Source organism: Thermocatellispora tengchongensis, from assembly GCF_014202315.1.
Taxonomy (GTDB): Bacteria; Actinomycetota; Actinomycetes; order Streptosporangiales; family Streptosporangiaceae; genus Thermocatellispora; species Thermocatellispora tengchongensis.
In genome coordinates, this window is record NZ_JACHGN010000015.1 from 171453 (window position 1) to 227988 (window position 56536).

At 71.9% G+C, this 56536-nt stretch carries 52 protein-coding genes and 2 pseudogenes (2 of these 54 only partly in view); 23 read left to right on the forward strand and 31 right to left on the reverse strand.

Annotated features, from left to right (window positions below):
- The 10 genes from HNP84_RS31685 to HNP84_RS31730 all read left to right on the forward strand — a co-directional run.
- Positions 1 to 2552, forward strand: the final stretch of a protein-coding gene (locus HNP84_RS31685; RefSeq protein WP_185053614.1) for a non-ribosomal peptide synthetase/MFS transporter. The gene continues 2824 nt to the left of window position 1, outside the view; 2552 of the gene's 5376 nt are visible here — the last part of the coding sequence; its start codon lies beyond the left edge, outside the window; it ends in the stop codon at positions 2550 to 2552.
- A complete protein-coding gene (locus HNP84_RS31690; protein WP_185053615.1) occupies positions 2549 to 2728 on the forward strand; it encodes an MbtH family protein in 180 nt (59 codons plus the stop codon). Before HNP84_RS31685 ends, HNP84_RS31690 begins: the two co-directional genes overlap by 4 nt.
- Positions 2725 to 2979, forward strand: coding sequence for a phosphopantetheine-binding protein (locus HNP84_RS31695; RefSeq protein WP_185053616.1), 255 nt, complete (start codon positions 2725 to 2727; stop codon positions 2977 to 2979). Before HNP84_RS31690 ends, HNP84_RS31695 begins: the two co-directional genes overlap by 4 nt.
- On the forward strand, positions 2976 to 4472 hold the full coding sequence (locus HNP84_RS31700) for a class I adenylate-forming enzyme family protein (protein ID WP_312926205.1): 1497 nt from the start codon (positions 2976 to 2978) through the stop codon (positions 4470 to 4472). Before HNP84_RS31695 ends, HNP84_RS31700 begins: the two co-directional genes overlap by 4 nt.
- Complete coding sequence (locus HNP84_RS31705; protein ID WP_185053617.1) at positions 4473 to 6065, forward strand: condensation domain-containing protein; 1593 nt, start codon at positions 4473 to 4475, stop codon at positions 6063 to 6065.
- The gene (locus HNP84_RS31710) at positions 6062 to 7501 is read left to right on the forward strand and encodes a condensation domain-containing protein (RefSeq protein WP_185053618.1); all 1440 of its coding nucleotides are present in this window, start codon (positions 6062 to 6064) and stop codon (positions 7499 to 7501) included. Before HNP84_RS31705 ends, HNP84_RS31710 begins: the two co-directional genes overlap by 4 nt.
- Entirely contained in the window at positions 7498 to 8895 is a 1398-nt protein-coding gene (locus tag HNP84_RS31715; protein WP_185053619.1) for a condensation domain-containing protein, read from the forward strand. The genes HNP84_RS31710 and HNP84_RS31715 overlap by 4 nt, the downstream gene beginning before the upstream one ends.
- 19 nt (positions 8896 to 8914) lie before the next feature.
- Positions 8915 to 10762 (forward strand): non-ribosomal peptide synthetase, encoded by a 1848-nt coding sequence (locus tag HNP84_RS31720; RefSeq protein ID WP_185053620.1) that lies wholly within the window; start codon positions 8915 to 8917, stop codon positions 10760 to 10762.
- Positions 10759 to 13860 (forward strand): non-ribosomal peptide synthetase, encoded by a 3102-nt coding sequence (locus tag HNP84_RS31725; RefSeq protein ID WP_185053621.1) that lies wholly within the window; start codon positions 10759 to 10761, stop codon positions 13858 to 13860. The genes HNP84_RS31720 and HNP84_RS31725 overlap by 4 nt, the downstream gene beginning before the upstream one ends.
- Positions 13861 to 14173: 313 nt before the next feature.
- The gene (locus HNP84_RS31730) at positions 14174 to 14764 is read left to right on the forward strand and encodes a dihydrofolate reductase family protein (protein WP_185053622.1); all 591 of its coding nucleotides are present in this window, start codon (positions 14174 to 14176) and stop codon (positions 14762 to 14764) included.
- 11 nt (positions 14765 to 14775) lie between these two features.
- Here the strand turns inward: HNP84_RS31730 and HNP84_RS31735 are convergent, their stop codons facing one another.
- The gene (locus tag HNP84_RS31735) at positions 14776 to 15597 is read right to left on the reverse strand and encodes a class I SAM-dependent methyltransferase (protein ID WP_185053623.1); all 822 of its coding nucleotides are present in this window, start codon (positions 15595 to 15597) and stop codon (positions 14776 to 14778) included.
- A 157-nt stretch (positions 15598 to 15754) separates the two neighbouring features.
- Positions 15755 to 16339 (reverse strand): hypothetical protein, encoded by a 585-nt coding sequence (locus tag HNP84_RS31740; protein WP_185053624.1) that lies wholly within the window; start codon positions 16337 to 16339, stop codon positions 15755 to 15757.
- 287 nt (positions 16340 to 16626) lie between these two features.
- Here HNP84_RS31740 and HNP84_RS31745 point away from each other — a divergent pair, with 287 nt between their 5' ends.
- Positions 16627 to 17349 (forward strand): GbsR/MarR family transcriptional regulator, encoded by a 723-nt coding sequence (locus HNP84_RS31745; protein WP_185053625.1) that lies wholly within the window; start codon positions 16627 to 16629, stop codon positions 17347 to 17349.
- 269 nt (positions 17350 to 17618) lie between these two features.
- Positions 17619 to 17810, forward strand: a complete 192-nt coding sequence (locus tag HNP84_RS31750; protein ID WP_185053626.1) for a hypothetical protein — start codon at positions 17619 to 17621, stop codon at positions 17808 to 17810.
- 159 nt (positions 17811 to 17969) lie between these two features.
- On the opposite strand, the gene HNP84_RS31755 is transcribed toward HNP84_RS31750, so the two are convergent.
- Positions 17970 to 18158, reverse strand: coding sequence for a hypothetical protein (locus HNP84_RS31755; protein WP_185053627.1), 189 nt, complete (start codon positions 18156 to 18158; stop codon positions 17970 to 17972).
- 58 nt (positions 18159 to 18216) lie between these two features.
- Here HNP84_RS31755 and HNP84_RS56840 point away from each other — a divergent pair.
- Positions 18217 to 18345: pseudogene (locus HNP84_RS56840) on the forward strand (RICIN domain-containing protein); the annotation flags it as partial.
- A 214-nt stretch (positions 18346 to 18559) separates the two neighbouring features.
- On the opposite strand, the gene HNP84_RS31765 reads toward HNP84_RS56840, so the two are convergent.
- A complete protein-coding gene (locus HNP84_RS31765) occupies positions 18560 to 19135 on the reverse strand; it encodes a TetR/AcrR family transcriptional regulator (protein ID WP_185053628.1) in 576 nt (191 codons plus the stop codon).
- Between the two features lie 83 nt (positions 19136 to 19218).
- Between HNP84_RS31765 and HNP84_RS31770 the strand changes: the two genes are divergently transcribed.
- From HNP84_RS31770 to HNP84_RS31785, 4 genes are all read left to right on the forward strand, one after another.
- A complete protein-coding gene (locus HNP84_RS31770) occupies positions 19219 to 20262 on the forward strand; it encodes an NAD(P)-dependent alcohol dehydrogenase (RefSeq protein WP_185053629.1) in 1044 nt (347 codons plus the stop codon).
- Positions 20263 to 20583: 321 nt separating this feature from the next.
- Positions 20584 to 22110 (forward strand): aldehyde dehydrogenase family protein, encoded by a 1527-nt coding sequence (locus tag HNP84_RS31775; protein WP_185053630.1) that lies wholly within the window; start codon positions 20584 to 20586, stop codon positions 22108 to 22110.
- Positions 22111 to 22258: 148 nt separating this feature from the next.
- The gene (locus HNP84_RS31780; protein ID WP_185053631.1) at positions 22259 to 23758 is read left to right on the forward strand and encodes an MFS transporter; all 1500 of its coding nucleotides are present in this window, start codon (positions 22259 to 22261) and stop codon (positions 23756 to 23758) included.
- A gap of 53 nt (positions 23759 to 23811) precedes the next feature.
- On the forward strand, positions 23812 to 24393 hold the full coding sequence (locus HNP84_RS31785) for a TetR/AcrR family transcriptional regulator (RefSeq protein WP_185053632.1): 582 nt from the start codon (positions 23812 to 23814) through the stop codon (positions 24391 to 24393).
- Between the two features lie 159 nt (positions 24394 to 24552).
- Here the strand turns inward: HNP84_RS31785 and HNP84_RS31790 are convergent, their stop codons facing one another.
- Genes HNP84_RS31790 through HNP84_RS31805 form a run of 4 tightly spaced genes read right to left on the reverse strand, consistent with a single transcriptional unit; the run spans position 24553 to position 29273 of the window.
- Positions 24553 to 25467, reverse strand: a complete 915-nt coding sequence (locus HNP84_RS31790) for a hypothetical protein (RefSeq protein WP_185053633.1) — start codon at positions 25465 to 25467, stop codon at positions 24553 to 24555.
- A 3-nt stretch (positions 25468 to 25470) separates the two neighbouring features.
- On the reverse strand, positions 25471 to 25845 hold the full coding sequence (locus tag HNP84_RS31795) for a hypothetical protein (RefSeq protein WP_185053634.1): 375 nt from the start codon (positions 25843 to 25845) through the stop codon (positions 25471 to 25473).
- A 21-nt stretch (positions 25846 to 25866) separates the two neighbouring features.
- The gene (locus tag HNP84_RS31800; protein ID WP_185053635.1) at positions 25867 to 28503 is read right to left on the reverse strand and encodes a CHAT domain-containing protein; all 2637 of its coding nucleotides are present in this window, start codon (positions 28501 to 28503) and stop codon (positions 25867 to 25869) included.
- On the reverse strand, positions 28500 to 29273 hold the full coding sequence (locus HNP84_RS31805) for a hypothetical protein (RefSeq protein ID WP_185053636.1): 774 nt from the start codon (positions 29271 to 29273) through the stop codon (positions 28500 to 28502). Before HNP84_RS31805 ends, HNP84_RS31800 begins: the two co-directional genes overlap by 4 nt.
- Positions 29274 to 29463: 190 nt before the next feature.
- Between HNP84_RS31805 and HNP84_RS31810 the strand changes: the two genes are divergently transcribed.
- Positions 29464 to 30771, forward strand: a complete 1308-nt coding sequence (locus tag HNP84_RS31810) for a hypothetical protein (protein WP_185053637.1) — start codon at positions 29464 to 29466, stop codon at positions 30769 to 30771.
- 362 nt (positions 30772 to 31133) lie between these two features.
- Here the strand turns inward: HNP84_RS31810 and HNP84_RS31815 are convergent, their stop codons facing one another.
- From HNP84_RS31815 to HNP84_RS31835, 7 genes are read right to left on the reverse strand one after another with little or no spacing between them, the layout of a single operon-like run.
- Positions 31134 to 31949, reverse strand: coding sequence for an alcohol dehydrogenase catalytic domain-containing protein (locus tag HNP84_RS31815; RefSeq protein WP_185053638.1), 816 nt, complete (start codon positions 31947 to 31949; stop codon positions 31134 to 31136).
- Positions 31946 to 32188 (reverse strand): hypothetical protein, encoded by a 243-nt coding sequence (locus tag HNP84_RS51430; protein ID WP_221336992.1) that lies wholly within the window; start codon positions 32186 to 32188, stop codon positions 31946 to 31948. The genes HNP84_RS31815 and HNP84_RS51430 overlap by 4 nt, the downstream gene beginning before the upstream one ends.
- Positions 32185 to 33567 carry a hydantoinase B/oxoprolinase family protein gene (locus tag HNP84_RS31820; protein ID WP_312926217.1) on the reverse strand — a complete coding sequence of 461 codons (1383 nt, stop codon included), beginning with the start codon at positions 33565 to 33567 and terminating at the stop codon, positions 32185 to 32187. Before HNP84_RS31820 ends, HNP84_RS51430 begins: the two co-directional genes overlap by 4 nt.
- Position 33568: 1 nt before the next feature.
- Entirely contained in the window at positions 33569 to 33880 is a 312-nt protein-coding gene (locus HNP84_RS51435) for a hydantoinase B/oxoprolinase family protein (protein WP_221336993.1), read from the reverse strand.
- Complete coding sequence (locus HNP84_RS31825; protein WP_185053639.1) at positions 33877 to 34341, reverse strand: hydantoinase/oxoprolinase family protein; 465 nt, start codon at positions 34339 to 34341, stop codon at positions 33877 to 33879. Before HNP84_RS31825 ends, HNP84_RS51435 begins: the two co-directional genes overlap by 4 nt.
- A complete protein-coding gene (locus HNP84_RS31830) occupies positions 34263 to 35210 on the reverse strand; it encodes a hydantoinase/oxoprolinase family protein (RefSeq protein ID WP_312926220.1) in 948 nt (315 codons plus the stop codon). Before HNP84_RS31830 ends, HNP84_RS31825 begins: the two co-directional genes overlap by 79 nt.
- Complete coding sequence (locus HNP84_RS31835) at positions 35114 to 35353, reverse strand: hypothetical protein (RefSeq protein WP_185053641.1); 240 nt, start codon at positions 35351 to 35353, stop codon at positions 35114 to 35116. The genes HNP84_RS31830 and HNP84_RS31835 overlap by 97 nt, the downstream gene beginning before the upstream one ends.
- On the opposite strand from HNP84_RS31835, the gene HNP84_RS56845 reads away from it, so the two are divergent.
- On the forward strand, positions 35340 to 35792 hold the full coding sequence (locus HNP84_RS56845) for a carboxymuconolactone decarboxylase family protein (RefSeq protein WP_221336994.1): 453 nt from the start codon (positions 35340 to 35342) through the stop codon (positions 35790 to 35792). The genes HNP84_RS31835 and HNP84_RS56845 overlap by 14 nt on opposite strands.
- A 216-nt stretch (positions 35793 to 36008) precedes the next feature.
- Here HNP84_RS56845 and HNP84_RS31845 read toward each other — a convergent pair whose 3' ends face one another.
- Entirely contained in the window at positions 36009 to 37244 is a 1236-nt protein-coding gene (locus HNP84_RS31845; protein WP_185053642.1) for an erythromycin esterase family protein, read from the reverse strand.
- A gap of 93 nt (positions 37245 to 37337) precedes the next feature.
- Between HNP84_RS31845 and HNP84_RS31850 the strand changes: the two are divergent.
- Positions 37338 to 37652: pseudogene (locus tag HNP84_RS31850) on the forward strand (FAD-dependent monooxygenase); the annotation flags it as partial.
- 60 nt (positions 37653 to 37712) lie between these two features.
- Here the strand turns inward: HNP84_RS31850 and HNP84_RS31855 are convergent.
- Positions 37713 to 38276: a class I SAM-dependent methyltransferase gene (locus HNP84_RS31855; RefSeq protein WP_221336996.1), complete on the reverse strand. Its 564-nt coding sequence runs from the start codon at positions 38274 to 38276 to the stop codon at positions 37713 to 37715.
- 136 nt (positions 38277 to 38412) lie between these two features.
- Here HNP84_RS31855 and HNP84_RS31860 point away from each other — a divergent pair, with 136 nt between their 5' ends.
- Entirely contained in the window at positions 38413 to 38850 is a 438-nt protein-coding gene (locus tag HNP84_RS31860; RefSeq protein WP_185053644.1) for a MerR family transcriptional regulator, read from the forward strand.
- Between the two features lie 441 nt (positions 38851 to 39291).
- Here the strand turns inward: HNP84_RS31860 and HNP84_RS31865 are convergent, their stop codons facing one another.
- Positions 39292 to 40251, reverse strand: a complete 960-nt coding sequence (locus HNP84_RS31865; protein ID WP_221336997.1) for a glycoside hydrolase family 43 protein — start codon at positions 40249 to 40251, stop codon at positions 39292 to 39294.
- Between the two features lie 32 nt (positions 40252 to 40283).
- Positions 40284 to 41753, reverse strand: a complete 1470-nt coding sequence (locus HNP84_RS31870) for a hypothetical protein (protein WP_185053645.1) — start codon at positions 41751 to 41753, stop codon at positions 40284 to 40286.
- Positions 41754 to 41987: 234 nt separating this feature from the next.
- Here HNP84_RS31870 and HNP84_RS31875 point away from each other — a divergent pair, with 234 nt between their 5' ends.
- Entirely contained in the window at positions 41988 to 42374 is a 387-nt protein-coding gene (locus tag HNP84_RS31875; RefSeq protein WP_185053646.1) for a hypothetical protein, read from the forward strand.
- Here HNP84_RS31875 and HNP84_RS53755 read toward each other — a convergent pair.
- The 4 genes from HNP84_RS53755 to HNP84_RS31895 form a co-directional block, all read right to left on the reverse strand.
- Positions 42349 to 42663 carry a TetR-like C-terminal domain-containing protein gene (locus tag HNP84_RS53755; RefSeq protein WP_246518975.1) on the reverse strand — a complete coding sequence of 105 codons (315 nt, stop codon included), beginning with the start codon at positions 42661 to 42663 and terminating at the stop codon, positions 42349 to 42351. The genes HNP84_RS31875 and HNP84_RS53755 overlap by 26 nt on opposite strands.
- Before the next feature lie 205 nt (positions 42664 to 42868).
- Positions 42869 to 43591: a hypothetical protein gene (locus tag HNP84_RS31885; protein WP_185053647.1), complete on the reverse strand. Its 723-nt coding sequence runs from the start codon at positions 43589 to 43591 to the stop codon at positions 42869 to 42871.
- On the reverse strand, positions 43588 to 43926 hold the full coding sequence (locus tag HNP84_RS31890; RefSeq protein WP_185053648.1) for a PadR family transcriptional regulator: 339 nt from the start codon (positions 43924 to 43926) through the stop codon (positions 43588 to 43590). The genes HNP84_RS31885 and HNP84_RS31890 overlap by 4 nt, the downstream gene beginning before the upstream one ends.
- A 4-nt stretch (positions 43927 to 43930) precedes the next feature.
- Complete coding sequence (locus tag HNP84_RS31895) at positions 43931 to 44653, reverse strand: CPBP family intramembrane glutamic endopeptidase (protein ID WP_185053649.1); 723 nt, start codon at positions 44651 to 44653, stop codon at positions 43931 to 43933.
- 420 nt (positions 44654 to 45073) lie between these two features.
- On the opposite strand from HNP84_RS31895, the gene HNP84_RS31900 reads away from it, so the two are divergent.
- Positions 45074 to 45466, forward strand: a complete 393-nt coding sequence (locus HNP84_RS31900; RefSeq protein WP_221336998.1) for a hypothetical protein — start codon at positions 45074 to 45076, stop codon at positions 45464 to 45466.
- 54 nt (positions 45467 to 45520) lie between these two features.
- On the opposite strand, the gene HNP84_RS31905 is transcribed toward HNP84_RS31900, so the two are convergent.
- The 8 genes from HNP84_RS31905 to HNP84_RS31940 form a co-directional block, all read right to left on the reverse strand.
- Positions 45521 to 46000 (reverse strand): hypothetical protein, encoded by a 480-nt coding sequence (locus HNP84_RS31905; RefSeq protein WP_185053650.1) that lies wholly within the window; start codon positions 45998 to 46000, stop codon positions 45521 to 45523.
- A 127-nt stretch (positions 46001 to 46127) separates the two neighbouring features.
- Positions 46128 to 47897: a bifunctional metallophosphatase/5'-nucleotidase gene (locus HNP84_RS31910; protein WP_221336999.1), complete on the reverse strand. Its 1770-nt coding sequence runs from the start codon at positions 47895 to 47897 to the stop codon at positions 46128 to 46130.
- Positions 47898 to 48230: 333 nt separating this feature from the next.
- Positions 48231 to 49565 (reverse strand): hypothetical protein, encoded by a 1335-nt coding sequence (locus HNP84_RS31915; protein WP_185053652.1) that lies wholly within the window; start codon positions 49563 to 49565, stop codon positions 48231 to 48233.
- Positions 49566 to 49577: 12 nt separating this feature from the next.
- Positions 49578 to 50228, reverse strand: a complete 651-nt coding sequence (locus tag HNP84_RS31920; protein WP_185053653.1) for a tyrosine-protein phosphatase — start codon at positions 50226 to 50228, stop codon at positions 49578 to 49580.
- Positions 50225 to 51853, reverse strand: a complete 1629-nt coding sequence (locus HNP84_RS31925) for a beta-N-acetylhexosaminidase (RefSeq protein ID WP_376771992.1) — start codon at positions 51851 to 51853, stop codon at positions 50225 to 50227. Before HNP84_RS31925 ends, HNP84_RS31920 begins: the two co-directional genes overlap by 4 nt.
- A complete protein-coding gene (locus HNP84_RS31930) occupies positions 51854 to 53767 on the reverse strand; it encodes an NPCBM/NEW2 domain-containing protein (RefSeq protein ID WP_185053655.1) in 1914 nt (637 codons plus the stop codon).
- 5 nt (positions 53768 to 53772) lie between these two features.
- Positions 53773 to 55308, reverse strand: a complete 1536-nt coding sequence (locus HNP84_RS31935) for an alkaline phosphatase D family protein (RefSeq protein ID WP_185053656.1) — start codon at positions 55306 to 55308, stop codon at positions 53773 to 53775.
- 12 nt (positions 55309 to 55320) lie between these two features.
- Positions 55321 to 56536, reverse strand: partial view of an ABC transporter substrate-binding protein gene (locus tag HNP84_RS31940; RefSeq protein WP_185053657.1) — the 3' portion only. 98 nt of this gene lie beyond the right edge of the window; only the last 1216 of its 1314 coding nucleotides appear in the window; its start codon lies beyond the right edge, outside the window — the gene reads right to left on this strand; the stop codon is at positions 55321 to 55323.

Genomic DNA, 56536 nt, shown 5'->3' on the forward strand with positions numbered 1-56536 from the left:
TCACGCTCGGCGCGCTGCCGCTCACGCCCAACGGGAAGCTCGACCGCAAGGCGCTGCCCGTCCCGGCGGCCGGCGGCGACGCGCCGTACGCCGAACCCACGACCGAGCACGAGAAGGCCGTGGCCGGGATCTGGGCCGAGGTGCTGTCCGCGGAGCGGATCGGCGCGGACGACGACTTCTTCGAGCTCGGCGGCAACTCGCTGCTGGCCATCCAGGTCGTCGCCAGGCTGCGCAAGGCGCTCCCGCCGGGATCGGCGCAGGTCGGGTTGGTGGACATGTTCACCCACCGGACCGTGCGGGAACTCGCCGCATTCGCCGGCTCCGCCGGGGGCGAGCGCTCGCTGCTGCAGCGGCTCACTCCGCCCCGCGCGGCGGGCGTCACCCACGTCTGCGTGCCGTACGGGTCGGGCAGCGCCGTGGTCTATCAGCCGCTGGCCGACGCCCTCCCCACCGACCAGGCGCTCTACGCCCTGTCCATTCCCGGCCATGACGCGGGCCTGGACGAGGAGCCGATGGAGTTCGACGAGCTCGCCGCCCGCGCCACCGCCGAGATCCTCGCCATCGAGGGGCCGCTGGTGATCTACGGCCACTGCGGCGTGGGCGCGGCGCTGGCGATCGAACTGGCCACGCGGGTCGAGGCGGCGGGCCGTACCCTGGACGCCGTCTACATCGGGGCGATCTTCCCGTTCGCCCGCCCGCGCGGGCTCGTACGCTCGCTGTCCCGGCTCGGAGTGATCGACCGGCTGCGCAGCAGCCGGAACGAGATCAACTGGCTCAAGGCGCGCGGCGTCGACCTGGAGGAGCTCGACCCCGGCGTGGCCGACCGGATCGTCCGGAACATGCGCCGCGACTCGAAGGTCGCGGAGAAGTACTTCACCCGGCTGTTCGACTTCCCCGACCGGCCGAAGCTGCGCGCCCCGATCATCTCGGTGATCGGCGAACGCGACCCGGTGACCGACTTCTACCAGGAGCGGTACCGCGAGTGGGGCTTCCTCACCGACGTCACCGCGCTGGTCGTACTGGACGAGGGCGGGCACTATTTCCTGCGCTACCGGGCGGAGGAACTGGCCGCCGCCCTGCGCACGCACACCCACATGGAGGTCTCCGGCCGGGCGGCCGAGCGGACCTGGCGGGTGGAGGCGGTCTGGGACGCCACGACGCCGGAGCCCGCCGGGACCCGCGAGGTACGGCCCAGCATGGGCCGTTTCCTCACCGTGGCCGCCAGCCAGCAGATCTCGATGATCGGCTCGGCGCTCGTCGGCTGGGCGCTGCCGCTCACCATTCTCACCGGCTCCGGCTCGATCACGCAGTTCTCCATCCTGGCCGTGCTCAACCTGGCGGGACTGCTGATCTCCCCGCTGGCCGGGGCGATCGTGGACCGGGGCGACCGGCGGCGGGTGCTGCTGCTGGCCGACTGCGCCTCCGCCGCGATCCAGACCGTCCTGGGGGCGCTGATCCTCTTCGGGGACGTCCGGCTGTGGCAGATCTACGTCCTGGTCGCCTCCCTGTCCATCGCGAGCGGCTTCCAGCGCCTGGCCTACACCTCCGCGGTGCCGCAGCTCGTGCCCAAGCACTACCTCGGACACGCCATGGGCGTCACGCAGATGACCAACGGCGTGGCCCAGCTCATCGTCCCGCTCATCGCGGCCGGCCTGCTGGCCTGGATCGGGCTCGGCGGCATCGTCGCCATCGACGTGGCCAGCTACGGGGTCGCGATCGCCGTCGTGCTGCTGGTCCGCTTTCCGGACACGCTGCCGTGGCGGCCGCGCGAACCGCTGAGCACGGAGATCGCCAAGGGCTTCTCCTACACCTGGAACGACCGGGGCCTCCGCGCGATGCTGACCTTCTTCGCCGTGCTCAACATCTTCCTCTCACCGCCACTGCTGCTGGTCGCCCCGCTGGTGCTCTCCTTCGCGACACTCGCCGACGTCAGCGTGATCTCGGTGGTGACCGGCCTGGCCGCCATGCTCGCCGGGCTGACCATGGCCCTGTGGGGAGGCCCGCGCCGGCGGCACTTCCGCGGGGTGCTGATCTCCAGCGTGGCCATCGCCGGCGGCGCCGTCGTCACCGGGCTGAGCCCGTCCCTGGTGGTGGTCGGCGCCGGGGCGTTCGCGCTGACGTACTCCCTGACGCTGATGAACGCCATCTATTCCACGATCGTGCAGCTCAAGGTGCCATTCCGGTTCCACGGCCGGGTCTTCGCGCTGAACACGCTGGTCGCCTGGTCCACGCTGCCGATCGGCATGGGCGTGGTCGCCCCGCTCGGCGCGGCCCTGTTCGACCCGATGCTCGCCCCCGGCGGGGCGCTCGCCCCGACGGCCGGCGCCGTCATCGGTGTCGGTCCGGGCCGCGGGATCGCCTTTCTGTACCTGGTGTGCGCGCTCGGAATGCTGCTGGTGGTGGCCGGGGCCCTGCGGGTGAGGCGGCTGGCCCGTCTCGACACCGACATGCCCGACGCCCTTCCCGACGACCTGGTCGGCTTCGAGACGTTGCGCGACCGCGATCAGGCCCCGCAGGGCCGCATCCCCACGAAGGAGGAGATCCAGGCATGAGGTTCCTGGTGGTGCTCAACGACGAGAAGCAGTACTCGATCTGGCCGGCGGAGCGCGAGCTTCCGGCGGGCTGGCGGGCCGAAGGGTTCGAGGGCGAACAGGAGGATTGCCTGGCCCACATCGGCCGGGTCTGGAGTGACATGCGCCCCCGCAGTGCGCGCCGGGAGGCCGGATGAACCGGGCGCTCGCGGCCAGGCTCGCCGAGCTGGTCCACACCGCCTCCGGCGGGACGCTCGACGCCGGGCTGGTCATGAACTCACGGGAGCCCTTGACCGCGCTCGGCCTCACCTCGCTCGGCCGGCTACGGCTGGTGGACGTGGTCGAGGAGGAATTCGACGTCGTCCTGGACCTTGACGAGGCGCACCTGGACGATTTCCCGTCGCTGGTCCGCCACGTGAGCCGGCACACCACCGAGGACGAGTCGTGATCCCGCGGACGGTCCCCGGCATGCTGGCGCTGCGCGCGGCGCAGGAGCCCGAGCGAATCGCGATCGTGGTCGCGGGCGAGGGGGAGCTGACGTTCGCCCAGTGGGAACGCCGCTCCCACGCCGCCGCGCACGGACTGCTCGACCGCGGGGTACGGCCCGGCGACCGGATCGGCCTGCTCTTCGAAGGCCGGGACTGGATCGACTTCGCCGTCGCCTACTGTGCGGTCCAGCTCGCCGGGGCGGTCGCCGTGCCGGTGCCGGCCCGGCTCGCTCCCGCCGAGGTTCAGCGGCTGCTCGGCCACTGCGGGGCCTGCGCGGTCGTCCACGGTCGTGGGCTGCGGGTTCCCGACGGCGGCGAGCGCTGGACGGCGGCCCCGGCGGATCTGGAGGGCCGGGAGACCCGGCCCGTCGATGCCCGGGTCGGGCCGGACGACCTCGCCCAGATCCTCTACACGTCCGGGACCACCGGCACGCCCAAGGGGGTCGGCGCCACCCACGCGAACCTCACCTTCGGCTGCGAGACGCGCCCGAACCGCCGCAGGTTCCGGCACTCCCGGTACCTGCTGCACGCCTTCCCCATCGGGACGAACGCGGGGCAGACCATGCTGATCAACGCGCTGGACGCCCATCCGGCGATGCTGACGCCGCCCCGGTTCACCCCGGCGCGTTTCGCCCGGCTGATCGCGGCGTACGCGGCCGGCACGGTGTTCGTCGTCCCGGCGATGGCGATCGAGTTCCTCAACTCCGGGATGCACGAGCGGTACGACATGTCCAGCGTGGTGCTGCTCGGCTCGGCGGCCTCGGCCCTGCCCCCCTCGGTGTCGGCACGGCTCGCCGCCGCCTTCCCCAACGCGACGGTGATCAACTACTACACCTCGACCGAGGCGGCCCCCGCCCAGACCATCATGGTCTACGATCCCGCGCGTCCCGGCGCACTCGGCCGGCCCGCGTTCGGCGGCGCGCTACGCGTCACCGGCCCCGACGGCGAGGTGCTGCCGCCGCGGGAAGTCGGCGAGGTGTGGATGAGATCGCCGGCCGCCCCCCGCTCCTACTACCGGGACGAGGGGGCGAACGCCGAGGCGTTCCGCGACGGGTGGGTGCGCATGGGCGACCTCGGCTACCTGGACGCGGACGGTCACCTCCACCTCGTCGACCGGGAGGGCGACGTGGTCAAGTCCGGTGCGTTCAAGGTGTCCACGATCCAGGTGGAGGCCGCGCTGTACGAGCATCCGCAGGTCGCCGAGGCCGCGGTGCTGGGCGTCCCGCACCCGGTGCTGGGCACCGTCCTCGCCGCCGTCGTCGTGCCCCGGTCCGCCGGGGTCTCCGGCGTCGAGCTGCGCGCCTTCCTGATGGACCGGGTGGCCGCCCATGAGCTGCCCGAGCGGGTGCTCATCGTGGACGCCCTCCCCAGGAACCAGTCAGGAAAAGTCATCAAAACAGTGTTGCGGCGGCTGCTTGAGACCGCCACGACCGGCAACCCGGAAGGCACCTGAATGTCCATGTCACTGATGAACGGGTCGGAGCCGGCGTCCCTCGCCCAGCACGGGATGTGGGTGACCGAGCGGGCGGGACTCGGCGGCGCTGTGTACCACATGGCGTTCGCCGTCCACCTCGACGGCCCGCTCGACACGTATCGGATGCTCGCCGCCTGCGGTGCCGTGGTCCGCCGCCATCCCGTCCTCGCCGCGGCCCTCGTGGAACGGGACGGGCGGCTGCACATGGCCCCCGCCGCGGTCCCTCCGAAAATCGGGTACGAGGACCTGTCCGACGGCGGCCCGGCACTCCTGCCGGGTTCGCCGGAGTGGCTCGCGTCCCCGCTGTCGCCCGGCCTGGACCTGAGCACCGGGCCGGTGTCGGCCTTCACCCTGGTCCGGCTGGCCCCGGACCTGCACACGCTGCTGGTGGTCGTCCACCACGCGGTCTGCGACGGCGTGTCCGAGGAACTCCTCCTGCGCGATTTGGCCGCGGCGTACGGCGGCGCCGAACTGCCGCCCTTACCGGTCTCCTACGGCGAGGCGGCGTCCGCCGAGACGGCCAGGGTGGAGGACAAACTGGAGGAGGCGGCGCGGTTCTGGCGGTCGCGCTGGCACGACGAGGAGGACGTGCTGCTCCCCGGCGCCCGCCGCGCCCGGCTGCGCGCGGTCCCCGGCGAGGCGGTGGACCTCGCCCTGGGCGGCGGGGTGGCCGAGACCGCCGAACGCCTGGGGGTCACCCGCTTCGAGTTCACGCTGGCCGCCTTCCAGGTGCTGCTGCACGCCTACGGCAACGAGCGCGCCACGGTGTCGATCGACGTGTCCACCCGGACCGAGCAGACCCGCGAGCACGTCGGGCTGTTCGTCAACGAACTGCCCGTGGCCCTGACGCCGAGCGGCACGTTCGCCGGCTTCGCCCACGTCGTCCGGCGGCAACTCCGCGAGGTCTACCGGCTGCGGGAGGTTCCCGTCGCCCGCGCGCTGGGCGGGATCAGCCCCCGCTCGGCCCTGACCCCGGTCTCGATGAGCTTCCGCCGGGTGGACGACGAGATCGGCTTCGCCGGGCTCGACGCCTCCGTCGAGTTGTCGATGTTCACCGGGTACGTCCGCGGCACCCTGCACCTGCACGCGCTGGACTCCCCCTACGGCATCACCTCCCGGCTCCAGTTCGACCCGGAGGTGCTGGACCGTGCCTCCTGCGAGATGATCGCCGCCGACCTGCGGGCACTGATCGCAGGCGTCGTCGCCCGGCCCGACGCCCCGATCGGCGAGCTGCCCCTGCCGTCCCGCGCAGGCTCGGTCCAGGCGGGCGCCCTGCCCGCGACCGGGGCGTTCCCGGAAGCGGTGCCCGCGTTCGAGCGTGCGGCCGGGACGGAGACCGAGCCGGACGACGACCTCATCGGCGAGGTCACGGCGATCTGGTGCGAGACGCTCAACCGGCCCGACATCAAGCCGGATGACGACCTGTTCGACCTCGGCGGGCACTCCCTGGACATCACCCGGATCGTCGCGCTCGTCCGGGAACGGATGGACGTCGACCTGTCCTTCGAGGTGTTCATCGACGCCCCCACCGTCGCCGGGATCGCCGAAGAGATCGTCAGGTCACGCCGATGACCACGGCGACCACGGTGACCACGGCGACCTGGCGGCGGGCGGTGACGCTGCGGTTCACCGGATCGCGTGGCGGGCAGGGCCCGGCCACCTGGGGGCAGCGCGCCATCTGGCGGCTGATCCACCGGCTGGGCGAGGCCGACCCCTTCTACAACATCCCCTGGACCCTGCCGATCGCCGGCCGGGCCGGCCTGGGGACCGTACTCGACGCACTGCGCACGCTCGTCGAGCGGCACGAGGCCCTCCGCACCACCTGCGAGCAGACGCCCGCCGGGCTGGTGCAGCGGGTGGCGCGCACGGGCGAGCTGACGGTCGGCGTCTTCGACGCGTCCGGCGCCAGGCCGCTCACCGAGGCCAAGAGGATCGCCGCCGACCTGGCCGCCAAGACGTTCGACTACGGGGTGGACCTGCCGGTGCGGTGCGCCGTCGTGCTCGAAGGCGACCGGCCCCGGGCCATCGCCTTCGGCCTGTCGCACCTGGCCGTCGACGGCTGGGCCCTGGATCTCATCGCCGGCGAGTGCCGGGCCCTCATCTTCGGGGACGACCTGCCCGAACCCTCCTGGCAGCCGTTGGACCAGGCGGCGTTCGAACAGGGCCCCCGAGGCGCCGCCCGGGGAGAACGGTCACTGCGTCACTGGGAGTCGCTGCTGCGCCAGGGCCCGCTGAATCTGTTCGACCTCCCCCGGGTCATCCCCGAGGAGCCGCGGTTCGTCCGGCTCGGCATGGAGTCGGCCGCCGCCGCCCGGGCCGCGCGGACGCTGGCGGAACGTTGGTCGATCAGCACGGCGAGCGTGCTGACCGCCGCCTCCGTGACGCTCCTGGCCACGGTGACCGGCCACTCTGACCTCAACATGCAGCTCGTCGTGTCGAACCGGCACATTCCGCGGATCGGCCGGATGGTGGGCACCGCCGTACAGGATGGACTGGTCTTCTTCCGTCTGGGCGGGACGACCTTCGGCGAGGTCGCACGGCGGACGCACCGGCAGGCGCTGCTCGGCTGCCGCAACGCGTACTACGACCCGGTCGCCTGGGACGCGCTGCGCCGAAGGGTGGGCCGGGAACGCGGCGGCGCCCTCGACATCTCGGCCTACTTCAACGACACCCGGCCCACCGGGGACTGGCCGGACCTGCCCGAGGGCGGCCCGGCCGTGCCGGCCGCGCCCGCCAGGACCTTCGTCGTCGGCGCGTGGCGGCGGGTGGACGCCACCGTCGTCTTCTCCACCGGCCCCGCCACCCACACCGGCCAGTTCTACCTGGTGACCGACACCGCGTGCGTGCCCCGGGCGACGGCCGAGGCCATGCTGCGCGGGCTGGAGACCCTGCTGATCCGCGCTGTGATTCAGGACGTGCCGTTGGAGGAGGTCGCCGCGCTGTGCGGGCTCGGCCCGCTGCGGCGCCGGCCGGCCGCACCGCTCGCGGCGGGGAAGGAGACACGATGACCGGAGCCGACCGGCGCCAGGCGCTGCTCACCCGGCTCGCCGAACTGCCGCCCGAGCAGCGCGACGCGCTGCACGCGTCCCTCCTGCGCCGGCCGCGCGAGCGTACCTGGCCGCTCACCCGCCAGCAGGAGCAGTTCTGGTACATCAACCAGTTCGCCAAGGACCCGGCCGGCAGCTCGTACCACATTCCATGGTGCGTTCGGCTGCGCGGGCCGATCGACCAGGAGGCCCTGGCCACCGCCCTCACCCGGATCGTCGAGCGGCATCACACGCTCCGGGTGCGGTTCCGGCTGGTAGACGACCGGCTCGTGCAGGTCCTCATGCCTCCCGAACCGGTGCCGCTGCCCCTGCTCGACGTCGCGGACGAGGAGGAGGCCGCCCTGGCCGCCTTCATCGACCGGCCGTTCGACCTGGAGAACGATCCGCCGTTGCGGGCGGCGCTGCTGCGCCTGGCGGACGACGAGGCCGTACTGTGCGTCGTGCTGCACCACATCGTGGCCGACGCCTGGTCGCTCAACATCCTGCTGCGGGAGATGGCCGAGTGCTACACGGCCCGGTGGGAGGGGCGGGAGCCGGATCTGCCGGAGCTGCCGATCCAGTTCCCCGACTTCGCCGCCGAGGACGGCCGGCGGGACCATTCGGCGGCCCTGGAGCACTGGACCCGTACGCTCGCCGGCTCGGTCCCCCTGGACCTGCCGATCGACCGTCCCCGCCCGCCGCGGTGGACGGGCCACGCGGACGAGGAGCACTTCCGGATCAGTGAGGAGGCCGTCGTCCGGCTGGAGGAGGCCGCCCGCCGGGAACGCGGCACGTTGTTCACCGCGATGGTCACGGCCTACCAGGTCGCCCTCGGGTTGCTGGCCGGCCAGGACGACGTGTGCGTCGGCGTGCCCACCGTCGGGCGGGCCCGAACCGAGCTGGAGCCGCTGATCGGCTGCTTCTCCACGGTCATCGTGATGCGCGCGGACCTGTCCGGCGACCCGGCCTTCCGCGAGCTGCACCGCCGTACCCGGGTCGCGCTGCTGCGCGGGCTCCAATACCCGGACATGCCGTGGGAGCGGCTCTTCGAGTCGCTGGGCCGCGCCCGTGACCTGAGCCGCCCGTCGCTGTACCAGGTCATGTTCAACCTGCTCAACGTTCCGGGCGACGACCGGTCGCGCACCACGATGGCCGACCTGGAGATCGAGTTCTTCCAGCCCCGCAGGCGCTACACGCACTCGGAGCTGGACGCGCTGACCGTGCGGGATCCAGTGGGACTGGGCGGAGTCTTCATCTACAACCGCGACCAGTTCTCGGCCGCCACCGTACGGCGGTTCATCGCCGCCTTCATGGGCGTGGTGGTACGCGCCGGCGCCGACCCGGATCTACGCATTTCACAGATGAAGGGACATTGACATGAGAGGGGCACCACTTGTGACGACGCTTGAGGTGATCCGGCGCCGGCGGGACCTGCGGCCCGACGCGGTGGCGGTGAGCGGGCCGGAGGGCGGCCTCACCTACGCCGAATTACTCGAACGGGTCGACCGGCTGTCGGCGACCCTGCGCCGGCTGGGCGTGAGGCCGGGCGCCCACATCGGCCTGTGCCTGCGGCGTAATCCGGGCATGGTGGTCGCGCTGCTGGCGGTATGGGCGGCGGGCGGCGCGTACGTCCCGCTCGACCCGGCCTTCCCCGCCGAACGGCTCCGCCTGATGCGCGAGGACGCCGCGGCCGACCTCGTACTGACCCAGCCGGGCGTGGACCGGCGCCTGCTCGACGGGGTGCCGAGGGTGCTGACGATCCTGGAGGACGGCACGGTCCCGGGAGCGGACCCCGCGGCGGAACCACCCGCGACCGGCGTCTCCCCCGCCGCTCTGGCCTACCTGATCTACACCTCGGGCTCCACCGGCCGCCCCAAGGGGGTGGCGGTGCCGCACGGGGCGGTCGGCAACCTGATCGAGTCGTTCGCCTCCCTGCTCGGGCCGGCCGAGCAGGACCGGTGGCTCGCCGTGACCACCCTGTCGTTCGACATCTCGGTGCTGGAGCTCCTGCTCCCGCTGGCCTGCGGGGCCCAAGTGGTCATCGCGCCCACGTCCACGGTCGCCGACGGCACGGCGCTGCGCGAGCTGGCCATCGGAGCCACGATCATGCAGGCGACCCCGCAGACCTGGCGCCTGCTGCTGGAGGCCGGCGGCGTGCCCGAGACGATCACCACCCGGCTCTGCGGCGGCGAGGCGCTGCCCCGGGACCTGGCCGACGCCCTGCTGGCGGACGGCGCCCGGCTGTGGAACGTGTACGGCCCGACGGAGACGACGGTGTGGTCATCGGCCGGGCTCGTCGCGCCCGCCCCGGCCCCGGTGGACCTGGGCGAGCCGATCGGGCGAACTCGCCTGTACGTGCTGGACGCCGACGGCGATCCGGTACCCGCGGGAAAGACGGGGGAACTGCACATCGGCGGGGCCGGGCTCGCCCGGGGATACCACGGCCTGCCGGCCATGACCGCGGACCGCTTCCGGCCCGACCCGTTCGCCGGCGTGCCCGGGGCGCGCATGTACGCCACCGGTGACCTCGTCCGCGCCGATTCCGAGGGGCGCCTGGAGTACCTGGGCCGCGGCGACCAGCAGGTGAAGATCCAGGGGCACCGGATAGAACTCGGCGAGATCGAGGCCGTGCTGCGCGCGGCGGCCGGGGTACGGCAGGCCGCGGTCGGCGTGCACCCGGGAGCCGACGGGCTGCCCCGGCTGATCGCCTACGTGGTCCCGGCCGACGACGCCACCGTGATCTGGCCGATGTTGCGCGCGCGGCTGCGGGCGCGGCTGCCCGGCTACATGATCCCCGCCGGCCTCGTCGTCCTGGACCGCCTGCCGCTCACCCCCAACGGCAAGCTGGACCGGGCCGCGCTGCCGCCCCCCGACCGGGCGGCGGCCCGCGCGGTCGCCTACCGGGCGGCGGAGACCCCGGTGGAGAAGGAACTGGCCGCGATATGGGCGGAGGTGCTGGGGCTCGGCGAGCCCGTGGGAGTCGATGACGACTTCTTCGATCTGGGCGGGCATTCGCTCACCGCCACCAAGATCCTGGCCAGGATGCGGGCGCGTATGAGCGTCTCGCTGCCCCTCGCCGCGCTGTTCGAACACCCCACGGTCGCCGGGCTCGCGCAGCGGCTGGCCCACCGCGACGAGCGCGGGCTGGACCTGGCCGAGATGGCCGCGTTACGCGTCCAGTTCGACGGCCTCAGCGCCGAGGAGCTGGCCGCGATCTTCGACGAACCGATGGCGGACAGATGAGAATCCCGTTGTCCCCGGCGCAGGAACGCCTGTGGCTGCTGCAGCGACTCGATCCGGACAGCGCCTCCTATACCCTGCACCTCACCCGATGGATACGCGGCCGGCCGGACCGGGGGGCGTTCCTGCGCGCGTGCGACGACGTCGTGGCGCGGCACGAGAGCCTGCGCAGCCGCTTCGCCGAGGAGCAGGGCGTACCGTACGCCGTCGTCGGACCACCGCCCTCCGGCGTGGCCGACCTGCTGCACGCGGTGGACTCCGAGCACGCCGACCGGCTGGTGAGCGAGCAGGTCAACGCGGCCTTCGACCTCGCGGCCGGCCCGCCCCTGCGGATCACACTGATCGGTCTCGGCGGAAGCGAGCACATCCTGTGCGTCACGATGCATCACATCATCGCCGACCGGTGGTCGCTCGGGGTGTTCCTGGGCGATCTGGCGGCGTGCTACACGGCCAGAGTCGCGGGTGTCGCACCGCGGCTGCCGGCGCTGCCCGTGCGGGCCGGAGATCACGCGCTCTGGCATCGGCGGCAGGCCGCGTACGGCGTGTCGTACTGGCGGGACAAGCTGGCCGCTCCCCCGCCCGCCGACCTGCCCTTCCAGGACGGCGAGGCGAGCGGGCAGGGGGCGACCCACCGGGTCCTGCTGCCCGCCGATCTCGGCCGGCGGCTGGAGCGGCTGGCCAAGGAGCATCGCACCACCCTGTTCACCGTGCTGATGGCGGGCTACCAGGCGCTGCTGGCCCGGCACACCGGCCGCACCGACATCATGGTGGGCAGCGCCATCGCCGGGCGCGACCGCGTCGAACTGGAACCGATGATCGGGTGCATATCGCGGACCGTGGTCATCCGGGGCGATCTGACGGGCGACCCGGCCTTCACCGAACTGGTGACCCAGGTGCGAGGCGAGGTGCTGGACGCGCTGGGCAACTTCGACGTGCCGTTCGAGCGGCTCGACGCCCCGGCCGAGATCCTGGTTCCGTCGATGCTGGTCCTGCACGACCACGACGAGGTTTCCGGGCAGGCGTTCCCGGGGCTTGAACTGGCCGAGTACGACGCCGCCTCCCGGCAGACCGAGATGGCCCTGATGGTGCGGGTCGTCAGGTACGGGCACTGGCTCAGCGTCGAGTTCTCCCACGACACGGGCATGTTCGCCCCGCAGGCGGTCCGCCGGCTGGCCGACCGGTTCGTCCGGCTGCTGGAGGCCGTCGCCTCCGCACCGGACACCCCGATCTCGGCCCTGGACATCTGGACTCCCGAGGACGAGGCCGACATTCATGCCCTGGCCGGGGCACGCGATGCCGCGCTCCCGGCGGCCTCCCCCGTGATCCGGACGATCGCCGAGACGGCGCGGCGGTCACCGGAAGCCCTGGCCGTGGTGTGCGGCGAGACGCGGCTCACGTACGGCGAGCTGCTGTCCCGGGTGGACACCCTCGCCGCCGCGTTGCGGAGCGCCGGGGCAGGGCCGGGGGACGTGGTCGGCGTGTGCCTGCCGCGCTCCACGGAGGCGATCGTCGCGCTGCTGGCCGTGTGGCGGGCCGACGCGGCGTACCTGCCGCTCGACGTGGCCGACCCTGACGAGAGGATCGCTCTCGCCCTCGCGGACGCCTCCGCCCGGCATGTGATCACTCGGCGCGCACTGCCCTCCGGCCAGATCGCGATCGACCCGGCGGCGACCCGATCCGCGGGCGGCATCCCGGCCGCCGGGGGCGCCGGCCCCGTACCGGCGGCGGAAGGCGCGTGGCCCGGCTCCGGGGACGCCGCGTATGTGATCTACACCTCGGGTTCCACCGGACGCCCCAAGGGTGTGCTGGTCGAGCACGGAGCCGTCGCCGCCCGGGTGCACTGGATGCGCTCGGACTACGGCCTGGCCCCCGGCGACCGCGTGGTCCAGTTCGCCACGCTGGGCTTCGACGCGCACGTCGAGGAGATCTTCCCCACCCTGGCCGCGGGCGCCACGCTGCTGCTGCTCCCCGACGGCGCGACCAGCCTGCCGGACGTGCTGGCCACCGAGGCGGGCCGGCGCGTCACCGTACTGGACCTGCCCACCGCCTATTGGCACTCGCTGGTGGAGGAACTGGACCAGATCGCCTGGCCACCGGGACTGCGCCTGGTGATCCTGGGCGGGGAGCAGGTGGCCGCGGCGGCGGTGCGGCGCTGGCGCGACCGTTTCGCCGAGCGGGTACGCCTCGTCAACACCTACGGCCCCACCGAGGCCACCGTGATCGCCACTGCCGCCGATCTGGACGCCGGCGCCGCCGTGGGCCGCCCGCCGATCGGCCGGCCCATCGGCGGGACCACGGTCCATGTGCTGGACGGGCGGGGGGAACCGCTCCCTCCCGGCGTCGTGGGCGAACTCGTCATCGGCGGAGCCGGGGTGGCCCGCGGCTACCTGGGCGGGCCGGCGCAGACCGCGGCCGTCTTCGTCCCCGACCCGTACGGCGCGCCGGGAGCGCGACGGTACCGTACCGGCGACCGCGCCCGCCGGCGTGCCGACGGGACGCTGGAGTTCCTGGGACGGCTGGACGGCCAGTTGAAGGTGCGCGGCTTCCGGGTCGAACCGGAAGAGATCGAAACCCGCCTGCTCGCCCACCCCCAGGTCGGACAGGCCCTCGTCACCGCCCGGAACGGGAAGCTCGTCGCCTACGTGGTGGGGACCGCCGACTTCACCGAACTTCGGTGGCACCTGGAGCGCACCCTGCCCCGTCACTTCCTGCCCGGCGCCTGGGTGCGCCTGGACGCGCTGCCCCTCACGCGGGGCGGCAAGGTGGACCGGGCGGCCCTGCCGGAACCGGTGATCGTCCCGGCGGCCGGGCACGTCTCGGCCCGCAGCGACGCGGAGAAGCTGGTGGCCGGGATCTGGGAGGAACTGCTCGGTGTCACCGACCCCGGCGTCTTCGACGACTTCTTCTCCCTGGGCGGTCACTCCCTGCTCGCGACGCGCGTGGCCGCGCGCCTGCGCCGCGCCATCGGAGTGCCGGTCCCCATCCGGACCGTCTTCGCCCTCACCACGATCGCCGACCTCGCCGCCGGGGTCGAGGAACTGCTGATCGAGGAGCTGGAGAAGATGACCGACGAGGAGGCGGCGAACCTGCTGGACGGATGAACGAGGCCCAGCACCCGGAAGACGCCCACGCCGGCCTGCTGGAGGAACGTGAACGACACAAGATTGAGAAGAGAGATGTTTCATCGGCCCTGCTGAGAACCGCTGTGGCACAGAACCGTCTCCAGGCTTTCAGGGGATTGCACCGCGTCCGTAGACGTGACCGGCCAAGGTATCTCCGATACGATGCCGTCCCTGCGATCGTCAGCGGTCCCGGTGCCTGTCCGGTCCGCGCGAACCTTGCGACGTCCGGACCTACCCTGCCAACGATCGTGCAACGCCCGGAAACCCGCGACAGGAGAGGGAACCACAGGCCATGGCCAAGGTGATCGCGAGCGCGACGGTCTCGTTGGACGGCTTCATCGCCGACGAGTCGGACCGGGTGGGTCCGCTGTTCGACTGGTACAACAACGGGGATGTCCCCTTCAACGGGGGCGACCCGGAGCGGGTCTTCCACGTTTCGGCCGCCAGCGCCGCGTACATGGAGAAAACCTGGTCGCAGATCGGAGTGGCGGTGATCGGCCGTCGCCTGTTCGACCTCACCAACGGCTGGAACGGCCGACCCGCAGCGGGCGACGCCGTCTTCGTGGTGACCCACAATCCGCCGACGGACTGGCCGTTCCCCGACGCGCCGTTCACCTTCGTCACAGACGGCCTGGAAAGTGCGATCGCCCAGGCCAAGGTCGCCGCCGGAGACAAGGACGTGTCGCTGACCGGCGGCGACCTGCTGGGCCAGGCCCTGGCCGCCGGTCTGGTGGACGAACTCCAGGTCGACCTGGTCCCGGTGGTGTTCGGCAAGGGCATACGGTTCTTCGGCGCGTACGACGGTCCACCCGCACTCCTCGGCAACCCGGAGATCGTCCAGGGCGACCGGGTCACCCATCTGCGATACGACGTCCTTCGATAGCCCGGTGAACCTCAGAATCCGAAGCGGAACATCCGATAGAAGTTCCTGGTCACGGAGATCGTGTTCATGAGCCGGTACGCGGTGCGGTAAACGCGCGCGGGAATCCTCGCGTACAGCGAGACGAAGGGGACGTCCTCGATATACGTGAAGCGTGGGTTCCACCTTTCGACGTCCCGTGGGTCCCGTATCGCGGTCCAGTAGGGCGTGTATCCCCTGCGTGCCAGGCTCTTCGACATCCGCTGTGTCATGCGAATGACCCATGGGGCGAATCCATCGAATATCAGTTCGCCTGTGCCGAAACGTTCGGTGAGCTGTTGGAAGAGGCGCTTGTTGTCGTTCTCTGTGAGGTGCATCACCAGCCCTTCGGCGATGATCAGCACCGGGCGATCCGCGGGGATCTCATCGAGCCACCCCGGGTCGGTGACCGAGGCGCCGATGGTGCGATACCCGTCCGGCTCTGGATAGATCTTGCGGCGCAGGTCGATGACGTCGGGCAGGTCGATGTCGAACCAGCGGACACGGGGCGGCAGGTCGAGCCGGAGTGCCCGGCTGTCCAGCCCGCAGCCGAGGTGCAGCACGACGGCGTCCGGATGCCTGCGAAGGAAATCGGCGGCCCACTCGTCGAGTTGCCTGGAGCGCAGCGCCAGCGTGAACCGGTTGCCCGCACCGCCACGCACCATCAGTTTGCCGAAGTCGTAGTCGATGCGCTTCACGGCCTCGGCCGCGAAGTGGTCCCCGAGAATCGAGTCTTTCGAGCGGCTCTCCCACGCCCGGAGATACAGGGTGATGAGCGTCGTCTGCTCCACCCCGGTGAAGTCGGCCTTCTCTTTCATCGGCCCCTCCTTTTCATCGCGCGATGGCTCTCCCACGCTCGATGGATTCGTCGCGGACCTCGGTGGCGGAGAACTCCCGATTGCCGGCAGGACACCACTGGGGCCGAAAACCTCGCAGGCCCGCGCGATGTCCGGCGGCGCCCCGGGCGACGCGACGCTAGACGGGGACCACGGGCACGGCCCACGCGTCGCGCTTCCACAGGGTCAGATCGAACGTGACCGACAGGCTCCGGAGGTTCACGGCGGTCACCCGGACGAGCGCGATGGCCCGTTCGTCGTCGTGCCGGGGGAACCGGTACAGGCACAGCGCGTCGCCCGGGTGCAGGTCCGTCAGGTGCACGGGCTCGTACGACCTCTCGCCCGTGACAGCCGCCTCGCACCCCTTGTACGTCGCGGCGCCGCGCGGCCGTTCGATCACCCCGCCGACCAGCACCCCGCGAATCACGCCCAGCGACGCGTTCGCCATCGACCCACTCTCGACCCGGACCGGGTCCTCGACCGGCGAGACCACATAGCCGTGGCCCTCGCGCACAGTGAGGCCCTTGTGCTCGCTCAGCACCCCGCCCACCTCGGTCTTGATGAGCGGTTCGGTGGCGATCAGGTAGATCCCGGCCGCCGCCAATCCGATCGGGACGACGAGGAAGACCAGGCACCCGCACGAGCCCTCGCCTTCGACGGCGATGAAGCAGAACAGGCCGAGGGCCGCGGTGATCAGGATGATGCCGAAAACCAGTGTCCCCACCGCCCCTTCGTGGATCTACCCACGTTCTACCCTTCCACGGCCGGCGGTCAGGTGGTGCCCCGGCCGGAAAGCCGGGCGGGTCGATCCGGCGTTCGAGCGTACGCGTGACGGCGGGCGGGAGACGGAGCAGGCGCGACATCACCCGGGACGGCAAGCCCATGCAGTTCTCCTGAGGGACGAGACTGGCCTGCACGCAAGCCTGCGTTGCGTTCTCTTAAACGTCAACGAATTGACGTGTATCGTTGCAACGACCATGGCGGTGAACGCAATCGCGGAAAGGCGAGCCGATGCCCGGAGGAAGACTGACGTACGAGGATCGCCAGGCCATCGCCTCCGGTCTCGCCGACGGTCTCGACTACGCCGAGATCGCCCGGCGCCTGGCCCGGCCGACCTCCACCGTCACCCGCGAGGTGGCCCGCAACGGCGGTCCTGCCGGCTACCGCGCCGAGCAGGCGGAGCAGGCGGCCACACGGCGCGCGCGCCGACGCCGACCGGCCTCGCCCGAGCCCGAGCCGACCGCCGAATCCGCCCACGGACGTGACGGCCAGGCCCTGCGCCGATTCCAGGACGGATTCGCCGAGGTCATGGTCGAAACGGGAATGCCGCCGATGGCGGCCCGCGTGCTCGTCTGCCTGCTCACCAGCGACACCGGCAGCCACACCGCCGCCGAACTCGCTCACCGCCTGCGGGTCAGCCCGGCCTCGATCTCAAAGGCGGTCGGCCAGTTGGAGCCGATGGGAATCCTCACGCGCGAGCGCGAGGGCCCGAGGCGACGCGAACGCTACATCATCCATGACGACGTGTGGTACCACACGTGGACGGCGAGCATCCGATCCATGGCGAGGTGGGCCGGCATCGCCCGGCAGGGCGTCGGAGTTCTCGGCTCCGCCACTCCCGCGGGCACCCGGCTGGACCGCGCGAGCCGTTTCTTCCAGCTCCTCTGCCAGGACATGGCCGAGGCCGCCGAACGGCGCCGGCTGGACGTGACGGTGATGGAAAGGCCGGAGTGAGAACGGCTCCACCTGGAGATTCGCCATCGAGGCGAGGCGGCCGGCAGCGGGCTGAGGTGGTCGGTGGCCCAGTCGGGGGCAGGCGCACAGCTCGTGCCCCGAGGCGGTGAACGTAGCCTGGCAATTGCCGGCCCGCCTCCGTGCCGAAGGCGGGCCGGCAGCACTATTCGACCAATCCCCCAGAATGACAGGCTCCCCCGCTCCCCGGGCCGGAGTGGGAGGAGCTGTGGAGCGGATCGCTGTTCCTGGCATCCGGACGGATTTGCGCCGTGAGCAGCGACGAAGGCGAGCATGACTACTCTCAGGCGTTCGACCTGGAGCGGGAAATGACGCCGTGGCAGACCCGGCTGTACACGAAGTTCCTGGAGAACGACCGGGAACCGGGCTTTCCGCGTCGCATCTACCAGATCACGCTGTTCACGCTCCAGTTCTGGCTGCCGGACGAGGAGTCCGCAGTCTGAAGGCGGCCATACCGCCGATCGAACGGCCATGTTGCCACCCCCGACCGAATCGTCGGGGCGCGCAACGAGCCCCGGTCCCTGTTCGGAGGGGCCGGGGCGTACGCCGGCATCAGGCCGTCAGCTCCCACCTGAACGTCGGCCGATCGCCGGTCACCCGGGTCAGACGCGGCCGAGCACCCGCGGGGCGCAGCGGGCCTTGAAGGCTTGGTGGCGGCGCTCGACGGCTTCCTGGCCTTTGTAGTGGCGCAGCACCTGTCCGGCGTCGGCGGTCTCGGGCGGCAGATTGGCCGGCAGGGTGTACGAGCCTCGGTGGCAGCTTCGGCGTCCGCTGCCGCCCGGTGTTCCCACCGTCCGGCGATGAGCAAGTCACGGATGTGTTACGAGCTGTTGACGGTACTACGAACTCCGCGCCCGGCACAGCGGCAAACTGCTCACCGTCTCCGGCGGCTCGACCGCCGACGGTGCGCAGGTCATCCAGTGGCCGGACCAGAACCTGCCCGAACAGCAGTGGTCGCTGGTCCAGGTGTCCGGCTGATCGCGCGTATGTCGGCTCGCCGGTCACCGTCGAGGGGCGGCCCACCCGCACCGACGCCAAGGCGCTCGGGCTCAAGCCGCTCGCGGTGACCCGCCGCCTGCTCGACGGGACGAAAGAGCCGATCGCCGGCGTCGGCACGGTCCTGGAGCTGACCGGCGTGCTGAGGGTGGGTGGCAAGCCGCCCTCGCCAGGGGTCACGCTCGCCGGGGCCATGTCATCGACCGGCGCGAAGCCCGGTGAGATGAATGCGGACGAAGCGACGCCATGGAGCGTCGTCTTCGTCCGGCGCGGCTGCGACCACCCCTCCTATCGCGATGATGAGCGCCTTGATGTCCTCGCCGGTCACGTCCGGTGCGAGATAGCCGGCGTCGACCGCGTTCTGCGTGAGCTGCCGGACGCGGTCCATCGTCTCGCTCACCTCGTCGCCGGAGACCCGGTCGGCCAGCGCGGCGGCATAGCGGCGCTTCTCGGCGTTGAAGGCTCCCACGAAATCGAGGAACCACTCCAGACCGGCTCCGGGATCGGGGTCTGCGAGCGCGGCCTCGGCGGCCCGGTCGATCTCCTCGACGAAAAGTCGCGCTATGGCGTCGAGGAGGGCGTCCTTGCCCGAGAAGCGCCGGTAGATCGTGCCGACGCCAAGACCGGCACGAGACGCGATGGACTCCATGCTCGCCTGCGGTCCCTGTTCGGCGAAGACCGCGCGCGCCGCGTTGATGACGATCGCGTCGTTACGCAGCGCGTCCCGGCGCGGCGCGCGGGACGTGTTCGAGGAGTTCGTTCGAGGGGTCATCGGCGTCAGCATACCAAAACGGAACCATCATTCCGCATCATGCTAAAGTGAATGAAGATTCCGCTTTGAACAGAAGGACCGTCATGAGGACCACGACCGGTTGGCAGAGCCTCGACCCGACCACCAACGCACTGACCCGCGTCACCATCGAGCGGCGTGACCTGCGTCCCGACGACATCGCCGTGCGGATCGACTACTGCGGCGTCTGCCACAGCGACCTGCACCGCATCCACGGAATGCTCGGCGAGAAGAACCTCGTCCCCGGACACGAAGCGACCGGCGTCGTCGTCGCCACCGGCGAGGCAGTCACCGGCTTCGCCGTGGGCGAGCGCGTCGCGATCGGCACGATCATCGACTCGTGCGGTGAGTGCGCCATGTGCCTGGCCGGGCAGGAGAACTACTGCTACGACCGCCCGACCACCACCTACGGCGGCACCGACCGCATCGACGGCACCCCGACGCAGGGCGCCTACAGCCGCGAGTACGTCCTGCGCGAGAAGTTCGCCTTCCACCTGCCCGACGGGCTTGACCCGGCCGCCGCCGCGCCTCTCCTGTGCGCCGGAGTCAGCGTCTGGGAGCCCATGCGGTCCGCCGGCGTCGGGCCGGGAAGCCGCGTCGCCATCGCCGGTCTCGGAGGGCTCGGCCACATCGCGGTGAAGCTCGCCGCCGCGCTCGGAGCCGAGGTCACCGTCCTCAGCCGCAGCACGGCCAAGGAGACGGACGCCCGTAGCCTCGGGGCACGATCACTGCTCGTGACCACCGACGACGCCCAGGTCGCCGCCGCACGGGGTCGCTTCGACCTCATCCTCGACACCATCTCGGCAGACCACGAGCTCACACCGCTGATCAGCATGCTGGGCCTGGATGGGACCCTGTGCGTTCTCGGGAACCCCCTGCTGGCCGGCCCGAAACTCTGGGAGCTCGGAGCGGGCCGCAAGAAGCTCACCTCCTCCGGCACCGGCGGGCTGCGGCAGACCGTCGAAATGCTTGAGTTCTGCGCCGAGCACGGCATCACCGCCGACGTTGAGACGCTTCCCTCAAGCGAGGTCGAAACCGCCTTGAACCGCCTCGCCGCCGGCGACGTCCGCTACCGGTTCGTACTGGACCTGTCCGACCTGGACAAGTAGGCGACCGTCGCAGGGCCAGGGCCACAGGCGCGGAGCACCGCCCCGGCCCCGCTTCCAGTTCCCCGAATTTCCGCAGAGGTGCACGCGTCCCCGATCTCGTAGCCGGGAGTGGGGGTATCGCGGGACTCCGCCGGCCGTGCCGGCAGTGGCGCCGGTGACATGACGGGAGCCGGCGGAAGCCGGACGAGGGCGGCGCTTGCAAACGGATAGGCTATCCACTAATCTTCAAGTGGATAGCCTATCCGTTTCTGGCCGGGCTCTCACCCACCCCGTCTCGTGTTCGCCGTCCACTGAACGGCGACGGCCGAAAGGAAAACCCCAATGACCGAGCACGTCACCACCCCTGCCTCTGCCATCGGGCGCGTCCCGCCCATCGCGGAGGCGGCTCGGCGCGACATCCCCGCGTTCGTCCGCCCCGGCGACCGGCTGATGACCATCGGCGGCCGGCGCGTCCCCGCGGTGTCGGGGCTGACGTTGGCGAACGTCGACCCGGCCACGGAGGAGCCGCTGGCGAGCATCCCTCGCGGGGGCGCCGAGGACATCGACCGCGCGGTGCGCGCCGCCCAGCAGGCTTTCACCGACGCGTCGTGGGCGGGCATCGATCCGGACGAGCGTGGCCGGATCCTGTTCCAGATAGCCGCCGTCATCGACGAGCACGCCGATGAGCTGGCGGCCATCGAATCCCACAACATGGGCATGCCGCTCATGATGACCCGCCACATGATGGCCGGGGTCGCCCAGATCTACCGGCACTACGCCGGGTGGCCGACCAAGCTCTATGGCCACACCGTTCCGACGGTCGGCAACCGGCTGGGCTACACGCGCAAGGAGCCCCTCGGCGTCGTGGGCCTCATCTGGGGATGGAACGGGCCGATGCCGCAGCTTGCGCTGAAGCTGGCTCCGGCCCTGGCCGCGGGCAACACCACGGTGCTCAAGCCGCCGGAGTGGGCCTCCCTCACCACGCTGCGCCTCGCCGAGCTGCTGGAGTCCACCGATCTGCCCGCCGGTGTGGTGAACGTCGTGACCGGGACCGGCGCCGAGGCGGGCGAGGCGCTGATCAGGCACCCCGGCGTGGCCAAGATCGGCTTTACCGGTTCGACCGCGACCGGCAAACACGTTCACGAGGTCGCCAGCGCGGACCTCAAGCGCCTGACCCTCGAACTGGGCGGCAAGTCGCCCATCGTCATCTGCGCCGACGCCGACCTCGACGCGGCCGCGCACGGGGCCGCGATCGGCTTCCTGGCCGGCAGCGGGCAGGCCTGCACCGCCGGGACGCGCCTGTTCGTTCAGGACAGCATCCGTGAGGAGTTCATCGACCGCCTGGTGAAGGTCATGGACACGTTCACCGTGGGAGACCCCTTCGACCCGGCGACCCGCATGGGACCGCTCGCCGCCCGTCAGCACTTCGAGCGGGTGACGTCCTACTTCGAGATCGCGGCCCAGGACGGGGCGACCATCCGCGCCGGCGGCAAGCGGTACGGGGACCGCGGGTTCTTCGTCGCGCCGACGCTGCTCACCGACGTCACCCCGGACATGCGCGTGGCGAAGGAGGAGATCTTCGGCCCGGTCGGCGCGCTGATGAGCTTCACCGACCTCGACGACGCGATCGTCAAGGCGAACCAGACCGAGTACGGCCTGGCCGCCTCCGTGTGGACCAAGGACCTCAGCACCGCGCACCGCCTGGCGGCCGAAATCGACGCCGGCACCGTATGGGTCAACACCCACCACGAGATGACCAGCGGCCCGATGCCCTTCCACGGGTTCAAGCAGTCCGGTATCGGCGGCGAGGGCGGATTCGAGGCGATGGACGCCTACACGCGTACCAAGGCGGTTCTCATCGCGCTGTGAAGCGACACCCGTGAAACCCGTACCGGCGTGCCCGTCGCCTCCAGGCGACGGGCACGGGCCCCACGGCGCACCTCACGCAGTCACCTCCGGCGGGCGAGCCATGCCCCCCACCGCCTGCCACGCCCGACTCACAAGGACCGGAGAATTCATGACCACCTCTTCCGCCGCCCGCCGCTCGTGGTGGGTGATGGGCATCCTCGGGCTGGCTCAGTTGATGGTGACCCTGGACAACTCCATCGTGAACATCGCCCTGCCCGCCGCGCAGGCGGACCTCCGCTTCGACGACGCGCAGCGTCCATGGGTCGTCACCGCATACGCCCTGGCCTTCGGCTGCCTGCTGCTGCTCGGCGGCCGGATCTGTGACCTGTTCGGCGGGAGGCGGGTCTTCCTCATCGGCCTGACCGGCTTCGCCACCGCCTCCGTGCTCGGCGGCCTCGCGCCGGACTTCGCGATGCTCGTCACCGCCCGCGCGCTGCAGGGAACGTTCGGTGCCCTGCTGGCGCCGGCGGCGTTGTCGCTGCTCACGACCGCCTTTCCCACGGGCAGGGAGCGCGTGCGGGCCTTCGGCGTGTTCGCGACCCTCGCGGTGTCCGGCGGTTCCATCGGGATGCTGCTCGGCGGGTCGCTCACCCAGTACGCCGACTGGCGCTGGACCATGTTCGTGAACGTGCTGATCGCCGCGGCGGCCTTCGCGGGCGGCGTGGCCGTGCTCCCGAACCCGCCGTCCGGCGAGCGGCAACGGTTGGACATTCCCGGCGCCGCCACGGCCGCGGCCGGATTGTTCCTCGTGGTCTACGGCTTCGCCGTCGCCGAGTCGGACGGCTGGACGGCACCCGCGGCCGGCGGCTCCCTTACCGGCGGCGTCGTCCTGCTCATCGTGTTCGTGCTCATCCAGCGCCGGGCCGCCTCGCCACTGCTGCCCCTGCGGCTCGTGCTCGACCGCTACCGTGGCGGGGCGCTGCTGGCCTGCTTCGTGTCGTTGATCGGCATGTTCGGGGTCATCCTGTTCCTGACCTATCTGTTGCAACGGCAACTGGGCTTCTCGCCCATGGCGACCGGTCTCGGCTTCCTGCCGATGACCGCCGGCATCATGACCGGCGCGAACGTGGCCCCCGCTGTGCTGCTGCCGCGCATGGGACCCCGGGCGCCGATCGCGGCGGGGCTGCTGCTGAGCGCGGGTTCGCTGTTGTGGCTGTCGTCCCTGACCGTGGATTCGGCCTATGTCATCGACGTCCTCGGTCCGCTGATCCTCCTCGGCGTCGGCTTGGGCACGGCCATCTCGACCTCGATCAACACCGCGACCGCCGGGGTCGGCCCCGCCGACGCGGGCATCGCCTCGGCGGCGGTGAACGCCGTCCAGCAGATCGGCGGCTCGATCGGTCTCGCCCTGCTGTCCACGATCGCCGGCACCACTGCCGCCGCCCGGCCCGGCCTGCCGGCCGGCGCGGCCGAGGTGTACGGCTACACCGTCGCCTTCGCCGTCGCCGCGGCGATCTTCCTCGGGACCGCGATCCTCGTCTTCGCGCTCATCCCGGCGCGGCGTGCCTTCGCCGGCACCGCCCCGGCCCGAGCATCCGCTGCCGACCTAGGTCGCATGAGCGGTCGCACCGGGATCGCGCGACAGGCCGGCGAGATATCCTCCACCTGAAACGGACACCCTATCCGAGTACCGTGACCGATGCCCTCTTCCCTGGAGTCGCGATGCCTCAGAACCAGCCCTCGCCACCCCTGAAACGCGTCGACGCCGAGCGTAACCGCGAGAAGATCCTCGCGGTCGCCCGCGCCGCGTTCGACGGCTCCGAGCCGGACATATCCATGGCCGAGATCTCGCGGCGCGCGGGAGTCGGCATGGCCACGCTGTACCGCAACTTCCCCGGCCGGCTGGAGCTCCTGGAGGCCATCTGGAGCGACGAGATCGACGCCGTCTGCCGGGCGGCCGAGACCGTCACCGGCGAGACACCCGGGGCGGTGTTCACGGCCTGGCTACACCAGTTCTTCATCTTCTCCAGCCGCAAGCGCCACATCGCGTCCGAACTGCTGTCCCACGTGGAGAGCGACAGCCCCGTCTTCAGCCGGAACCGCGCCAAGGTCATGGCCGCCAGCGGGCCGCTCCTGACCGCCGCCCAGCACAGCCATGAGATCCGCCAGGACCTCACGCTCAGGCAGATCCTCGACATGATCGTCGCCATCGCCGCGATCCGCGGAGACGCCGCGTACATCGAGCCGATCTTCCTGGCCGCGCTCGACGGCCTGCGCTCCCCGGCCGGCACCACCGGCCGGTGACGGCCGGCACCACCGGCCGGTGACGGCCGGCACCACCGGCCGGTGACGGCCGGCATCCGGATCAACGCGACGATCCGCCACCGCAGGCTCGGCCTCATCCCCTACCGCGCGGAACCGCCCCCGGCCCTCGCGACCATCCCGATCTCCACCTGACCGAGGTCACTCCGACGGGGTGCTGAAGGTCATGCCGTCGGGGGCGATGCCGCGGTGGAGGTAGATCGTCAGGTCCTGGCCCAGCTTGGACTCGGTCTCGGGCGAGTCCGGGGGCGGCCATCGCAGACCTTCGTAGAGTCTGTGGCGGTTCAGGGCGAACGCGGCGTTCACCAGGGAGCCGTAGGTCTCGGCCGTGCTCAGCACCGCGAAGCGGTAGACGGCGGCCGCCATGGCGAGCGCGATGAGCAGCGCCCACCACGTCCATATCGTCCACACGGCGAACAGGGCCGACCACAGCCAGAGCCGGGCCGCGCGGTTGAGGGCCATCCGGGCGTCAAGGATCTCCGTACGGGTGCCGTCGTCCAGCACGAGCCACAGGTACGGCCAGCACACGACGGCGTCCAGGCCGTACCGTTCCCTGGGGCGGGCCTCGGCCAGGCGCAGCAGATTGCCAAGGCGGGTCGGCAGCAGGTCGTCCGGGCCGGGGTGGCGGCCGAGCAGCGTCTCCAGCCGGGCCAGCTCACGCAGGTCGCCATCGCTTCCGGCCGAGGTGGCGAGAATGCCCGCGCGCCTCTTCGCGGTCTCCAGGCGGCGCCGGAGAAGACGCGTGAGCGGGCGGGCGGCCCACCATGGCCAGTATCCCTCCAGGAGCCGCAGGGCCGGCAGCGTCAGCCGATCCGCCGTGGTGGCCGAGACCAGCAGGACGGCCAGGGCGCCCATGACCACGATGACCAGGGCCGCGACGGACCACCCCTGGAAGCCCCGTTCCACCTCCGCCAGCGCTTTTCGCCAGTCGCCTGGCCGGGACCACAGCCAGATCGCGAACCCTCCGGCCCAGAATCCGAAGGCGGGTGAGAACAGCCGCGCGCTCCACTGGTCCGCGAGCTTGCCCGCGAACCCCTCCCAGAACTTGTCCAGCACCGGCTAGCCCACCCGGACGAAATCCAGGCCATGGACCGGGCAGGTGGGGACGGGATCGCGGACGTCGAACCGGAACCACGGCTCGCCGTCGCCTTGCGGGCACGCGTAGCGGGGTATGCGGATATGCCGGGCGGCACCTGGTAACGGCTCGAACGCCCGGACCCGTTCCGGCACCTCCAGCAGCCGGCGCGCCCAGTCACGAGTCTCGGCCCTGCGCGCCAGTATCCTCAGCAGCTCCGCCTTGACCGGTGTGCCGTCGCCGCCACGCGCGAGCGCATCGCGGAGTTCCGCCTCCGTGGTGGCCGCCTCCTTCCCGACGAGCACCGGGAGATGAGGAATGATCGCGTTGGCCGCCGCCCTGACCTCGTCCTCGCGCACGGGACTCTCCCCTTCACCTGATCACGCGCCTGTGAACGCGAACGACGCCCATCCCGACGGCGAGGCGTAGACCAGTTCGCCGGGATCGGCCAGGATCACCTGTTCCCAGCACATCTCCGCAACCTCGGCGGGCAGCCAGCCGTCTCCGTCGAGTAGCGGCTCGAACAGCTCCACCCAGCCCTTGGCGCTCGTGTCGCGAACCGTCCGCTGGGCCGCCCGCAGCGCCGCGGCCGGTGAGAGCCCGTCCAGCCGCCACCCCCGATAGAACATGATCATCAGCAGGGCGCTGCTCACGTCCGGTACGGCCCAGAGCGATCCGATGACCCCGGCGGCACCCGCCTGAAGCATCGCCGTGGGCAGCCCGATGACCTCGTCGGGGATGTCGAGGCCCGGAACCGCGGTCTCGCAGGCGCTCAGCACCGCCAGCCGGGCGCGCAGCGGCATGCCCGCCAGGTCGTCCATGGCCAGCAGCTCTCCCCCGGCCAGGCCCAGGCCGCTGCGGGCCGGCTCGACGATGTCGGCACGGCCGTGACCGGCGAAGTGGATCACGCCCGCACCGGGCAGGACGTCGCGCACCGCGTCGCGCGTCACATCGTCACCGCGCAGGCTCACCGCCTGCGGCCAGAGCGCGCCCGCCGCGCCGGTCTCGGCTCGCGCGAAGGGCAGGGGGTTGGCGACGGGCTCAGGGTCCTCGATCGTGACCAGCGGGTCCGCGGTCGCGGCGGCCGCGGCCGTCCGGGCCCGGTGCAGCATCCTCGCCCCGGGCGCGTACGTGATCAGCTTGCGGTCCAGGGCGTAGCAACGGCCGGTGGGCGCCGTGGGATCGGGCGTCCACGCCGCGTGGAGGGGCAGCGTCGTGAGAGGGCCGCAGGGGATGAGGACCAGTTCCTCCGGCTCCCCCACCACCTCCAGCACATCGCGGACGCACGCGGTCCAGAGCCATTCGCAGGTCCAGTCGAGCACGTCGCGCCAGCGCTCCGGGTCCCCGGCACGCCGCGCTCGCGCCCAGTACAGGCCGCTCGACCAGTCGCTCAACGCCTCCTCGGTCAGGTCGGGGAGATGGCGCACGCGGACCTCGCCGTCCACCACGGCGAGCGCCAGCCCTCCCCATGGGCTGCTGGTGAGGTAGACCAGCGGCGTGTCCCGCGCGGCCTCGGCGATGCGGGCGAACGTGACTCCTTCGCCGTCGCCGAGCGTATCGGCGAACAACTGGGTACGGCCTCGTTCCATCGCCACGGCTGCCGCCTCGGCGTCGCCGGCATGCGCCAGCACGACGCCGACCCTGCCCGGCATCTGCTGATCCACGTGCAGATATCGCGCCTTGTGCTGGACCGTTACCTGTGCGCCGAACTGCGCGGCCAGTGCCGCCGACCAGATCCGGGCGGGCTCGGCGGCCTCCGCCCAGGCGCCGCGCTCGGCCAGCCAGTCGACCAGCAGTTCGGCGGCCTTCAACGCGGCTCCCCTGTGGGTCTCCATGCCGCGGCCCACGACCTCCCGCAGCGCCGCGAGACCTCGCGCGAGGTCGGCCGGGTCCTGACGGAGTTGATGCCGATGGCGCAGGCACCTGCCGAGATCGAGCAACAGCGGCATCCGGGCGGGGCTGTCGGCGCCCAGTTCGTCCAGGGACGTCTGCCTCAGCTCGATCGCCTGCCGCAGGTCGCCCTCGTCGTGCCGGGCCTCGAAGCGCAGGCCATATGCCACGCCGAGGACCTGGCGGGCGAGCGGCCGGAGCTCACCGGCCCCCTCGATGGCGTCGGCGCACAGGACGATGGCCTCGTCGAGATCGTTCACGCCGCCGTCGCCGTACTGGTGCCGGTCGATGAGGGCGGCGGCGAGATTGCAGGCGGCCACCGACCTGTCGCGGGTCCCCTGGGCGAGGCGGAAGGCCCGGTCGGCCGCCCCAACGGCACGGGCGGAGTCCTCGGCGCTCTGGCTGATCTCCACCCGGTGGTGGAGGGCGTTGGCAAGGTTCGCCAGCCACGTCGCCAGCGACGGCTCGTCGGTCGCCAGGGCCGTCAGGCTCTCCAGGATGTCGATGGCCCGTTCGAGGTCGTCGATGATCTGCTTGCGCTCGAAGCGGTCCAGGAGCAGCGCGGCGATGTCGCCCAGATAGGGCAGCCGGGCCGGGCTGTCGGTGACCAGCAGCTCCGCCTGGACCAGGGCCTGCAGAGCGCCCTCCAGATCGGCCTCGTGGCCGGTCTCCTGGTAGCGCCAGCGGTGCATCCGCCCGAGATAGCCGAGCCGCTCCGCGCGTTCCTCCGGCGACTGGGGCTCCGCCGCCGCCCGGCGGACGTCCGAGATCGCGGCGGTCAGCAGGGCGAGGTCGCCGTCACTCTGGAACAACTGCAGCCGTACCCGCCACAGGTTGTCCAGCAAGGGCAGGCGATCCTTGGGCGCGGCCGACTCCAGCGCGGCCGTCAGGTGCCCGAGGGCGGCCTCCGCGTCGCCGGGATCGGCGCGGGCGAGCAGGGCCTCGGCGAGTCGCACCCTGCCGACGACGGGATCCGGATGCGCCTCCGCCAGCCACGTCCACGCCCACACCAGACGCCCGGCCTCGACCTGCCCCCCGGCCTTGGCCCGCGCCACCACCTCCAGCGCCTCGGCGACCTGGGCGACGATCCAGTCCTCCGTAGGCTTCCGGCGACGCCGGAAGATCATGCCGGACTCACGCCCTGCAGCCCGGCCAGCGCCTCCCGGCGCTTGAGGGAACCGGGCCGGGTACGGCGCATCACGCTCTGGTAGGCGTCGGCCGCGCGGTCACGATCGGCCGGGTCCCCGTTCAGGCGATGCCGTAGCACGAACACCCTGCCCATCTCCATCCAGCACTCGGCCACCCGGTCGGCGTCATCCGAGGGGATGCGCCGCGCGCGCTCCAAATGGCCGATCGCCTCATCGAGCAGGCCGACGCCGCCGCGATGACGGACGAATCCATATCTGAGCGCGAGCGCCGCACGGCACAGCAGATGAAAGCTGTACGCCGTGAAATGGTCCGCCAGCTCCGTCGCCCCCAGCGCCTGAAACTCCCGGATCCTGTCATCCCACGCGGTCACGACCTCCCGCCACAGCGCGATGGCCTCGTCGAGCGTGTCCAGGTGGCCGCCGCCCAGAAAACGCTGGAGCGCGTCTTCGGCCGCCGCGACCCTTTTGTCGAGCGACGCGGTGAACCTCTTCGAGAACGCCTTCGTCATCCCGAGGCTCTGCGCGTCGCGGAGGAGTTCGAGCTGGGCGTCGATGTGGGCGGCGACCAGGGGATCCACGTCCTCTCGCACGTCGTCGGCGATATGACGGCCCAGCCGCCGCGCCTCGTCGGTGAACAGGATGGGATGTTTCTCCAGAACGTCATACGAATCCCAAATGCCCACCGACGTCAGGAACGCCACGATGCTCTCACGAAGGGCTTGTTCGTAGTCGATTTCTTCGCGACCCATGCACCACCCCATCCGCTCCCTCTTTTCTACCTCCGTTCTTGCGGGGCGGCCCGGCCGATCGGGCGAAGGAAACGGGGCAGACGAGGTCGATGGCCGGGGCAGCCTCGCCGTCGTCGAGTTCCCCGGGCCGGGCGGGGATGCGGCACGTACGGTCCACCGAACCGCCGGCGTTGACCCAGGCTGCGGCGCGATGAGCCGTTCAAGGCACCGCGTTGCCGCCGCGCGCCGCCGGATCATGCCCGTCGTCATGGAGTGGGCCCGGGAACAGAGCTGGTTTCCCGAAGGGCTGATTTGGCTGCTCTACCCTCTCTACGGGACCGAGCTGATCCTTGGCTCCGCGCTCCTCTGGCTCGCCCGGAGACGACCGCGGCGCCGAGCGGGCGAGAAACCGACCCGGTACGAACTGGCCCTGCTCGTCCACGGGATCGGCACGGCCATGGACCACCTGCTGCACGAGCTGATCCGGTCGGAGAAGATCACACGAACCCCGGGAGGGCGATTTCGCGCCCTGACCACCGAGGCGGACGACCCGGTCGAGCGAGCGGCGCTCGCCCTGATCGGCCTCCGCCCGGAGGGGATACCGCCCGGCACGGCCAAGGCGCGCCGTGCGCCGTCTGCTCAGGCGCGGGCTGGTGGACAAGAACCTCTGGGAACGCGGAGGGCCTTGGTTGCGCGTCCTGGTCAGGACGGTCGCGATCGCCCAGGTGCCGCTCGTGACCGCCGCGCACGTCATCGGGATGCTCAGCTCCCGCGACGCGGGGGCGGTGTGGATCACGGCGCCATGCTGGCTGGTCATCGGCGCGCCGATGTGTTCGCAGGTCTGACTTCCTCGACTGCATTTCGAGTTCCCCGTCCCTATAGCGCGGATGACGGAACCCACGTCGTGGCCGGGTGGACAGCCTTCGAGTTCGTGGATGGCCAAGAGGGACCGGCCGGCGAGTGGGCGACGCTGATAGCCGCCAGCAGGGCCTTTCATCGGGCATTGCGCCATTTGCCCCGGCCCGGCCTGCTTGATCGCCGTCAGCATCCCTGGGCGGTGGCCGACCGCATCGCCTGGGGTGAGATCGGTACGGTGACAGCGGCTCACACCGACGGGCTGCTAGCGACGTTGCAGGATCTCCAGCGTCCCGTGAACGCGCCCAGCCAACTCGTGCACGGGGATCTCACCGGGAATGTGCTGTTGCAGTCTGGGCGACCGCCTGCTGTGATCGACTTCTCGCCGTATTGGCGGCCCGTTGGGTATGCCGAGGCCATCGTCGTCGCCGACGGCCTCCTCTACCACGATGCGCAGCCAGGACTCATCGACAGCGTGCTTCCCGGCCGCGATGGACTCCAGATGCTCGTCAGGGCCCTGATCTTCCGGCTGGCCACCTCGGCCCTCTTCGAAGGTCCGGGCAGGACACTCCCTCAAGAGGAACTGGCACGCTTCGCACGTGTCACCCGCCTGGTGGAGGAGCGAATTCACGCTGATCGTCACTTCGGCACCCGACCCACCTGACCCTTGGCACCCTGGCGAACACCGTGATGGCCGCCACCATTGAAATCTCTCCGTCCAGCGGTATCGGAGCCTGGGTGCGGGACCGTACCCTCCGATCACGGGGGTGACGGCGCCGCCACTGCGGGCGGCGGAGTAGCTGCTGGACGCGGTGCTCGCGCCGGCCATCGCTGTCATGATTGCGGTCGGCCTTCTCATCGAGGGGTTTCGATGGACCAGATCGAACTCGTCGACTCCACGGTGAGCGTGGTCGACCTGCGCGCCCCGAGCCGGCCCGCCCTCCTGGACACCCTCAGGATCCCGCACGCCGGCGACTGGGGTGCCCGCAACCGGCCGGTGGAACGTCTCCATGTACCCGGCAAGGATCAGCGGGCCGGGACGATCACGCCGGTGATCGAGCGGTGCTCGCGGGCGTCGGCGAGCCTCCAGGGCGTAGGTGACGCCGTGGCCGCCGGTGAGGTCGCGTACCTGCTCGATCGGGTCGGCGGCGGCCGGGTCGAGGGTGGCGCTCGCCCGGCGCGGGCGGCGCGAGCGCGGCGGGAGGGGTCGGGGTCGAGGGCGATGATCCGGCCCGCGGCCAGGCGTGCGGCCTGGATCATCCACAGGCCGAACTGGCCGCCGCCCACCACCGCGACGTCCGCGCCCGGGGGCACCGCCGCGACGTTGAACACCGATCCGAGCCCCGTCGTGACGCCGCAGCCGAGCAGGGCCAGCCGGGTGTCCGGGAGGGTGGTGTCCACGGCGACCACCTGGCAGGCGTCCACCGACATCAGCTCGGCGTAGCCGCCGACGTTGCCGGCGGCTGTGACCATACCGCCGCCGGCGGTCGTGGCCACGGGGGGCGGGCCGCCGGGGCGGTCGAAGATCACCGAGCACTGGTCGGTACGGCCCAGGGCGCAGTAGAAGCAGCGGCCGCATTCGGCGGTGCCGTGGACGACCACGCGGTCGCCCACGCGCACGCCGGTCACGTCCGGGCCCAGTTCCTCGACCACGCCGGTGGAGGCGTGGCCGAGGATGGTCGGGGGGACCTTGCCGAAGACGCCGTCGGCGTTCATGACGTCGGTCACGCAGAAGGGCGCCGCGCCGGTGCGCACCAGGATCCGTCCGGGGGCCAGGGGCAGCATGTCCAGGTCGAGGACTTCCAGCGGCGTGCCGGGTGCCGTCATGACCGCCGCTCTCATGCCTTCACCTCCGCGTCCTGGGCGAGGGCGGCACGCAGGCGGGCGGTGGCCGCGGTGTCGACCACCAGGCCCTCGGGGTCGCGATCGGGATCGCCCAGGATGACGACGCCGTAGTCACGGGCCGCGCCCTCGATCGTGACGTAGCCGTCGCGGACATCGATCCTGACGCGTTCCGGCTCGCGGAGCAGCGGGTCGCCCCAGCCGCCGCCACCGTTGGTGACGTAGCGCAGCACGGTCATCGCGGCCGTCTGGTTGCCGCCTCGGTGGACGGGTAGTGGTAGCGCCCGTCCGGCGCGGGCAGGCCGGTGGCGTCGTCGATGACGCCCGCCAGCGGCCGGGCCGTCCGGTACGCCGCCACGTCCGTCGGTGGATCGGGCAGCGTCCGCGTGCCGTCGGGTGGGAACTCCCACACTCCGCCGGTGCTCCCGTCCTTGCCGCCGTTCACGCCGAAGCCGGGCGCGCGCTTGTATCGGAGCTGGTTGAGGGTGTGGGCGGCGGGGGTGAGCCAGGCGGAGTCGCGCAACCGGGCGACGCCGCCGCGGTGGTAGCCGGCCCCGCCCGTGTCGGGCACCGGCTCGTGCCTGAGCACGACGACCGGGGTGGCCGCCTCGATCGCCTCGATCTCCGGCACCACCCCGTTGGCCTGGTACGTCATCGCCTGGCAGTCGGCGTCGCCGTACCGGTTGGCGCCGAGCGGCCCGACCTCGCCGCCGCACTGCATGGCCGACACCCACGGCCGTCCCTCGGCGGTCACACCGAAGGCGGTGTGCAGGTCGGGGCTGCCGCGGTCGCCCGCGATGGCGGCCTCGCCCACCGCGCGGGACAACGCCCTCAGCAGCGCGCCGAGCAGCGCCTGGTTCTGCTCGAAGTACATGAACGTGGGGCCGTCCGGCGGCAGGGCGCTGACGATCGTGCCGTCCGGGACGACGATGTCGATATCGCGGTAGTTGCCGGAGCAGAACCGGCCCCGCGGGTCGAACAGGTATTTCAGCGCGATGCCGACCGTGGTCTTGACGTCGAGGGCGGTGCCGTTGATGGAGGTGCGGGCTTGGCGGGAGGTGCCGGACAGGTCCACCTCGACCCGGCCCCCGCGTTTGACCAGCCGGACGTGGATCTCGTACTGCTCGGTGTCGTCGGCGCCGTCGCAGTCGACCAGCTCGAAGGCGCTCCACTCGCCGTCGGGCAGCGACGCCAGGCCGGCCGACATGCGTTCGGCCGCCACGTCGCACACGTACGCCATCGCGCCGTGCACCGCGCCGGTCCCGTACCGCTCGATCGACTCGCGCAGCAGCCTCTCCCCCAGGTCCAGCCCGGACAGCAAGGTGCGGATGTCGGGCTGGATGACCTCGGCCATGCGGACGTTGTCGAAGATGAGGTTCCAGACGTGCTCGACCGGCTCGCCCGCGTGCGCGATGAGCATGGGCGGCAGGACGAGGGCGTTCTCGTAGACGTTGCGCTTGGTGCGGCTGAAGCCGCCGGGGACGGCGCCGCCCATGTCGAGCTGGTGGGCGTTGAGGTTGACGAAGGCTGCGATCTTTCCGTCGTGGAAGACCGGCCGGACGAACAGCAGGTCGTTGTTGTGGTTGCCGGTCCGGTAGGGGTCGTTGGCGATGAGCACGTCACCGGGGACGAGCCGGTCGGCGCCGTGACTCCTCGACGGTGTTCCTGACCGCGTCGATGGTGGTGCCGGCCATCAGCACGATGCCGTTGCCGACCGCCGGGACGGCGTAGCCGAGCGAGGGCGGGCCGCTGAGCGTGGCGGCCAGGTCGTACACATCGCGCAGCACCGGGGAGAACGCGCCGGTGAGAAGGCGCACGCTCATGTGCTCGACGAGGTAGTCGAAGCGGTTGCCGAGCACGGTCGCGGTGAACCGGTCGCAGCCGTAGCGGGCGGCGAACTCCGCCTCGCTCAGCTCGCGCAGGGTGGTCATGCCGACTCCGTCCTTTCGATGACGATCTCCCCGACGCGGCCGACGGTGGCGCGCTGCCCGGGCGGCACGAACGTGGTGGACAGCGCCTCGCGGATCACCGCGGGGCCGGTGACGACGGCGCCCGGCGGCAGCTTCTCCCGCTCGTACTCCCCCGCCACCTGCGGCTCCGGGGTCAGGTAGCGCAGCGGGAACGTCGAGCCGGGTTCGGCGTGCCGCGGGATGACGGGGCCCTCGACGGGCGTGTACTCGACCTTGCCGGCCGGGACCGTGATGTGCACCCGGTACGTCACGCCCTCGACCGGGATCTGCGGGAAGCGGTTGCCGTTGCGGGCCTCGTAGTCGTCATGGAAGCGGCGCACCAGCTCATCGATCGACCCGGGGGTCACCCGGCCCTCGGGCATCTCGATGAACGGCGTCTCCCACGACTGGCCGAGCAGCCGGCCGTCGAAGCTGCGCCGCACCGGCAGCCCGGCGGCGCGGGCCGGCCTTGGCGCGCAGGTCGCGCTCCATCTCGGCGAAGGTCCGCTCGATGCGGCCGGCGTTGCCGGGGGGTGAAGGGCAGGTACGCGCTGCGGCTCTCGTAGTGGACGAGGTCGGTGGAGAGCAGGCCGAGCGCGGAGAACAGGCCGGGGTGCGGCGGCACGATCACCTCGCGCAGCGGCACCAGGTCCAGCACCGCGGGCAGCAGCATCGGCCCGGCCGCGCCGTAGGCGACGAGGCTGAAGTCGCGCGGGTCCACGCCGTGCGGCACCGCGACGTTCGTGATCTCCTCGGCCATGTGTGCCACGGCGAGCCGGTACGCCGACCGCACCCGGTCCTCGAAGGCCACCGGCGTGTCGAGCTTCTCGAACGCGGCTCTGGCCGCCGCCTCGTCCAGCACGATCTCGCCGCCCGCGAACCCGTCCTCGCGCAGGATGCCCATGAGCAGGCAGGCGTCGGTCACCGCGGGCACGGTGCCGCCGCGGCCGTAGCAGGCCGGGCCGGGGTCGGCGCCCGCGCTGCCGGGGCCGACCTGGATGCCGCCGGACGGCGAGACCGTCACCAGGCTGCCGCCGCCCGCGCCGACGCTGGCCACCTCGGTGGACAGCGCGTTGATGACGAGGTCGTGCTCCAGCTCGAAGGTGATCCGCACGAACGGGTTGCCGTCCACGACCAGCGACACGTCGGTGGACGTTCCGCCGACGTCGGCGCAGATGAGGTCGGTGCGGCCCAGGACCGTCGTGCGAGCGCGCTTCAGGCGCCGCTGCCGAAGGGGGTGAACGGGCCCAGCGCGGGCGCGGGGGTGCGGTGGGCCGAGGCCAGGCACGCCTGGCACTTCTCGACGTCCCACCGGCCGCCTTCGCTCAGGACGCGGTAGGCCGCCAGTTCGGACGCGCCGCACTCGGGGCAGGTGCCGCTGACGGGGGTGCGCCGGGCGTTCTCGTCGGTGCCGTGGCGCACCGGGGTGCTGGGGCCGAAGGTGAAGGAGCTCATCTACTGCGCCTTCGACGCCTCCGCCACCCACCTGTACGCGCCGGGCCTGAAGCTGCACATGCGCAACGCCGTCCGCTACGGCGCCACGGCCGAAGAGATCATGGAGGTGCTGGAGATCGTGAGCGTCATCGGCATCCACGCGGCCACCACCGCGGCCCCGATGCTGGAGGCGGCGGTCGCGGAATCCGCCGCCATGCGGCCGTCCGCGGCGGCCGGCTCAAGTGCGCGGCGGCGCGGGCTCGGCCGCGCTCGTGAAAGGCGCGCAGCATGCCAGGGGCCACCTGATCGTTGGCCGCGAACACCGCGGTGCAGGCGAGCGTCAGCCTGGCGGTGTAGCCGGACCCGGCGGACCAGTCGCCGTGCAGGAGTGGAGGCCGCCGGGCGTCCGGCCTCCTCCAGGGGCAGTCGCCAGGCTTCGGCGCGGCGTCGGCCGGCGTAGGACGTCCGCGGCCCGGTGACGTGCCACACGCTGACGCAGCGGTGCCTGCCGTCTACGGGCTGCTGGGCCGCGCCGCGCGGGCGCTCGTGCGGTTCCGGCGGCGCGGCGAGCAGACGACCGGCCGCTCCGCGCCGGCCGATGTGCAGCAGGCCGCCCGGCTCGTGCTGCATGCCGACGCGGGGTGTGGCCGCCGAGGAGCGGGCCGCCGCCTCGTGGTCACAGCGGCGTGGAGCAGGTGCTGCGTGCCACGAAGGCCAGGCCGTCGAACTCCTCGGCGAGCACGGCCCGCGTGAACGCGAGCTTGTAGGTGAGGCCCTTGACCATCCCCCCGTAGGCGCGCAGGTGGGAGCGGCCACGCAGCCACGCCCTCACCGGCTCCGGATGGGGACCGTGGCGCAGGTCGACGAGGAAGTCGCCGGGGTGCGCGGCGGCCAGGCGGGTCTCCACCACGAGGTCGTTGCGGGCCGGCGGCACACGCAACGTCGCGGGCGGGCGCCTCCTGTCGATCCTGCCGAAGCGGGGGCGGCGGGCGCGGAAGGCGCCCTCGCCGAACAGCACGCCGAGAGCGTAGTACGCCTCGCCGTGGCGCTCGGCGAGGTGCCGTCCCATCGCGGGGATCGCGCCGCCGCTGTGGGCGGCCCTCGTCACGTGCCCGTTGTGGGCCCACACGGCCACCCTGGCCCCGGGGTCGGACAGCAGGACGTCGACGTTGTCGGCGAGGTAGCGGTCGCGGGCCAGGCTCACGGTCCGGGCGGGATCGGCGTGCCGGAGGGGCCGGCTCATCAGGTCCACGTTCTGCCGGACGAGCCGGGCGTGCTCCAGCACGTCGCCGGGCGCGCGCAGGCCGGCCAGGTGCTCCTCAAGGCGGCGGGCGGCCTGTTCGACGCCGCCGTCCAGCGGCTCGCCCTCGCCCAGCCGGGTGTGCGCCAGCGGCAGCAGCGGCTCCAGCAGCTCCCGCCCCTGCCCGGCCTCGTCGAGGAAGGCCCGCAACGCCTCCAGCGACGCCCCCGGGTACTGCGGGTCGATCCCGGCGAACCGCACCGGCCGTGACGCGCCCGCGCCGCGCTCGCGCAGCCGCGCGTTGCGCTCGCGCAGCCACTCCACCACGGCGAGCATCTCCGCCGTGTGCGTGATCCAGAACCCCAGGCCCGCGAGCGCCTCCACCGGGTCGCCCGGCCCGCCCCGCACATAGTCGTCGACCGCCCGCGCCGCCGACGCGCTCACCTCGAACGCCAGCGTCGTGAACCCCAGCTCCTCCACCAGGAACTCCAGCAGCCGGTGCTTGAGCAGGAAGAACTCCCGGCTGCCGTGCGTGGCCTCGCCCAGGCCCGCCACGCGCACGCCGTCAAGGACCGCGCGCAGCGGTTCGAGGTCGGCGGTGCCCGAGCCGGGGGCCAGCCCGTCCAGCGGGATCGCCCGCGCGGCCAGCCACCGCGTGACATCGCCCGCCATGGCCCTCCTATCGTCCGGCCGTCGCCTGGAGGCTACAACGATCGCGGCCGGGACGGGCCACGGTCCCCCGGTCCGCGTGCGGGCCGGGATCGGGGACGCCCCTGGCCGCGCCTGCCGGCCGGGCGCGCCACCGAGCTGGGCACCGAGATCCGGCGCGGCTGCGAGCTGACCGGGCTGAGTCAGGACGAGGACGGGGTGACCGCCGAGCCGGCCGACGGCACGCGGCCGCGCTCGCGCTACCTCCCGCCGACCGTCGAGGACGTCAGGCGGCGCCTGCGGGTGTTCGCCGGCACCGACTTCGGCGTGCAGTCACCGCGCCGGCTCTCGCGGTTCGGCGACGCCACCACCCGGCTGGCCGAGCGGTACCGGGCCGGCCGGGTGCTGCTGGCCGGCGACTCGGCGCAGGTGGTGGCGCGGATCGCCTGGATAGGTGGGGTTCATGGTCTGTGAGACAAATGAGCAGTCATCTCAGATCGCAGGAGATTGCATGCCGGTCGGGTTGTTGGCCAGCACACAGGCGACGGGCGGGTCGAGCTCGAGGGTCTCCACCCGGAGATGGGTGAAGCCGGCCTGGGTGAGCATGTCCTGGAGCTCTTGGGCGGCTCGGACCGTGGTGTCCCGGGTGGCACCGGGGCAGCGGGGCTGGCTGACGAGCGCAATGCGTCCTGCGGGGCGGAGCAGCCGGCGCAGCTCGCGAAGCCGCTCCACCGGGTCGGGCCAGAACCCAACGGAGTTGACGGCGAGGATGGCGTCAAGCGGCTCGCCGAAGCTCGGCAACCGCTCCACGGAGGCGCACGTGAGGTGCACCCGGTGGGCGCGGATGGCGGCGGCGTTGCGGCGGGCGGCCTGCCGGACCATGGCCTGCGAGTGGTCGATGCCGAAGACGTGGCCCCGAGTGACGAGGCCGGCGAACTCGGCGATGGCGAGGCCGGGACCGAAGCCGATCTCAAGCACCCGGTCGGTGGGCTGCACGTCCAGCAACGACACCGCCCAGACGTTGCGCTTCCGGTTGGAGGGGCGAAGAGCGAACATCCAGCCTTCCGCCCACCCGACGACGCCCCGAGGGTGATGGGCCTGGCGCACCAGATATCTGATCGCGCGTTGCTTGAGAGATGTACCTATTGCCTGCATGATCGCCAGTCAACGGCTTCAAGTATGCTTGAAGTCAATGGGTGAGCAGTTGACGATCGGTGAGCTGGCGAGCCGCACGGGTGTCGCCGCCTCCGCCCTGCGCTACTGGGAGGAACTCGGCCTGCTACCGGCGCCGGCCCGGGTCTCAGGCCAACGACGTTATCCGCCATCGGCAGTCGGGCTGGTCGGTGTGGTCGTGTTGCTGCGAGATGTCGGTTTCACGTTGCGGGAGATCAAAGCGTTCATCGCGTCTCGTTCGCCGACCGGCGAGGGTTGGCGGGAGCTGTACCAGCGCAAGCTCGCCGAGCTGGATCAACGGATCGCCCAGGCTCAGGTGGCACGCACCGCCATCGCCCATGGCTTCGCCTGCCCGCACAAGGACATCTTCGAGTGCTCCAACTTCGCCAATGGGGTCGCGGCCATCCTGGCGGGATGTTCTCTCGAAGAGGCTCATTCGCAGGTTCATTCGCACTGACCTTGCCGTAGAGATGAGCGGCCTCACCGCCGGCGCGCGAGATCGTCACGGATGGCCGTCTTACCTCCCCGGGACTCTCCTGCGTGGACGCCCGCTGCCGAGACGGCGGGCATGCCGAGATGAGTGCATGCACGTCTGGCGTTGCGACCGAGAAGTCGGCGTACGTATTCGTGGCGCAGTCGTGCCCGCCCACCTGATCGGCCGTCAGGTGCTGCATGAACGGGATACATCCGGCGGTGCACTACGCCCGGCCCGCCCGGCACCCGCCCCGCCGCGCCGGGGTGTGCGTGTGTCCGGGGTGGGACCTGGGCGAACCCAGGAAGGCGGCGGAGCTCAGGTCGCGTCGTGACCTAAGAGAAGGCGTCCAAACCGCGGCCGACCGATCTGTGCCGCACCCCCTCCCCGCCCACACCACAGGGCGCCGGGAAGGCGGCCCGGCGCTCACCGGGACGGCCCTCCCGTTACGGCGGGAAGGCCGCCCGTCCAGTCCAGCCCCGCCGTGTACATCCAGCGCGCGCGTCCCACCCAGCCGTGGAAGAAGATCCGCTCGCCGAGCACGTCGGCGCCGCCGGGGCCCTGCACCGCCCCGCCGAGAGAATCGGTCGTCATCAGCGGCCGCTCCGCCTTGGTGAAGGGGCCCGCGAGCGAGGAGGACACGGCGTAGCCGGTGAAGTAGGCGTTGCCGGTGTAGGAGCCGCCCGCGTAGAACAGCACGTATCGGTTGGAACGCTTCACCAGCACCGGCGCCTCGATCACGCCGTTCTCCGCGGGATGATCGTTGCGGATCAGCTCCCTGCGAGGACCGGCGAACGTGACGCCATCGCCGCGTACCTCCTGCAGCCAGATGATCGAGGGCTTGGGCTCGGGCAGCGCGTTCCCGTCGTTCTTGTAGAGCAGATATCTCCGTCCGTCGGTGTCGACGAAGCTCGCCGGGTCGATGTCGCCGCCCTCGCTCGGATCGCAGACGAGCGGGCCGTCGCCCACGGGCCGGAACGAACCGAGCGGCCCGTCCGCGAGCGCGGCGCCGATGCACATCCGCCCGGTCGCGGCGCTCGGGGCGGTGAAGTACATGAGGTACCGCCCGTCCGCCCGCCGGGAGACATCGGGCGCCCAGAACCCCCCTTCACCGGCCCAGGCCGGCTTGACGGGCAGCGCGTCACCGCGAATCGTCCACGGCCCGGACGCGGCCGGCGCCGCGGCGACGGGAACCGTCCCCGCCACGCTGCTGGTGGAGTAGGCGTAGTAGGCCGCCCCGGCCCGGATCACCTCCGGATCGGGAAAGTCGGCGGCGATGACGGCCTGCGGCACCGCCATGGCGCCGGCCGCCGGAACGGGATCGGCGAGCAGCATGGCCGCCACCAGCATGGCGGCCGGCAGGACGGAGCGGCCGGACGGTCGCATCGCGTTCTCCTCTCGTGGTGGGACGGATCGGCTCACTCGGCGCTCTCCCCCGAGGGCGGATAGTCGAAAGTCCGGTGGCCGCGGAAGGTTTGCCCGGTGATCCGGTAGTCGTGCTCGGCTTCGCTGCCGGTGTGGTCGGGGCCGATGTCGACGACGTCGGCGGTCGACCAGACACCGTTGATCTTCTGCTTCACGACGTAGCGGAACTCGTTGAAGTCCCAGACGGAGGACACGAACGTGTTGACCACGGTCAGCGAGCTGCGGCCCGTGGTCAGCGCGGGTGGGATGTCGACGCTCTGGTCCAGCCACCCATAGGTGCCGCCGAGCAGCGGTTTCCACTCCCCGGCCGGTACGCCGTTCACGCTGATGGAAGCACGTTGCAGCGGCACGTTGGCGTCCAGACGGCGGATCAGCCGCACCCCCGTGTTGGCCGGATCGACTTTGACGGTGAACCGGCTCGACCCACCCCGGCCGAACGCGCGCCCGTCGTCGGTGACAGTGCGCGGCTGCAGCGCATGCCACGCCCCGACAGCGACGACCACCGCCACCGCCGGCAGCCCCACCAACAGAGCCACCCGCCGCCCGCGCCACCGACCGAAGCCCCGCCCCCCCCGCTCCACCCCAGGCACCGCCCGCTCCACGGCCGGCGCTGTCTGCTCTACCACCGGCTCCACCACGGGCACCGCCCGCTTGACGGAGGGTGCCGCCTGCTCCGCCGCGGGTGCTGCTTGTCCTACGCCCCGTTCCACCCGCTCTACGGCGGGTGGTGCCTGCTCCACGACCGGTGCCACCCGCTCTGTCGCCCGCACCGCCTGCTCTATGGCGGGTGGTACGGGCGACAGGACCGGTGCCGCCTGCTCCACCGCTCGCGTCGTCCGCTCCACTTCCGGCGACACCTGCCCTACCGCCGGTTCCGTCCGCTCCACCGCCGGCGCGATCGGCCCGATGGCCGGCAGCGTATGCGGCACGGTGGGCCCAACGGCCGCGGTCGGTTGGATGGCCGACCGTGGTTGGGGTGCGGTCGGCCCGGCGGTCGAGCCCGGCGGTGGCGCGGTCGGCTCGACGGGCGGGCCCGGCTGCGGCGCGGTCGGTTCCGTGGTGCCGTTTGATCTCGCCGTTGTGGTCCTGTACAGCCCGGCCATGGCGGGCATTCGGGCGATCCGTACTCGCTCCCACGCCCGTTCCCAGGCCGGGAGTTGCTGCTCGGGCACGCGGCACGCCCGCAGGAACGCGACCATCACCGCCTTCTTGGGGAAACGCCGACCCGCCAGCATGTCGGCGCAGGTGGCCCGCGGCAGTCGGGGCCCGCCCGCTCGGTCGGCCCGTGCCTGTAACTCCCGCAGCGACGCGTCGGCGCGCGCGAACTGCTCGGCCAGCAGCTTCACCAGATCCTCATGGCAGGTCACCGCCTCCAGCGCCGGTCCACGCGCCTCCTCGGCGGCGAGATCGCCTTCGCCCTCTGCCCGGACCCCGTCTTGTCCAGCACTACGCGACCTCATCATACCTGAAAGTGTACGAGCCATTACCGACAGTGTCCGAGCCTGGCCGCGAGTGGACGGATCGGCCGAGTCCGTCCGCGTCCGTCCGCGAGCCTGTTGGACACCCCGGCCGCGCGGCTTTGCTGATGCTCGCGGCGGAAACCGGGTGAGGCGCCCGGCACGCCACGACCAGGGGCGATCGTGCGGCGATCCCGTACGCGGCCCCGGCCCAGGTAACTCACGAAACGGAGTAGCACCATGCGCGAGCAGAACGACAAGGCCACCCGTACGACCCTCCGCCGGGGAGCGCTCGCCGCGCTCGGCGCCACCGCCACGCTGGTCCTGGCGGCCGGCATGGCCGGCGCGGCCACGGCGCAGGAGTCGGCCAGGGCGGGGTGCCCGTCCGGGCACGTGTGCATCTACCCGGACAACACCCCGAACGGCACCCCGGACACGTACTACAGGTACGGGTCCTACAACCTGGAGAACGTGTTCGGGACCCGCCTCATCGTCAACAACCAGACAGGCGGCGCGGGCTTCCGGCTCTGCACCTCCTACGGCGGTCAGAACTGCGGTCCGCGCAAGGGCCCCGGCAGCTACCACGAGAACCTGTCGCCGATCAACTCCATCCTGCTTGAGCCGTAACCGCCCTGCCGGATGAGCGACCGCCCTGGCCGGACCGCAGCAGGTCCGGTCCGGGCGGTTCCTTATGTCCGGTCGGGGTGAGTGTGTCGGTGTCGAGGTGGTAGAGCGCATTGAGGAGCGGCCAGGCCAGGACGGCCATCTCGGCGGGAGGCGCGGGGCAGCCGCGCTGCAGCCAGTCGGTGGCCACGCCGAGGAGGGCGCCGGCGGTGAACGCGGCCGGGACGTCAAGCAGCAGGTCTTCGTGCTCGCCGTGCCGATCGTGAACGTGCCGGCCGCGATCGAGGCCCACGCTCCGCGCACCCCCGTGCCGAGCGCGGTCACCCGCGCTGGGAATGGGCACCGTGCCCGGCGTGCCGGCTCCCCGCCGGATGCGGCGGGCGTTGCTCGTGCTGCTGATCGCCCTGCTCGTGGTGTTCCTCGTCCTCGATCCGGTGGCCATCTTGGTGCGGAGCCTGGCCGCCCCCACCCCGGCAGAGCATGATCGGTCTCCGCGCTCAGCGCAGACGGCGCAGCATCAGCCAGAGGGCCCCCAGCGCGGCCAGCGCCCCGATCGCGGCCCCCGTCCAGAAATGGGCGCCCTTGATGGGCGTGACGGCGGTCAGGACCACCCCCACACCCGCCACCACCGCCGCGATGACGGCGAACAGCGCCGCGGCCAGCGCGTAGAAGCGCCGGCTGAGGAACATCCGGGCCGCGGGTGCGGGCGGTGGGGCGGTGATCTCGGCGGCCGGTCCCACACTGGCGGCGGCGGGGCGCTTGAAGTACTCATAGTGCACCCAGGAACCGCACGGCTCCCAGCCGTCGGGGGCCAGCCGCTCGGCCAGCGCGCGCCGGCCCTCACGGCCCACGACCTCGCGCCGGTACTCCCAGCGCTGGGGACGCTCCGCATCGCGCCGGCTGACGAACATGCCCCGTTTGTCGACGGTCTCGACCTCCCAGCCCTGCGCGCCGAACTCGTTCAGCCGCTGCTCGTCGATGAAGATGTCGGCCGTCCACACCCACCGGCCGCCCTCGGAGGCGGACTCGGCGGACTCGGCGGGCGCCGCGCCCGCGCCGAGCGTGCGGGCGAAGGCCGCGGCCGGGCCGAACTCCTCTTCCGGCGCGGTGCCGCTCTCCGCCACGTACGCCGCCAGGTCGCCGACCGTGGCGTCCACCCGCTCCCGCGGAACCCCGGCCTCGCGCAGCAGCCGGGCCAGTTCGTCGAAGTAGTCGCTCATCCCGTCTTTCCCTTGGTGAGCACGGCACGTACGGAATCCGCGAAGGCCAGCCACAGCTCGCCCTGCTCGCGCAGCGTCTCGTGGCCCTGATCGGTGAGGCGGTAGTAGCGGCGGCCAGGACCGCGTTCGGTGACCCGGAACTCGGCGGCCAGCAGGCCCGCCTCCTCCAGCCGGTTCAGCACCGGGTACAGAGTGCCGCCCTTGATCTGGCCAAGCCCGGCCTCGGCCAGCGTCTTGGATATCTCATAGCCGTAGCTCTCGCCCTCGGCCAGGCCGGCGAGCACCAGCAGATCGAGGACGCCCTTGAGCCAGTTCGCGCGTCGGTCGGTCGCCATGACCTCATCCTGGCACGGTAGCGGTCCTACCTATGCCGTCAGGCCGACTACGCGGGACGAGCAGTAGCCCGCGTACATCGGCCAGGATGTGCAGCACGATGGGCAGCAGCAGGCTCCCGGTCTGCAGGTACAGCACCGTGAACGAGAACCCCAGCAGCGTCACCAGGGCCATGCCGCGCCACCCCTGGTACAGGTGCCCGGCGACGAACACGGCCAGGGCGAGGGCGGCGGCCACCGGGACGGGCAGCCCGAGCAGGCGCGTGCCGAGGGCGATGAGCAGGCCGCGGTAGACGATCTCCTCACAGATCCCCGCGGTGACGGCAACGGCCAGGGCGAGGCGGCGCTCGGCGGGCGTGCGCGGCAGCAGCGCCCGGTACGCCGCCTGGCCCGGCAGGGCCACCCCGGCTCGCGCCATCCGCCGCGCGACCAGCGCGAGCGGCACCGCGACCACGGCGAACCCGGTCAGCATCCCGGCCGTGGTGGACAGGTCGGCGGGCAGGGCGAGCCCGGCCGCCGCGGGCCCGATGCCGGGCGACAGCACCACGACCAGCAGGGCGGCGGCGGCTAGCGTCCACCACTCGGCCAGGTACCACGCGTACGCCCGCGTCAGCGCGTTCGGATCGCGGTCGCGCTCGCGCAGCAACCGGGCGTAGGAGCGCCGGCCGAGCAGCGGGCACACGACGGCGAGATAGGCCGCCAGCACGGCGGCAAGCAGTGTTGTCAGCACGAGATAGAGGGTAAACCGAGCTAGGTAGGAATACAAGCTATGTAGTCGGACCAGAACATTCTGGGCGTAGGAGGGGTCCCGTCAGAAATCGCCCAACACCCCACGACTCATCTCTGACCTGTGGGTGCGATGGGCCCTGAGCGCCGCGGTTCGAGCCGTTCGTCGCGCTCACCCAGCAGGCGGCCGTCCCGGACCTGTCCGACGGCTACGAGGCCCACCCCAGATGTAGCGGGCAGATCGCGATTCGCTCTGGCCGATGGCCGCCAGGACGGTCGTACGGACGGCGCGGCGCCGGCCGACCGTGGTGCCGGTGGCTGGGGCCCAGAGGGCTGGTCTTCACCGAGGACAAGACCGTATCGTCCAATTGCTGGGCTTCCGCATCCGCCGCTAACGACCCGTGTCGATCGCTAGTCTGTCAGCATGACGGCTGAACTGCCCGCCTATGACCCTGCTTACGACGACGAAGCGCCGCCGCCGCAGGATGAAGGGCCCTGGCTGCGGCCCATCGCCTGGTGGGTGGCCACGGTGTTCCTGGGCGGATTCGCGATCTTCGAAGGCGTCACGAACGGTGTGCTGACGATCATCGCCGCCCTGCTGTTCTTCGCCCTGCCCGACGCCGCCACCCGCTTCGGCGGCGTCGGCCCGGGCCACAGGTGGTACGGCGCGGTGCACCGGGTGTGGATCCCGCTCGTCATCGTCATCGGCTACTCCCTGGGACCCATCGTGTTCCCGCCGATCTTCACCGCCGGGCTGGCCTGGCTCGCCCGGATCGCGCTGGACCGCGCCCTGGGCCGCGGCTACGGCGCCGCCTGACGGACGGGGGCGATGCGGAACGGCATCGCGAAGCCGAGCCGGGCCGGGCCCCTTCTAACCGCAGTGCTTCCACTCGCCGTCCGGCGTACCCCCGTGCACGGCGGGCTTGGAGCCGATCCGCACCGCCCCCGCGAACCGCACGCACAGGCCGTCGGCGGGCGCGTACACCGGGCCCGCGAACCACTTGTAGCGCGGGCTGCCGTCGGCCACCCCCGTGTCGGGGCCGTCGTACTCCTTGTTGCCGTTCCTGTCCACGAACAGCTCGACGTACAGGTAGCTCGTCCGGCCGATGTAGGAGCGCGCCACCCGGGCGATGGCGCATTTCCTGTGGGCCGTACGGCTGTGGTAGAGCGTGACGGTGCCGTGCGCCTCCCCGCCCTTCGCCCCTTCCACGAGGGGATAGGTGGCCACCTTGCGATAGGAGTTCCCGCAGGACCCCTGGGGAAGCGCCTGCGCGGGCGCGGAGGGCGCCAGTGTCAGGGCGGCCACGGCGGCCAGGGTCATGCCGGCGGCGGCCCAACGAGTGATCTTCACGGTGCCTGCCCGAGCGCTCGGGGGGATGATGTGGGCGGGATCACGCTAACACGGCCCCGTGGTGCGCTCCGGTGGGGAGCGACGTGAGGGCGGGCCCAGGCCCGCGGCCCGCCCTCGGTCATGAGTGCTATCGGCTTTCGGAGATCGGGGTGGCGCGGCCGAGGGCCGGAGGCCGCACCGGGGACGTCTTCTCCATGTAGCGCCACACCGCGTCGCCGCCGTTGAAGAGGCTGCGGTCCTGCTTGGTCGCCTCGAACAGGGCGGTGAAGCCGGGGGTGGCGTTCTTGGCGAAGAAGTTGTTGGCCAGGGTCGCGATCCGGTACTTCGCGTGCGGCGAGACCGGCCGTGCGCCGATCCTGATGGCGCCCGGGTCGATACGCCGGCCGACCGGCTTGCTCGGGTCGTAGGTGTAGCGGACGTTGCCCGAGACCGCCATGTGCCGGTACTTCACCGAGCCGTCGGCGGCCTGCTGCCACTGGCTCTCCAGCAGCGCGTCGAGCTGCGCGCCGGTGATGTCGCCCCGGACGATGCCGACGCCGATGCCGGAGTCGTAGACGAGGCCCACGGCGACCTCGGGGAACAGCACGCGCCCCGGCGCGTCGGCGGGGTTGGCCGGGTCGGGGGCGTGCTTGATGTCGCGGCGGAGGATGCCCGGCATCGCGACCGCGAGGTCGGCTCGGCCGTCGCGGTTGGCCGCCCACAGGAACGCGTCGGCGGTCAGGTTGAGCAGGGGCGACTCGGCGCTGTCGTCGGCCGACCGGGGCAGGTCGGCGGTCACGGTCGCCACCTGGGTGTTGCCGCGGGCCGCCATCTGCTGCCGCCAGTACGCCGCGATCCGGAGCGTCTCCGCGTCGGGCGTCACGTCCTTGGTGTTGGCGTGGTTGACCGAGGTGGTCCGGTCGCGCAGCACCTCGCCGGTACGCGGGTCGAGCTGGAGGTTGATCTCGTTGATCAGCCGGCCGTGGTTGGCCGCCTCCACGACGGGCCGGGGGTTGCCGGCCGGATCGGGGAGCATGCAGTTGACCAGGGCGTGCCAGTGCCCGGTGACGACGGCGTCGACCTCCGGGCTGATGCGCGCGTTGAACTCCGCGGCGGGCCCGAACGGGTTGACGCACTCGTTGTAGCCCGCGCCCGACTGCTGGGAGAAACCCTCGTGGATGACCGCGACGATGGCCCGTACGCCCTGCCGGCGCAGGACCTCGGCGTACTTGTTGACCGTGTCGGCCTCGTCGAGGAAGTCGAAGCCCTTCGGGGTGTACGACATCTGCTCCTGGGTGAGCAGCTTGGTGCTGGCGAACACGAACCCGACGGGGAGCTTGCGGCCGTCGCCGGCGTCGACGTACTCGATGCGGTACGGCGGCAGCGCCGGCTTGCCGGTGTGCTCGTCCACGATGTTGCCGGAGTGGTAGTCGTAGTCCGCGCCGTGGAAGCGCCGGCCGGTGGAGTCGGTGAAGCACAGGTCGTCGTCGGGGCGTCCCTCGCAGGTCCCGTCCATCATGTGGCGCAGGAACGCGTACCCGCGGTCCAGCTCGTGGTTGCCGACGGTCGAGAAGTCGAGCCCGAGGTGGTTCAGGTACTCGATGGTGGGCTCGTTCCAGAACCACGCGGTCTCGTTCGGCCAGCCGCTGAAGTCGTCGCCGACGGAGAAGAGGATCGAGTTCGGCTTGCCCTCGCGGATCTGCTTGATGTGGGTGGTCAGGTACGCGCCGCCGCCCACCTGCTTGGCGGGTTCCCCGCTCCGCGCCCCGGGCACGGTGGTGGTGTACTCGCCGAAGTAGCCGTGCAGGTCGGTGATCGACACCAACTGCACCGGCACCGGCTCGCCGGAGGTCGCGGCCGACGCCCCCGGCGCGGCGGCGAAGGACAGGACAGAGGTGGCGAGGGCCGCCGTGACCATGGCGGAACGTCTCCAGCGCCGGACCGGGCCGGCGCGGAACGTCCGTGGTGCGTTGCGCATGTAGCTGTGGCTCCAGAGGTGAAGCGGATCTTGCTCCCGCGAGCCTGCCAGCCGCCACCGAACGGCCCATGAACAACGGGCGGGATTCCGCTGATCGCAGGTTTACTGACTTGCCACTCCCGCCCCACGGGCATCATGGGCATGTTCTCCTACTTGATCTCCTGACCCTTTCGGTGGGACGGGGCAGGGTCCACGGCACGCTTGATCGCGCTTTTCGGTCCGGCCGGATCTGCCGGACCCGGCCCCGTGCGTGCCGAAGCCTGGTGGCGGGGGTCAGCAGGTCAGGGCCGGGCAGGACAGGGACAGGACCAGGCGGTCGCTTTCGTAGGTGTCGGTGTAGTCGCCGCGGAACTCGTTGACCAGCCAGAGCCGTCCCGTCGCGGGCCAGTAGGAGGCGTTCTGGGCGTTGCCCGGCGCCGTGGTCATGTAGTGGACGTCGAGGGTCGTGCGGTCGGCTGAGACGGTGACCCGGTGCAGGCAGGACTTGCGGAACTCGCCGGAGATGTTGGCCGTGCCCCCCGGCATGTAGGTGACGGGCGGGGCGCCGTCGGGGCACAGGCCGACGAGCACGCCGGCGGCGCCGGTGAACACGCCGCCCTGCAGGTCCCACACGGGACTGGTCCAGCCCTCGGTGGGGTGGACCATGCCGTCGGAGCCGGTCTTGAGCAGGGCGGTGGCGGCGTCGAGCGGCCAGCGCAGGATCTTGCCTCCCGAGCCGTCCTTGCGGTACTCGACGGTGGTCAGGTGGTCGGCGCCGCTCCTGTCCAGGGAGACGCCGTTCAGGCAGGGGCGCGCCAGGTCCAGGCCGGCGCAGACCGACGCCGGGCTGAGCCGGTAGTAGCCGATCTGCGGCAGGGCGAAGCCGGAGTAGGCGGCCGAGCAGACCCCCGCCACGCAGCCGACGTTGCCCGAGGCGGTGGAGTTCATCCGCCAGAAGTGGGTCAGGTCGAAGACCCGCACGAGCCGGTCGCCGCCGGGCACGTCGGGATCACCGCCGGTCACCATGAACAGCTTGTTGCCGTACCAGGAGATGCCGTCGGCATGGCTGGCGATCTCGCGGAAGCCCTCGGCGCTGCCGTCGGGCTCGACGAGCAGGACGTGCCGGTACGGCGCCCCCGCCATGCCGGCCGTGACGTCGGCGAAGGTGACCCTGGCCAGCCGGTTCGCCCCGTACTCGTGGGAGGCGCCGCTGCGCCAGCTCACCGCCACGATCTCCCGGCCCGGGCAGCCGTCGCAGGGCGGGTAGAGCACCGACCCGTTCATTCCGTCGCCGCTGCCGGTGATGCCCTGCGGGAACCAGTTCTTGGTGGTGTCGTCGGTGGTGTTCCAGCAAAAGCCCCGCACCTCGACGGAGACGTGCAGGTTGGTGGGGTGGCAGATCGCGCGGGTGGTGTGGCCTCCGGCGATGACCGCGTCCATCCTCACCCTGGTCACCGGCATGGTGGCGGCCACGCCGTCCCGCGCGGCGACGGTCGAGGTGAAGGTCAGGGGGCGGACCTGGGCGAGCTGGGCGGCGGTCAGCGCGACGCCCGTGGCGGCGTGGGCGGGCAGGGGGACGGCGAGGCAGGCCGCCACGAGCAGCAGCACGGCGGCTAATCGTCTGGTCACGGGGTTCCTCCTTCAGGGGTGGGTCAGCCGGGCGCGCAGCAGCCTGACGACGTCCCGGTCCAGTCCGAGGTACGACTCCGGCCCGCCGTACTCGTCGCGCAGGTAGGCGAGGGTGCGCAGCATGGTGTCCTCGGTGACCTGGGCCCACAGGCCCTCGGCGGGAGCCGGCAGGCTCTCGCCGCTGCGGGCGTAGTCGCGGGCGATGTGCGCGTCGGGGACGCCGGCGAGAGCCAGGGCCAGGGCGACCGCCAGGCCGGTGCGGTCGCGTCCCGCGTGGCAGTGCAGGAGCACCGCGCCGGGCTCCGCGCGGGCGATGGCCGTCACGACGCGGGCCAGCCGGTCGGCGCCCCGGTCGAGGACGGCCCGGTAGATGGCGGGCAGGGTGTCGCCCATCGCCTCCAGGACCCGGTCCTCGTCCCGCAGCACCGACAGGTTGCGGTAGCACGGGTGGCCCGCCAGCGGGCTGGGGTCGGCCGCGCACTCGGCCGCCAGCCGCAGATCGACGACCAGCCGCACGCCGTACCCGAGCAGGGCGGGCGTCGCGGGCGGGCCCGGTCTGGCGGAGCGGACCAGCGCGCCGGTCCTGGTGCGGCCGCCCCAGAGGGTGGGCAGCCCGCCGAGGTCGCGGACGTTCCCGCACCCCGGCCAGGACAGCACGCTCATCGCAGACCCCTGAGGTTGCTGGTCCAGGCGTCGAGCGTGGCCTGCCACGCCCGGGGGTCCTCGGGCCTGCCCGGCACTCCGGGCCGGGTCTGCCACGGCAGCGGCCCGCCGGGCCGCCGGTACTCCACCCCGATCGTGTCCAGCCGGTCCAGATGGGCGGTGAGCCGGCGGGAGAAGTCGGCGAAGTCGCGCTCGGGCGGGCTCCAGACCGTCTCGGCGAAGGCGGACAGCCGGGGGAAGGCCATGTAGTCCACCCGCCGGTCGGAGTCGATCAGCTCGGTCCAGACGGCGCACTGGGCGCCGATCACCCGCTCGGCGGCGGGGTCGCCGCGCAGCTCGGCGGGCACGGGCTCGAAGGCGTAGACGTCCTCGACGGTCAGGACGGTGCCGAACGGCACCGGCTCGTCCTCGCGGGCGCTCTGCCGGTAGTCGAGGTAGACCTCGGTGTTGGGGGCGGCGATCACGTCGTGCCCGGCGCGCGCGGCGATGACCGCGCCGAGGTCGCCCCGCCAGGCGATCACCGTCGCGCCGCCGTCCGGGCCGCCGCCCTCCAGGATCTCCTCCCAGCCGAGCACGCGGCGGCCCCGGGCGGTGAGGTGGGCGCCGATCCGGCCGATGAACCAGCTCTGCAGCTCCTCCTCGTCGCGCAGGCCCAGCTCGGCCATCCGGCGCTGGGCCGCCGGGCTGGTCTTCCACTGGTCCTTGCGGCACTCGTCGCCCCCGACGCAGATGTACGGGCCGGGGAACAGCTCCAGCACCTCGTCGAAAACGTGCGTGAAGAACTCGATCGTGGAGTCCTCGACGTTGAGCACGTTGACGCCGATCCCCCACGTGGTGCCGACCTCCAGCGGGGTGGTGAGGTTGCCCAGCTCGGGATAGGCGGCGATGGCGGCCTGGGTGTGGCCGGGCAGGTCGATCTCGGGCACGACGGTGATGTGCCGCGCGGCGGCGTACGCGACGATCTCGCGGATGTCGTCCTGGGTGTAGTAGCCGCCGTGGGGCCGCCCGTCCATGGCGCCGTTCCAGCCGGTCTGGCTCTCCTTGCGCCAGCCGCCCACCTCCGTCAGGCGGGGGTAGCGCCTGATCTCCACCCGCCAGCCCTGGTCGTCGGTCAGGTGGAGGTGCAGCACGTTGAGCTTGTGCATCGCCATCAGGTCGATGAAGCGCAGCACGTGGTGCTTGGTCATGAAGTGCCGCGCGACGTCGAGCAGGCACCCGCGCCAGGCGAAGCGAGGCCGGTCCTCGACCAGCACGGCGGGCAGCTCCATGTGCCGGGCGCCGGCCCTGCGGTAGGCGTGGGCGGGCAGGAGCTGGCGCAGGGTCTGCGCCCCGTAGAACGCCCCGGCCGGGCCGCCGGCCTCGATCAGCACCTCGCCGGGGCCCGAGGTGAGCCGGTAGGCCTCCTCGGGCAGGGCGGCGTGCCGGAGCCGGATCGTTCCCGAGGCCGGTCCGCCGGGCAGCAGCTCGCCGCCGGTCACGGGGGCCAGCTCTCCCCTCAGCCAGGCGGCGACCCGCGTCAGCGGCGGGTCGGCCTCCAGGGCGGTGCGGTCGTCGAGGACGAATCGGCCCGGCTGCGGTCGCAGCCGTACCGGCCTGGGAATGATCACGGATGGTCCCCCGGGAATCTAGCTGCAGGTGACGGTGGCACCGGCGAAGTCGGCGTGGTCGTAGTAGGCGTTGTCGCCGCCGTTGGTGACGACGAGGCGCAGGTACCGGGCGCCCTCCACGGAGGCGGTGACCTTCCTAGCCGGCTGCGCGCCCGTGATCACCCCGGTGCGGGCGACCCGTTCGCCGTCGGCCCAGACCTCGAAGTCCACCGAGCCGTTGGCGCCCACCTCGTCGTCCACGCCGGCGACGAACTCGACTCGCGAGCAGCGCCGCGCGAGGTAGTACTCGATGTCGGCGGGCGCGTGGGCGCCCAGCCCCTTGGCGTGGGCGACGCCGTCGAGCGTGAGCGTGTTGCCGTCGTGGCTGACGTCCTTCTTCGGCGCACCCAGGTGGTTCCTGGCGTTCGTCCAGGCCAGGTCGCTCAGGAAGGAGACGCCCGGCCCGGGGGCGGTGGCCACCCGGACGACCGCGGCGCCGGTCCACCGCCCCGCGGTGGCCACCAGGTCGTAGGACTTCGGCTCGGCCCCGGAGGGCGGGGTGACGTGCCAGGTCACGGTGAAGTCCTCGCCCGGCGCCAGGCGGCGTGCCACCGCCGGGCCGCCGGGCCGCGCCCGCCACCCTTCCGGTACGGCCAGCGTCACCTCGACGTCCCGCAGGGTCGCGGTCGCGCCGGTGTTGACGACGCGGGTGACGACCGGGTTCTCCTTGCCCGGCTCCAGCGCCGACGGCCGGTCGTCGCCGGGGATGGACGGGTCGACCTCGACGGTCACCAGCGGCGGCGCCTGCTCGCGGAGCTCGCCGACCCGGTACATGACCGCGCCGTGCGCCGGCACGTGGGCGGCCAGCTCGCCCCGGGTGCTGCTGACGGCGCCCGTCCACAGGTCCTCGACCCGGTAGCGGCCCTCCGGCAACTCCCAGGACAGGGTGGCCGCGCGGTCGCTCTCGTTGAACAGCGCGATCGCCTGCGAGCCGTCCTTGAGCGGCTTGGCGAGCACGTGGTACCAGCCGTCGGTCTTCACCAGGCGGCCCATCGCGCCGAGCGGGTCCTGGTTCACCGCGATCACCTCGGGGTCGGCGACGATCGCGGGCGGCGCGTCGAGCGACTGCAGGATGAGCGGCGCGGCGCCGATCGCCCACAGCGTCATCTGGGTGCGGTACTCCAGCTCGGACATCCCGCCCCGGCCGGCCTGGAGGAGGTCGGGGTCGGCCCAGCTACCCGGCCCGGCGTACTCCTCGCGCAACTGGTTGACCTCCCAGATGTCCACCATCCCGGCGTAGGTGTCGCCGATGGGGCGGGTGACGACGTTGGTCCGCCACGTGGTGGCCAGCTCGGGGCCCCACAACCACGGCACGGAGTTGCCGTCCTCGTTGTTCATCGCGAAGACGACCGACTCGCCGAGCGCCTGGCGCATCAGGGGGTAGAGGGTCTGGGCGACCGCCCGGGAGTCCTTGCCGGGGAAGTCCCCCATGGGGACGTTGCACCAGTCGTACTTGACGTAGTCCACGCCCCAGCCGGCGAGCTGCGCCCCGTCGGCGGCCTCGTTCCGGTAGGAGCCGGGGCCGCCCCCGGCGCAGGCCCTGGTGCCCGCCGACAGCGCCAGGCCCAGCTTCAGGCCCTTGCCGTGGACGTACTCGGCGAGGGCCGGGATGCCCGAGGGGAACCGGGCGGGGTCGGCCGCCAGCGCGCCGCCGGCCCGTTGCGGCGCCAGCCAGCAGTCATCGACGATCAGGTAGCGGTACCCGTACGGGCTGAGCGGGGCCAGCTTGTCGGCGGCCTGCCGCACCGCGGCCTCGGAGACCCCGCAGCCGAGCGAGCGGCTGCTCCAGCCCATGGGCGGGGCCGGTACGGGGGGCGGCTCGGAGGTACGGGCCACCGCGGCGGCGGGCAGCAGGAGCAGGGCCGCGGCCAGCGCGGCCAGTGTCGCGCGCATGGGCGTCACACCGGGTTCAGTCGGGGGGCGCCGGGCTCGATGACGAAGGAGCCCGAGGTGTAGGCGGCGGCGTACGGCTCGGTGACCCGCGGCAGGGAGCGGAAGTCGACCCGCATCTCCTTCTGCGAGATCCGGGCGCGCACGTAGCCCCGGCGGCCGTTGAAGAACTTCACGTGCGGGTTCTCCTGGAGGAGGATGCCGGTGTTGGGGTACTCGTCGAGGCCGTTGCCGGCGCTGGTGACGCTGGTGGTGACCAGTTCGACCGCGACCGGCTCGGATTCGGGGTCCTGGAAGTCGCGCTTGACCTCGCCGGCCCAGTGCGAGTGCACGTCGCCGGTGAGCACGACTCCGTTGCGCTTGTAGGTGTCCAGGGCCGCGGTCAGGCGATTGCGCGAGGCGACGTAGCCGTCCCAGCCCTCGTTGGAGTAGCCCTTGCCCGCGCCGTTGGTCCAGTCCATCTCCATGAGGAAGACCTGCTGGCCCAGCAGGTCCCAGGTGGCCGCCGACTCCCGTAACTCCCCGTCCAGCCACGCCTCCTGCTCGGCGCCCAGGATGGTGCGGTTCGGGGCGAAGCGCTCGGCGCAGTCGGCGCCGACCGTGCCGCTCCTGCCGGTGCAGGCGTACAGGTCGCGGTACTGGCGGGTGTCGAGCATGTGCAGGTTGGCGACCGCGCCCCAGCGGAGCGTGCGGTAGAGCCGCATGTCCGGGCCGGACGGCCGCTGGGCGCGGCGCAGCGGCATGTTCTCGTAGTACGCCTGGAAGGCGGCGGCCCGGCGCTGGAGGAAGGGCGGGTCCGGCTGCTCGGGGACGTCGCCGGCCCAGGCGTTCTCGATGTCGTGGTCGTCCCAGACCACGGCCCAGGGTGCGATGGCGTGGGCGAGCTGGAGTTCGGGGTCGGCCTTGTGCTGGGCGTGCCGCAGCCGGTAGCCGGCCAGGTCCAGGCACTCGCCCCCGGCCTGGTCGCGTACGGGGTACTTGTAGTCGCCGTACTCGTAGATGTAGTCGCCGAGGAAGGCGATCAGGTCGGGCTCGTCCTCGGCCATCCGGCGGAAGGCGGTGAACCAGCCGGCCTGGTAGTCGGCACAGGAGGTGAAGGACAAGCGCAGGTCGCGGGTGCGGGCGCCGGGAGCCGGCGCGGTCACGGTGCGGCCGGCCGGGGAGATCTCGGTCCCGGTCCGGAAGCGGTAGAAGTACTCCGCGCCGGGGTCGAGGCCGTCCAGCTCGACGTGCACGCTGTGCGCGGACTCCGGCCGGGCGATCTCGACGCCGTGCCGTACGACGCGGCGGAAGCCCTCGTCGGCGGCGACCTGCCACTCGACGGGCACGGCGCGGTCCGGCATGCCGCCGAGGCCGTCGGCGGCGAGGGGATCGACGGCCAGGCGGGTCCACAGCACCACGCCGCCGGGGGTGGGCTCCCCGGAGGCGACGCCGAGCCGGAAGGGGTCGGTGAGGGGGCGGCGGCGGGCCGCGGCGGGGCGGGTCAGCGCCCCGAACGCGGCCAGGCTCACGCCCCCGGCGATCAGCGAACGCCGGGTGATCATGGCGGGGGGCTCCTATCCGACGCTGGCGTTGCCCTCGGCGACCGCCTGGTCGGCGGCCTGCTTGGGAGTGATCTTGCCGAGGTACATCTCGTTGAAGATCTGCACCATCTTGTTCTCGAAACCGGTGAAGCCGGTGGTGACGGGCAGGGGGAACGTGGTGCCCTCGGCCTCCTTCAGGAACGGCGTGACGTCGAGGTTCTTGGCCTTCCAGTAGTCGACGTAGCCCTGGGCGAGGCCGGTGATGGCGGGGAAGACGTAGCCCTCGTCGGCCATGAGCTTCTGCGGCTCGTCCGAGGCCAGGTAGGCGGCCAGCTTCATGGCGGCCTGCTTGTTCTTGCTGTTGGCGTAGACGACCTCGGCCAGGCCGTTGAGGTTGACCGCGCGGCCGGCCGGGCCCTCGGGCATCATGGCCACGCCGATCTCGAAGTTCGCCTCCGGCGCGACGAAGGGCAGCAGCGCGTTGTTCGCCGGGAACATCGCCACCTGGCCCCGGTTGAACATGTCGGTGACCTTGCCGGTGGGCGGGTTGGTCTGCGTCGCGGGCGGGGAGACGAAGTGCTTGTTGACCAGGTCGACGCCGAACTGCAGGGCCTGGACGGCGGCGTCGTCGTTGAAGGCGTACTTGCCGAAGGGCTTGTCCAGCAGCTTGCCGCCGTTGGAGACCACCCAGTTCATCCACTGCGTCTGGTAGTGGTTCCAGGAGGCGAAGCCGTAGGTCTCGACCTTGTCCTTGTCGAAGCCGGCCTCGCCGGGGTGCTTGCCGTTCTCGTCCACGGTGAGCTTGCGCGCCGTTTCGAGCAGGGTCCCGGAGCCGTCGGGCGCCCAGGTGAGCTTGTCCGGCATCTCCACGCCGGCCGCCTTGAACAGGTCCTTGTTGTACAGCAGGCCGACGATGCCCCAGTCCTTGGGCACGCCGTACAGCTTGCCCTGGTAGGTGAAGGTCTGCACGACGGTCTGGTGGTACCTGGAGGTGTCGAGCTTGAGCTCGCTCATGTCGGCCAGGACGCCCTTGGTGACGAACTCGGGGAAGGACGTGGGCTGCATCCAGAACACGTCCGGGGCGGTGCCGGCCACCGCGTCGGCGGTCAGCTTGGTCCAGTACTGGTCCCAGGGCAGCACCTCGACCTTGACGTCGATGCCCGGGTTGGCCTTCTCGAAGGCCGCCATGACCTTGTCGTAGCCGGCCTTCTGCTGCTCGTCCCAGAGCCGGTAGGTGAGCGTGACCTGC

Coding starts and splice junctions, on each gene's coding strand:
- HNP84_RS31690 (WP_185053615.1), top strand. CDS start 2,549: ATGAGGTTCCTGGTGGTGCTCAACGACGAGAAGCAGTACTCGATCTGG.
- HNP84_RS31695 (WP_185053616.1), top strand. CDS start 2,725: ATGAACCGGGCGCTCGCGGCCAGGCTCGCCGAGCTGGTCCACACCGCC.
- HNP84_RS31705 (WP_185053617.1), top strand. CDS start 4,473: ATGTCCATGTCACTGATGAACGGGTCGGAGCCGGCGTCCCTCGCCCAG.
- HNP84_RS31710 (WP_185053618.1), top strand. CDS start 6,062: ATGACCACGGCGACCACGGTGACCACGGCGACCTGGCGGCGGGCGGTG.
- HNP84_RS31715 (WP_185053619.1), top strand. CDS start 7,498: ATGACCGGAGCCGACCGGCGCCAGGCGCTGCTCACCCGGCTCGCCGAA.
- HNP84_RS31725 (WP_185053621.1), top strand. CDS start 10,759: ATGAGAATCCCGTTGTCCCCGGCGCAGGAACGCCTGTGGCTGCTGCAG.
- HNP84_RS31730 (WP_185053622.1), top strand. CDS start 14,174: ATGGCCAAGGTGATCGCGAGCGCGACGGTCTCGTTGGACGGCTTCATC.
- HNP84_RS31735 (WP_185053623.1), bottom strand. CDS start 15,597: ATGAAAGAGAAGGCCGACTTCACCGGGGTGGAGCAGACGACGCTCATC.
- HNP84_RS31745 (WP_185053625.1), top strand. CDS start 16,627: ATGCCCGGAGGAAGACTGACGTACGAGGATCGCCAGGCCATCGCCTCC.
- HNP84_RS31765 (WP_185053628.1), bottom strand. CDS start 19,135: ATGACCCCTCGAACGAACTCCTCGAACACGTCCCGCGCGCCGCGCCGG.
- HNP84_RS31770 (WP_185053629.1), top strand. CDS start 19,219: ATGAGGACCACGACCGGTTGGCAGAGCCTCGACCCGACCACCAACGCA.
- HNP84_RS31775 (WP_185053630.1), top strand. CDS start 20,584: ATGACCGAGCACGTCACCACCCCTGCCTCTGCCATCGGGCGCGTCCCG.
- HNP84_RS31780 (WP_185053631.1), top strand. CDS start 22,259: ATGACCACCTCTTCCGCCGCCCGCCGCTCGTGGTGGGTGATGGGCATC.
- HNP84_RS31785 (WP_185053632.1), top strand. CDS start 23,812: ATGCCTCAGAACCAGCCCTCGCCACCCCTGAAACGCGTCGACGCCGAG.
- HNP84_RS31800 (WP_185053635.1), bottom strand. CDS start 28,503: ATGATCTTCCGGCGTCGCCGGAAGCCTACGGAGGACTGGATCGTCGCC.
- HNP84_RS31805 (WP_185053636.1), bottom strand. CDS start 29,273: ATGGGTCGCGAAGAAATCGACTACGAACAAGCCCTTCGTGAGAGCATC.
- HNP84_RS31810 (WP_185053637.1), top strand. CDS start 29,464: ATGAGCCGTTCAAGGCACCGCGTTGCCGCCGCGCGCCGCCGGATCATG.
- HNP84_RS31815 (WP_185053638.1), bottom strand. CDS start 31,949: ATGAGAGCGGCGGTCATGACGGCACCCGGCACGCCGCTGGAAGTCCTC.
- HNP84_RS51430 (WP_221336992.1), bottom strand. CDS start 32,188: ATGACCGTGCTGCGCTACGTCACCAACGGTGGCGGCGGCTGGGGCGAC.
- HNP84_RS51435 (WP_221336993.1), bottom strand. CDS start 33,880: ATGACCACCCTGCGCGAGCTGAGCGAGGCGGAGTTCGCCGCCCGCTAC.
- HNP84_RS31835 (WP_185053641.1), bottom strand. CDS start 35,353: ATGAGCTCCTTCACCTTCGGCCCCAGCACCCCGGTGCGCCACGGCACC.
- HNP84_RS31845 (WP_185053642.1), bottom strand. CDS start 37,244: ATGGCGGGCGATGTCACGCGGTGGCTGGCCGCGCGGGCGATCCCGCTG.
- HNP84_RS31855 (WP_221336996.1), bottom strand. CDS start 38,276: ATGTTCGCTCTTCGCCCCTCCAACCGGAAGCGCAACGTCTGGGCGGTG.
- HNP84_RS31860 (WP_185053644.1), top strand. CDS start 38,413: ATGGGTGAGCAGTTGACGATCGGTGAGCTGGCGAGCCGCACGGGTGTC.
- HNP84_RS31865 (WP_221336997.1), bottom strand. CDS start 40,251: ATGCGACCGTCCGGCCGCTCCGTCCTGCCGGCCGCCATGCTGGTGGCG.
- HNP84_RS31870 (WP_185053645.1), bottom strand. CDS start 41,753: ATGATGAGGTCGCGTAGTGCTGGACAAGACGGGGTCCGGGCAGAGGGC.
- HNP84_RS31875 (WP_185053646.1), top strand. CDS start 41,988: ATGCGCGAGCAGAACGACAAGGCCACCCGTACGACCCTCCGCCGGGGA.
- HNP84_RS31885 (WP_185053647.1), bottom strand. CDS start 43,591: ATGAGCGACTACTTCGACGAACTGGCCCGGCTGCTGCGCGAGGCCGGG.
- HNP84_RS31890 (WP_185053648.1), bottom strand. CDS start 43,926: ATGGCGACCGACCGACGCGCGAACTGGCTCAAGGGCGTCCTCGATCTG.
- HNP84_RS31900 (WP_221336998.1), top strand. CDS start 45,074: ATGACGGCTGAACTGCCCGCCTATGACCCTGCTTACGACGACGAAGCG.
- HNP84_RS31910 (WP_221336999.1), bottom strand. CDS start 47,897: ATGGTCACGGCGGCCCTCGCCACCTCTGTCCTGTCCTTCGCCGCCGCG.
- HNP84_RS31920 (WP_185053653.1), bottom strand. CDS start 50,228: ATGAGCGTGCTGTCCTGGCCGGGGTGCGGGAACGTCCGCGACCTCGGC.
- HNP84_RS31930 (WP_185053655.1), bottom strand. CDS start 53,767: ATGCGCGCGACACTGGCCGCGCTGGCCGCGGCCCTGCTCCTGCTGCCC.
- HNP84_RS31935 (WP_185053656.1), bottom strand. CDS start 55,308: ATGATCACCCGGCGTTCGCTGATCGCCGGGGGCGTGAGCCTGGCCGCG.